Origin of the sequence: Marivirga aurantiaca (assembly GCF_016679925.1) — a bacterium.
GTDB classification, from domain to species: domain Bacteria; phylum Bacteroidota; class Bacteroidia; order Cytophagales; family Cyclobacteriaceae; genus Marivirga; species Marivirga aurantiaca.
This window is the reverse complement of the sequence record NZ_JAEQBW010000007.1, coordinates 115,343-173,013: the sequence shown is the minus strand read 5'-3', so window position 1 is coordinate 173,013 and position 57,671 is coordinate 115,343. Positions and strand designations below refer to the sequence as shown.

Below are 57,671 nucleotides of genomic sequence, written 5' to 3'. Positions count from 1 at the left end.
CACAGCCAATGAGAAAATGAAAGTTCAGGCGAAACAACAAGCAGGAAAATAAATATTAACAAAATCAATTTAAAACAAAATATTATGAAATTTAAAATAATTGTATTGTCATTAAGCATAGTTCTTATTGGCCTTCATAGTGCACAAGCGCAAACCAGCTTTGGTATAGTAGGTGGTGTGAATTTCCAAAATCTAAATGGCACCGACAGTGATGGCGATAAGCTCGATAATGATTTGATCGTGGGTTTTCATGCGGGGGTTAATCTATTGATTCCTGTAGCCCCTGATTTTTATTTTAGCCCGGGTTTACTGTTTTCAGTAAAAGGAGCCAGCGATGAAGCAATTGGTATTGTGGGATCTTATAGAATCAACTATCTGGAATTACCTCTTAATTTAGTATATAAAGCCAAAGTTGGCAACGGGCACATACTTTTGGGTTTTGGTCCTTATGTTGGTTATGCTGTTGGTGGCAAAGCTAAATTTGAAGGAGACAATGATAGTTATGAAAGAGATATTGTTTTTCAAAATACAATAGAATCAGGTGATGATCCTGAGTTTTATTTAAAACGATTTGATGCCGGAGCCAATATCTTCTTTGGTTATGAATTAGAGGCCGGCTTATTTTTACAACTCAATACTCAACTTGGCTTACTCAATATTCACCCTGAGGATAAAAGGGTGAACGATGACGAGTCAGTTGTAAAAAACACAGGATTTGGTATTTCTGTTGGGTTCAGATTTTAAATTGAACCACAGCAGCAGATTAAATTCTTAATTATCTTCTTTAATGCTTGCCGTAAGTTGAAATACTTCCGGCAGGCATTTTTTATTTAAGGTCTTTTTTAAATAATGGGAAGAGTAGCTTCTTTAGGGTTTCAGTTAGACTACCCACAAAGTGATTCGTGAGACACGAACCACGGCCCGATAGATTAAATTTTTAATACCTCTCTTAAGTTTTAAACTTTTGGGAGGCATTTTTTTATTTAAAAATTATTTGTAAAAACGGTAAAATCGATTTTTAAGGATTTTGTGAAATGTAGAATCATGACTACCAGATTCGATATACAGTAAATGAAAATGTCATTTAAAACATGAAGGATTTTCTATTCTCCTTGGTTCGTGTCTCATGAACCAACTACTGTCTCCCCTATTAAAATTCTTCACGAATATCTTTAAGAAAAGTAAAATTTCTGACTCCTCTTTCATAAAACTCTGCTGAAGAATATTTATAAGCAACTGGTTCATGTGCTAAATTCCAACCTTTAACGATGGGGGTATTGTGAATATATTCCATCTTTTGTAAAATTACTTCAGGTGAATAAAGATGAATAGCCAAAGAATCCCTCTGCCAAAACTCGTGTTCTTTATTGGCAGCATTGGAAATAAAACTACTGAGCTTCCAGTTTCCACTATTCATAACTCTCTTTCTGAATTGATGTGCGGTAAACTTCATGAACGATCCTTGCGGTGTCTCTTTTCCATTCATCTTGTTTATTCTCCAAATGAAATGGACGTGATTTGGTATGATTACGAAGGAAAACAAGTCAATTAATTCTCTATTATCCAAATATTCAAGTGAACTGATAATTATATCTTTATAACAGTCATCTTACAAGAGCTTTTGCCAATTATTGATAGTAGCTGTCCAGAAGTAAATCTTTCCAAGCGTCATTTGTGACTTTCGATTTGCTTCAAAGGGGTTGAATGAGTGGGTTGAATCACTAGTCATTCTTAAAAATAACTTAAATGTCAATAAAATAAATAATATTAGATTCTATAGATGGTAATGTATGCCTATCATTTAGGGCGGTTAATCGAATAAATTGAAGAATCAATGATTAAAAGTAAAATTATTTAAATACTTATTTTTATTTTTAAACATTATTAAAAAAAATAACCATATGAACACATTAAAAAATTTATTGATTTATTCCGTTTCACTTGTAGCGTTATTTAGTTTAACTGCTATTTCTTGTGAAGATTTATCAGAAGAAGTTACTGTAGATGTTCCAACTGATATTACAAAAACTTTTCGAGTATCAAGTACAGAAACTGGTGACTTTGTAATTGTAGAAGAAGTAGATGTATCATCTGATGAGTTCAACGAAAGACGCGAGCAGATGAAGGATTTCACAGTTGATTCTTTTAACTTTGCAGTAGTTGATAATTTAGCAGAAGGCAGTGGTATTCCTACTGATTTACAGCTTCAATTTTATGCTGGGCAGACCAGAGTATCAACTGGATCTGGGGTTCTTAGTGGTTCAACATTTGAAGAACAATTAAATTCTCTTGATCCAGAGTATGTTCGTCAGCTCAAAGAGGTAGTTGAAGTATATGTACTTGATGATCCAAATCCTTTCATGGAAATCACGCTTACAGGAAATGCAGGTGCTCCTATGGATTATACTATTACTTTTACTATGAAAGCTACTATAGAGGCTGGCGTACAATAATAATATTAAAATTTATTTTAAAAGCCCTTTTTGATAGTCAATAAGGGCTTTTTTTGTAATTTAAAATTTTGAGTCCTTATAGAGTGACTTTAGTTTAACCCTCCACGGGTTTTGAACCCTTGGAGGGTTGGCTAAATATTCTAGTTTTTCATACATTATCCCTAGTTTTGAATAATCAAAACAAATACAATACGTTCATTTGTATATAATTTCAAAATCTCATCTATTCGATTATGAACTATACCTTGACCGAAACTGCAAAACTGGCTGTAAAATATGTCAACACAACTGACCGCCATATATTCCTGACAGGCAAGGCAGGAAGCGGTAAAACAACTTTATTGCGTTACATCATCAATAATACTTATAAAAATGTAGCGGTGGCCGCCCCTACAGGAATAGCCGCCATCAATGCAAAAGGCGTAACGCTACATTCACTTTTGCAATTACCTTTTGGCACCTTTTTGCCGGCAGATAATGCATTGCCACCAAGTGGTTATAACGAGCAGATAAATACTCCCCGCTCCTTTCTGAAGCAGTTTAAAATGTATGGCAACAAACGCCAAATCCTCCGTAACCTTGAATTGCTCATTATTGATGAGGTGAGTATGCTCAGAGCAGATATATTGGATTGTGCGGATCTGATTTTGCGTACGGTGCGAAAGAACCCAAACCCTTTTGGCGGATTGCAAATAATGTTCATAGGTGATTTGAACCAGTTGCCGCCTGTCATTAAAAACAACGAAAGGCCTTTATTACAGCAATACTATAAAAGCGGTTTTTTCTTTGAGGCACTGGCCTTGCAAAAAAGCAATCTGGTGTATATCGAATTAGATAAAATCTTCCGGCAATCGGATCAAAATTTCCTGGCCATACTCAACAGGCTCAGGGATAACCAAATGACAAAAGAGGATATCGATACCTTAAATAAAAATTATAAAGCCGACATAGAAAATTCAGCCTATGAAGGATATATCCATATTACTACCCATAATAGAAAAGCTGATTTAATTAATACAAAAGCCCTGGAGGAATTGAAGGGCAAAGAAAGAACTTATTTAGCTAAGATTGATAAGGATTTCCCGGAGAACCTTTATCCTATTGCCGAAAGGTTAAGCTTGAAAGTGGGCGCTCAGGTGATGTTCATAAAAAATGATCCTACAGGTGAAAACCTCTATTATAACGGAAAAATAGGAGAAGTTTATTCTTTGGATACAGATAAGATTGAGGTAAAATTAGCAGACTCAGAGGATTTGATCACGGTGGACCGCTATGAGTGGGAAAACAAAAAATATTCCCTGGACAAAACCACCAATGAAATAGATGAGAAACATGTAGGCAGTTTCGAACAGTTTCCACTAAAACTTGCCTGGGCCATTACTGTGCACAAAAGCCAGGGTTTAACTTTTGAAAAGGCCATACTGGATGTATCGGATAGCTTTGCCCCGGGGCAAATGTATGTAGCCTTATCAAGGTTAACAGGCTTAGAGGGGTTGGTTTTATCACAGCCCATTAGCAACATTCAATTCGATAATGATGAGCAACTGCTTTCTTTTGAAGGCAGTAAGCAGCCATTAGATCATTTGAGTAATCAATTAAGTCAGGATTCCAAAGATTACATCTTCAGAATGGCTTCAGATGCTTTTGATCTAAGAAGAGTCACCAGTGCGCTTAACAATCATTTATCAGGTTTTAATAAAAGTGAAAACCGCTCTTTAAAACAGCAGTTTCTGGAATGGACCCAACAACAATCCACTGATTTGCAGGAACTCAATAAAGTAAGTTATACTTTTCAAAGGTCGCTGGATAAATTTAAGGAAGAGGAAAATTATCTGCAGGTTTTAAGCGAAAGGGTTAATAAGGCCAAAGAATACTTCACCCCACGTTTGCAAAAGATGCATAAGGAATTTATCAGGCATTTGCTGGAGACATCCAATAAAGACAGGGTGAAGGATTACCTGAAAGAGTTGGAGGAACTGGCACAACAAATTAAATCGGATTATTTGGCCATTAATAAAGCCAGTGTGGTGGTGTCTGCAGCTGCGGAAAACCGCATTCCCAATAAAAAGGATTTGTATACTTCCAGCATTTATAAAGATGAGAAAGATAAAAAACCCCCTAAGAAAGCTAAGAAGAAGGATAAAACTCCTACCTCTGAAATCAGCTATAAACTTTTCCAATCTGGTATGAGCGTGGAGGAAATTTGCAAAGAAAGAGCCTTGGTTCCAGGCACTATTATGGGACATTTAAGCAAGTATATTGCAAGCGGGGATATTGAAGCTACCCAATTTGTTGATGAGGAAAAATTAGGCCAGATCGGGCAGGTAATTGAAAAAGTCGGCACCGATTCTTATGGGGAAATTAAAGCCCTTTTAGGTGATGAGTTTGACTATGCGGATGTAAAAGTGGCTGTTGCTCATTTTGATTATTTGAAGGAGAAGGCTTAGGTGTTTTTGGTATTATAAGTGTTAAGTGAATAGGTTGACAAGTTAGCTAGTTTTAAGGTTTGCCAAGTTTATTTAAGTGGGTTAAGCATTGGATTAAATACCTTTGTTTTTATTAAAATGAAATAATGCAATAAAAACTATTGCATTATTTCACTAAAATAACGTCTATTCATCATTCAATACCTCAGCGGGGTTGCTATTGGCTGCTTTTAGAGAGTGCTAACCGCCCTCGATTGTGTCTCCACAATCGAGTGTTCAACTGTAAGAAAGGCAATATCCCCATTAAATCTGTACCAAAAGCATTTGTGAAGACACAAATACAGGCATTCATGAGGAGCCGAAATAATACAATAAAAACTATTGCATTATTTCATTAAAATATCGCCTATTCATCCTTCAATACCTCCGCAGGATTGCTATTCGCTGCTTTTAGAGAGTGCAAGGCTACTATACCAATGCTTAAAATAAAGGCTATGAAGCCAGCCACTATAAAAGTGAATGCTGACAATTCCATACGGTACTGAAAACTATTCAACCAATTACTCAGGAAATACCATGCCGGAAATATGGACAATAAAAAAGCAATGGTGATTAAAAGAGCATACTCTTTTGTAATCAGAACCAGGATATTGGACAAAGAAGCGCCCAGTACTTTCCGGATGCTAATTTCTTTCGTGCGCTGTGCAATGGTAAAAGAAGATAATCCGAAAAGACCTAAACAACTGATTAAGATAGCCAAGGCAGTGGCAAAGCCTAATACACGCTTCATCCTTAACTCAGACTGATAGAAATTTTCTACCGTCTCATCCAGAAACTTAAATTCATGACTTTCATTAGGGTAAATGGCATGATAGCTTGCCTGCATTTGTTCCTTAGCTGCAACCAGATCAATATTGGGTTTTAATTTCACATTGGTGGTAAAAAGACGAACAGTCTCAGGATTGATCATCATGGGCCTGATGGCAGCATACATCGATTGAGTGTGGACATTTTTGATAATGCCCACTATAAGCAATTCTTGCTCATCACCATAACTAAGGAATTGCCCAATGGCATCCTCAGGATTTTCAAACCCCAACTTCGTAGCAGCAATCTCATTTATAACAGTTTCTTGGGAACCAATCCTGTAATTTCTGCCTGCCAATAAAGGCACATCATATAAACTGAGGTAAGAAGTATCAGCAGATTTTACCTGAATGCTCATTTCAGTTTTACTGCTATCTTCCGCCAATGTAACTGTAGAAGTCCATAATGATTGAGAAATTAACATATCACTACTAAGGCTCACTTCTTCCACGAAAGAAAGCTTCTTCAGCTCATCTCGTAAAACTGCATTTTGCTTGTCAGCAGGATCAAAAGCAGTATAAATATACGTAACCGCTTCTTTATTAAAGCCAACATCCTTCTTCATCAAATATTCTATTTGCCCGCTTACGGCCATCACTACTATGATAAAGGCAATGGAAAAAGTGAATTGAAGCACTGTAAGGTTTTTTCGAAGAAAATACTGAAAATCAAAGCCTCTTTTGTAATTCCTGACTCCTTTTAAAGCTCTTATGGGAGAATAACCGGATAATAATAAAGCCGGATAAAACCCGGAGAGCAGCAAGATGGCAACAGAAAGTAATGAGAGGAAAATTAAATTATTGATGGACCAATAAACAAAGCTGAGGCCTTCCGGAAGAAGTTCCTTAAAATAAGCTATGCCTAGTTCACTAATAAATATGGCTATTATTATGGCTAAAAGTATAATTAAAAAGGTTTCTGTTAGAAATTGTGCTACCAATTGTTTTCTATTGCTGCCTAAAGTTTTTCTTACGCCTACCTCTTTAGCCCTCAATTTGGCTTGTGCTGTTTCTAAATTGATGAAATTGACACAGGCAATAAAAAGAATGAAAAAACCAATAGCAATTAGTCCTTTTATCACCAATTTATTGGCTGCTTTAGTACTGTAGGTTTGGCCAAAGTGGAGTTCACTTAAAGGTTCCAAAGAGAAGGTAGTATACCGATCACCTTCCTGTTCAATATATTTATTCTTAATTGCCAATAGTGCTTCTTCTGATTCCTCTAAGTCATTTGGGTCTATTTTTATGAATAGTTGGGAGGAAGAGGTGACATTGTCCCAGCTGTCTACATAAATGCTTTCACGAATTTTTTCTTTGTTTAAAATAGTAGCCATTGAAATAAATTCCGTAAAAGTGAAGTCGCTACTTTCCTTAAAATCAGCTACCACTCCTGTAACAGTAGCCGGAATAGTGTCTGCAAAGATAAGTTCCTTCCCCAATGCTTCTGCAGGCGAAATATTTCCAAAATATTTCTGCATAGCCTTTTCAGTAAGTACTACCGAATTCATGTTCTTTAAAGCATTCAGCTTATTGCCACTCAACCAGTGATAAGAAAACATTTGAAAATAAGAGGAATCTGCATAGATAATCCCATCTTGCCTTCCATAATTTTTTTCTTTATCGGCTGAACTTACAAGTACTGCATTGGAAGTATAAAAATGGTTCACTTCCGTGGCCATAGGTAATTCATTTCTTACTGCTTCTGCCAAAGGAAAATGAGTACCGGAATTAGGCCATTGCTCTTGTGCATTGCCAGAAACACTGATTACCCTGTGTATTTTTTCCTTTTCAGGATGGAAAGTATCGAACCCATATTCATAGGCCACCAAATTATAAATGACGAAACAGGCAGCTATGCCAATAGATAAGCCTATGACATGAATAAATGAGCGTAAGCTGTGGCGCTTGATATTGCGCAGGGCGATTTTTAGGTAGTTTAATAGCATAATGACTGATAGTTAAAGATTTTATTCATCCTTCAATACCTCTGCAGGATTGCTATTCGCAGCTTTTAAGGAGTGCAAGGCTACTATTCCAATGCTTAATATAAAAGCTATAAGCCCTGAAAGTAGATATATGCTGACAGGTGTATTCATCTTAAATTGAAAACCATTGAGCCACTCTGACATGAAAAACCAGGCCGGATAAATGGCCACAATAAAGGAAATACCAATGAGTAAGGCATATTCTTTAGAGATTAAAACTAAAATACTGCTAATGGAAGCCCCTAGCACCTTTCGTATGCTAATTTCCTTTGTGCGTTGTGCAATAGTAAAAGAAGCCAAGCCAAATAATCCCAAACAACTGATTAAAATAGCAATTGCTGTGGCAAAAAATAAGACCTTTCTTAAACGAACTTCACTTTTATAAAAACTTTCCACTGTTTCATCCAAAAACTGAAATTCATAGGTTTCATTTGGGTAAACCTGTTGATAGGTGCTTTTCATTTCCTCCATCGTTTGTGTAATATCTACCATGGAAGCCAATTTTACATTTACTGTGAATAAATTTCTTTTGTCATACCCCATCATCATAGGTCGAATAGCAGCATACATCGATTGAGTATGAATATCAGGAATTACACCTACAATATTGAGGTTTAAACTGTCATAGATAACACTTTTTCCTAATGCCTCCTCATGATTTAAAATCCCGAGTCTTTCTAATGTCGCCTCATTTACTACTATTTCAGTTTCATCAGTAGTATAGTTTCTTCCGGCTAATAGCGGTACTTCATAAAGCCCTAAATAAGAAGTATCGCCTATTTTTGATTGAATATTAATTTCTTCCTTCTGTCCGTTAACCTCATAATCTACCGAAGTGGTCCACAAGGAAGAAGAAATAAGAATATCGCTACTTAAAGACACTGTTTTCACTCCAGAAATTGATTCCAATTTGGACTTTAATATCTCGGTTTTAGAAAGTGTATCTTTAAAGGGTGTGTTGATATGTACTACTGCTTCTTTATTAAAGCCGACATCCTTCTTCATTAAATAATTAATTTGTGCACTGATCCCTAATACAACAATGATAAATGCAATAGAAGATGCAAATTGAAATACTATCAGGTTTTTGCGTAGGAAGTATTGAAAGTTAAACCTTCTGCCGCTAGATTGTGTACTTCTTAATGCTTTTATGGGCGAAAAACCCGATAAAACGGAAGCTGGGTAAAAGCCCGACAATAATAGGACGATCAATGAAAGTCCTAAAAGGAAAAGCAGGTTTTCTACAGAAAAATAGCTATAGTTAAAGCCTTCCGGCAGTACTTCTTTGAAATAAATGATAGAAAGTTCACTAATAAATATTGAGAGAATGATGGCAGTAAAAATCAAGAGATAAGTTTCTGTCAAAAACTGCCATACCAATTGTTTTCTGGAACTACCGAGCGTTTTTCTTACAGCTACTTCTTTTGCCCTCAATTTTGATTGAGCTGTTTCTAAGTTGATGAAATTAATGCAAGCTATCACCAGAATGAAAAATGCTATTGCGATCAGACCATTCAATTTAGATTTGTCAGCACTATAGTTTGAAAAATTCCCTTCAAAATGTAATTCGCTAAAAGGCTCAAGATTAAAATTGGTAGTCCAATTACCTTCCTTCTCAATATATTTATCAGTAATAGCCAATAATTCTTCTTTTGCCATGGCTGTTTTTTTGGAGTCTATCTTTACAAAAATTTGTGACGATGAATTCACAGTGTTCCATGAGTCCACATTTCTGCTCTTTCTGATATGCTGGTTGTTCAATATGGTAGCATAGGATAGAAAATCAGTAAATATCAAATCCGTTTGTTCCTTTAAATCAGCTACTATTCCGGTTACTGTTGCCCGAATGGTATCAGTATATATTAGTTCTTTTCCAATCACACTATTTGGAGAGGTATCTCCAAAATATTTTTGAGCTGTACTTTGAGTGAGCACCACAGTGTGTGCTTCTTTCAAAGTAGCAGGACTACCTGCCAGCCATTCATATTCAAAAAAATCAAAGTATTCAGGATCTGTAAATACTGCCTTGTTGGTTAATCCAAAGTTATCCTTTTTATCAGCTGATTCTACCAGCCATCTGTAGGAAGTGTAAATTTGGGTTACTGCCTCTGCAGATTTCATCTCATTCCGGACAGCCTCTGCTAATGGAATGGGTGTGCCCGGATTAGGATAGTTTTCTTCCCCATTACCTGTTACCGTTGTAATGCGATTGATTTTTTCCTTTTCAGTATGAAAAGTATCGAAACCATACTCATAGGCCACCAAATTATAAATGACAAAACAGGCGGCTATTCCTATAGATAAGCCTATCACATGAATAAAAGAGCGCAGGCTGTGTCGCTTGATATTACGCAGGGCGATTTTTAAATAATTGATTAACATGACTCTATATGTTAGATACAGGATATATGATTAATAATTTAGCCTTATTCATCTTTTAAGGTTTCTACCGGGTTCATCCAGGCTGCTTTCAATGTTTGAATAAGTGTTGACGATATAAATATGACTGCAATAATGATAGCCGGGATTAAATAAAACCACCAACCAAGTTCAATTCTGATTAAAAAATTATCTAGCCAATTAGAAAATAAATAATAGGACAATGGAATCCCCACAACAAAACAGATACTCAGCCAAACCAAGTATTCGCGAGAAACCAAGGCTAGAACATCAGCAAATGAAGCCCCCATAATTTTACGGATACTGATTTCCTTATTTCGTTGTATAATCAGTTGAGTAGTGACACCCACAATACCCATTATAGCTATAATTACCGCAATAATTGCAGCCAGGCTAAATAACTGTACAAATTGTCGTTCACTTTTATATTGCTTGTCGAAATGTTCATCCAGAAAATAATACTCGAAGGGTGATGCAGGAAACAGTTCATTAAATGTTCTGGATATTTTAGGAAGAACCCTCTCAGTTTCTCCTTTATTGATATCCAGAATGTAATAGTTGAGGTCACCCGATGAGTAGTTCAGTACCATTGGATTCAACTGATTATTTACTCCCTGCTGCCTGTAATTCTCCACAACTCCTACAATGGGCACCGCGTTACCATTACTAAAAAGTTGTTCTCCAATCACATCCTCCGGTTTCTCAAAACCTAATGTTTCCAGTGCTTTTTTGTTAATGATAGCTTCCGAACCTTCTTCAAGTTCTTCATTAAAATACCTTCCGGCTTGCAACTGAATTTTAAAAGTCTCAAAGTAATTTTTTCCTACATTTAGAATACTATACATAGAACCACTTTTATCCTTTCCCTCCACATACACATTATCAGTTCGCCAATAAACTTCATTGCCTGGAATTTCATTGGTTGCAGCTACTGATTTTACCCCATCAATTTTAGTTAATTCATTGTTCATTTGCTCCTGGTAATTTCCACTTCCCTCCACAAACAGCATGGGAGAACGCACCACCAGTTTATCATTCAGGGAAATACCTAATTCTTGTTCCCTCATATGGTTTAGCTGATAATAAACTGTGAGAATTCCTGAAAGTATTACCAGGCAAAAAATCAGTTGAGAAATTAACAGCGGTCTGGCAAAAGTATTTTTAAGTTTAAAAGTGAGCGTTCCCTTCAGCACTGCCGATGGCGAAAAAGAAGTAAGTACAGCAGCCGGGTAAATGCCGGAAATCAATGTCCCGAAAATCCATAGGACTAACAGATGTAGATACAATTGATTGAATGTAAAAGCAGAATCAGGTAAATTGAGGCTAAGCACCTCTACAATGAAATTACCGCTAAGATTGATGAGAAATGCAGCAATTGAAACCGCTATTAAATTAATTAGTGACGACTCCAGCATAAACTGCAGAAATAATTGCTTCTTATTTCCTCCTGTTACTTTTCGTACACCGATTTCTCTGGCCCGGTTCAGTGCCCGTGCATTGGTAATATTTACACTATTAAGGTAAACCATCAGTAATACAAAAGCCCCAATCCAAATAAAATATTTCAACTTCCCTCCATCAATTCCTGCATTATATTCACCAGCATACTTTGTGCTGGTATGGATTTGGTCAACAGCTTGCAACTCAAGATTCCATTGCGTGCCTGCACTCTTCAGAGCTTCACCATGGCGCAATTGTAAGGCCTCATTCACCTGATTTTCAACCCCACTAATTTTGTTTTCGCTATTTATTTTTAGGTAGGTATATAAGTTCAACCACTCATATGACTGATCAATTTGTTTCCCAATGAAATGATGTAAAGTGGCATAAGAAACAAGGATCTGTGGTTTTAGATGCCTATTCTCCGGCACAGATTCAAAAACACCCGCGACTTCAAACTCGACAGTTCCATCAAAATTAGTGCTGTTGATCTCTAGTACTTTCCCGCTAGGATCTTCATTACCAAATATTTTTTGAGCAGTATTTTCAGAAAGCATAGCCTTCAACGGCAGGTTCATTTGCTCAATACTGCCTTGTGTAATTTCTAAATCAAAAAAATCAAAATAATTGCTATCTGTTAGAAAAATATGCTCCTCACGAATAAAATCTTCTCCGCTCCCTGCAATTACTTCTCCCATAATCACCACTCTGCTAAAAGCTTCAACTGCCGGGATTTCATCTAGCGCCAACTGCCCCATAGCCGGTGAAGTTCTGGCACTTTGCTCCATGAGTTCACCTTCGGATGTTGAACTTAAATTAAGCCGATATAACTGATCGGACTGTGTTAAATCAGCATCATAACTTTGCTCAAATTGCACGTATAACATAATCAGCAGAGCTGCAGCTATACCAATGGCCAGTCCACCAATATTGATGAACGAATAGGCTTTGTTTTTAAAAAGCTGCCTGAAAAAGATTTTTATATAGTTTTTAAGCATGATAATACGATTAGAATCTACTCATTTTTTAGTGAATCTACCGGATTGCTAATGGCAGCTTTTATAGAATGATAAGCCACTGTAAGCCATGCAATTAAAAAGGCTGAAATGCCCGCTATTGCAAATAATTCCCAGCCAATATTTATTTTGTAGTTATAACCTTCAAGCCATTTTGATATGCCCCACCAAGCCAAGGGTACAGCCATTAAAAAGGCCAAAATGACCAACCTTGAAAATTGTTTGGAAAGTAAAAGTACAATGCCATTAACAGAAGCTCCCAGTACCTTCCTGATTCCAATTTCCTTAGCGCGCTGCTCAGCCATAAAGGAAGCCAAAGCAAACAAGCCTAAACAGCCAATAAAGATTGCCAGACCGGCAAAAATGGTAAATACCTGAGCCAATTTAAGCTCCGCTTTATACATGTTGGCAAATTCTTCATCTAAAAAAGTATAGCTAAAGGGCAAGCTGGCATCAAATTCATTCCACTTAGCTTCAATGTTAGCAAGTGTAGAAGCAATTTCATCTGATTGTAGTTTGATTACTAGAGAAGAAGTACTCCTTCCCATAAATAAAGCCAGTGGTCCGATATTTTCCTTCATAGATTCAAAATTGAAATCTTCCACCACACCTAAAACTTTATGCTGCTCAAATTGTCCCTCTATAAGATTGTTGGACTGGTCAAAGGCATTAGTCTGAATAGCATTATTTTCACCCTTTTTGAAACCAAACATTTCAAATGCCCTTTCATTCAGGATAACACCGGAAGAGTCAGAGGCTATTTCCTTATTAAAATCCCTGCCTTCAGTTATTTTCATTCCCATGGTACTAACATAATCAGGATCCACTCTCCACATTTGGATGCCCACTAAATTATTGTCAGAGGCCTCCTGCCCTACCGGCCAATAAGTATTATCACTTCTATTATACCCACTGACGGGTATAAAGCCACTATAACTTGCAGAAACTACATTGGGAAGTTTCTTAACTTCTTCCTTAAATGCCGCAGTTTTATCTCCCAGCATGTAAGGATCATTTAAAAGGATTACCTGATCTTTTTCAAACCCAATATTTCTATTCTGAATGAATTGCAATTGCTTGTAAATTGCTACCGTTCCAATAATTAAAAGTATGCTGATAAAAAATTGAAAAACCACCAATCCACTTCTGATAGTACTATTCCCTGAACCAGTAGATAGCCTTCCTTTTAAAGTTTCTATCGGGTTAAAAGCACTTAAATAAAAGGATGGATATAATCCGGCCAATACACCTACCATTAAAGAAGACAGTAACATTGTGACGATAAAAGCAGGGCTACTTAGAGGTAATACCAGGTGTTTATCTGTGAGATCATTAAAGTAGGGCAATAAGAGCACTACTAAAAATAGTCCTACAGCGAAGGAGAAAACGCTCAACAGCATGGATTCCGTAAGGAACTGACCTACTAAATTGGAGCGATACGATCCCAGTACTTTCCGTACACCCACCTCTTTACCTCTGTTGGCAGAGCGAGCTGTAGAAAGATTCATAAAATTGATACTAGCCAAAATAATAATGAAAACAGCTATTAGCCCGAAAAGGATTACATAATTTTGATTACCCATTGTTCCGATATCGAATGTAAAATCAGATTGTAGATAAACATCTTTTAGTGGCTGCATAAAGAAATCCATAGTACCTCCCTCGGCTTTAAACTCCTCCAGGGTTTTTCCATTCATCATGGTATTAAGTATAATGGCTAGTTCAGCATCAGATTTCTGGTTGATCTTATCTATAACATTTTGAAGGTTAGCATCATCTCGTAATTCATAATAAGTGAAAAAATTATTACTAGTCCAGCTACTATTACTAGCCTGGTCTGGTATGGAGGACATAGAAATGAGAAAATCATACTTGATATGCGAATTCTCCGGCATATTTTCAAATACACCCGTAATCTTGTAGGTTTCATCACCATCTAAAACCAATGATTTATTAAGTGGATTTTCATCGAGGAAATATTTATCAGCCATTTTTTGGCTTAAAACTATCGTGTTAGGCTCTTTAAGCTGTTGAGATGGATTTCCCTTCAGTAATTGAAAGCTAAACAGATCAAAAAAACCGGAATCTGCACAGATCAATTTGGTTTCCTTAAAGCTTTGGCTCATCTCGGGCCGCTTTACCAGAAAAGAACCGACAGTCCTTAACCTAACTGCCTTAGTTACTTCAGGTATTTCTTCTTTCAGAAAAGAAGCTACGGGTGCCGGAGATATCGCAAAATGGTAATAATTTTCACCTACCTTTATATCCCTGTTGAGTCTATATATGTTATCAGCATTTTTATGAAAATTATCATAACTCATTTCATGCAGTACATATAGTGCAATCATTAAGGAACAGGCAACTCCAACAGAAAGTCCTACAATGTTGATAGCCGAGTAAAGCTTATGCTTTCTCAGGTTTCTCCAGGCGATTTTTAGATAGTTTTTTAACATGATGATATATGATTAGAATCTACTCATTTTTTAAAGACTTAACAGGATTCATTAAAGCTGCCTTTATAGATTGAAAACTTATTGTTAACAATGCCACTATTATTGCCAGTAAACCTGCTGTGGCATAGGTCCACCAATTTACATTTACCCTGAAGGCAAAATCTTCCAGCCAGAGGTTCATGGCATGCCAGGAAATAGGCGTAGCTATAACAATAGCAACCAATACCAGTTTGATAAAATCTTTTGAAAGTAAACCCACGATATTGGACACACCTGCTCCCAACACTTTGCGAATGCCAATTTCTTTTGTTCTGGTTTCAGCCGTATAAGTGGCCAAACCTAATAAACCCAGGCATGAAATAAGAATCGCCAATATTGAAAAAACGGTAAATAGCTTTTTGAATCTAAAATCAGCTATGTACTGCTTATTGAAATCATCATCCAAAAAACTGTAAAGAAAAGGACGATGTGGTGCAATGGATTCCCATACGGACTCAACAGAAGCAATGGTGGCTGGTAAATCATCGGAATTGACTTTTAAAATTATAAACCTGCTGGCGAAACGTTCCAGCATTAAGGTAAGGGGCTCAATTTTTTTATGAAGGGATTCATAATTGAAATCTTTTACTACTCCAATCACTTGTCCTTCTTTTCCCCATTGAGAGAACTTCTTACCTACAATGTCTGCCGGATTTGAATAGCCATATTGTCTTGCGGCTGATTCATTAACTACCAAAGCATTATCTAAATCTGAGGGAAAATCACGGGAATATCCTCTTCCTTCAACCAATTCAAGCCCCATTTGCGGAATAAAATCTACATCTACCTGAAAAATAGGCTGAATCTCTTCTCTTAATTCCCCACTTTCAGTTTCTATAGTAGTACCAGCTTTAGGGAAATAACTTCCGGGTACACTCCTGGCAGCAGCCATTGAGAGCACTGAAGGAATGGCTTCCATCTCATTTTTGAGGTTATCCAATTTTTTATTGACTTCCACATCATAATTATAATCCAGCACCAACATCCTTTCCTGATCAAAACCGAGGTTTTTCTCCAAAATATGCTCCATCTGGGTGTACACTATGATGGTACCGGAGATAAGAATAATAGATAAAGTGAATTGAAAAATCACTAATCCTTTCCTTAAGGAAACTCCTCCGACTTCTTTAAGGCTCGTTCCTTTTAAAATGGCTGCCGGCTTGAAGCTGGATAAAACAAAAGAAGGGTATGAGCCTGCTATTAATCCTATCAAAAGAATAATACCAAGAAAAACAGGAAACATTCCCCATGAAATGAACATGCTTATGTCAAAGGATTTTGCAGTTAAATCTGCCATGAAAGGCAACATAATGGTGACTAAGATCGATGCAAGCACAGAAGCAATAACAACGATAATGAGTGATTCTCCCAGGAATTGAAATATCAAGCCTTTTCTGTCAGCTCCTATGGTTTTTCTAATACCTACTTCCTTGCCTCTTTCCATAGAGCGAGCTGTAGATAGATTCATGAAATTGATAATGGCAATAACCAAAATAAATAAGCCAATGATTGAGAAAATGTAGATATTGGACATGCTTCCAAGCTCTCCCGGCTGCCTCAAGGCTGTAGAACCAAGATAAGTGTCATTTAAGGATTCAATGCTTATAGTATAGCCAGGACGTGTGTCCCCTACTCTTCTTTCCAGAAAATCGGGGATTCTTTGCTCAAAGTCTTCAGGATTGAATTGGTCATTTACAAGAAAGTAAGTGTAAAAATCGACATAACCCCATTGATCAAATACACCTGGTCTTGACTGATAAAATGTACTCATAGAAAGTAAAGTATTAAACTTAAAATGAGAGTTCTCCGGTACATCTTCCATTACTCCTGTAACAGTATATATTCCTTTGTTAGATCTGCCTCCCGAAGGATCTCCATCCAGAGTTTTACCCATTGGGTCTTCATCACCAAAGTACTTTTTGGCTGTTGTTTCAGTCAACACAATGCTATAAGGTGCTACTAAAGCTTTTTGCGGATCTCCTTTTATTAATTTCCAGCTAAACACATCAAAAACGGTGGAATCCATAAAGAATATACCATCTTCCTGAAACATCTTTTCACCATTTCTCAATAAAATATCTGCCCTTCCGGAGAATTGAACTACCTTCTCAATCTCCTGAAAATCACTAGCCAGGGCCTGCCCTACAGGGGCATTTCCCCATACTTCATAATAATCCGGTTTTACATTATCAGATTCGGATGATTCATTAAATCCATGCAGGACACGGTAAATCCGATCCTTTTTTTCATGGTATTGATCATAGGAAAGTTCATCCTGTACGTACATGAAAATCATAAAGCAACATGCAATGCCTATTCCCAATCCGGAAATATTGATGAATGAGTAAACTTTATTTTTAAGGAGATTCCTCCAGGCGATTTTGATATAGTTTTTTAACATAATTTCTGATGTTACATTGAAAATATTTGAGTTAGGATTTAGCTTGTAACTCCTAATTTCATTCCTCCTTCAAACTCTTCACCGGGTTCATTAAACTTGCCTTTACTGTTTGTAAGGACACAATGAAAATGGTGAAAAATACTCCAATCGTTACTGTAATAATAAAAATGCCTGCACCTGGAGTAGATTTTATTTCAAACTGTTCCAGCCATTTATTCATCAACCAATAGCTAAAAGGCATAGCCAGAATAATGCCTATTAAAGTAATTTTCAGAAATTCCTTATTGAACATTAAGGAGATGTTATAAGCCGAAGCTCCCATCACTTTTCGGATTCCTATCTCTTTCATTCGCCCGGTAATTGACAATGAAGCCAGAGCAAATAGCCCCAGAGCTGCAATAATTACAGCTATTATGGCAGACAGCCCTACCAATTTCCCCAATCGCTCATCTGCCTGATATTGTTTTTGAATGGATTCATCAAAGAAACTATACTCAAATGGTTCTGAAGGGTATAATTGTGTCCATTCCTCTTTAAGCACACTAATCAGGGTCTGAAAATCATCTGAGCTGGATTTTACCAGCAATGTTGGGCCTAATGATCCAGGTATATTAAGAGAATTAATGCCTGAAAGTGCCAATTCAGGATTCATTGTCATCATCACTGGTTCAATTTTACTGTATAAGGATGCATGATGGAAGTCCTTTACCACCCCTATAATTCGATGGTCATTATATTTACCCGCTGGTCCTACCTGATCCTGCAAAGGGTTCTCCATCTTAGAAGCATGCACAAATGCTTCGTTAATAATAAAAGCAGAACTGTCTGATGGGAATTTTTCTGACAGATTACGACCTTGCTCAAATTGGAGTCCTAATACCTCTGCATAATGTGTATCAATAAAATTAAGGCGGTAGTAGAACATATTTCCGTCACTATCAGCAAATCCCGCATTCCACCAACTATTATTTCCATAGGTACTGATGGCCAAACCTGCATTCTCTACTTCTTTCCTCCTTTTTATGGCCAGTTTAAATCTTTCGCCCTTTTTAAAGCTATTTTCAAGTGCTGTTATAAAATTTTCGGAAGGTACTGGCGGTATTTTTACCTCTATAATATTGTCCTTTGTAAAGCCCAAATCGTACTGGTTGATTTGTTGCATTTGCTTGTACATGATTAAAGTACAGGCAATCAGAAATAATGAAATGAAAAACTGCAGACCTACTAATCCTTTTCTTAGGTTTTGCTTACCAAAGTTCATCTGTAAATTTCCTTTCAGCACCTGAATAGGACGAAGATTGGACAAAAACAATGCAGGATAAGCACCTGCAATAAAGGTGATTAGCAACATGAGCGCACAAACAATCAATATTTGCACTGGCTCAAATGCTATGACCAATGATTTTTCGAACAAACTATTAAAAACCGGCAACAGCAATTGAGCAAGAAGTACTCCCAATAATGTTGAGAGGATAGTAATGATGAATGATTCAGTCATAAATTGCCCGAATAATTGCTTATATGCCGCACCCATGGTCTTTCTCACGCCAACTTCCTTTGCCCTGGTGGCCGATCTTCCTATGGCCATGGTAGTAAAATTAATACAGGCAATCAGGAGAATCATGATGGAAACACTGAACAGTATCCACAGAAGCTGGGGGTCTGTGGTTTCAAGAATTCCTCCTGTCACTTCAGGATTCAAATGAACAGACTCGATAGGTTGAAAATCCAGGTCATAATACTCTTCTTCAAAATCCTCTTGTCCTATAGCACTTTTTATGAGTGAAGGCACTTTTTCTTCTAAACTGGCAAGGGTATACCCCTCTTTCATACTCACATAACTTTCTCCATAAGTGATCTCCCAGTTTTCCAGCTGTCTTTCCTCTATAAAAGCTGACAGGTTTTGTTCAGACATTAATATTTCAAATTGAATGCTGGATTTTTTAGGAGGGTCTTTCAAGATGTCGCGTACCTTATACGGCTGGTATTCAGGCCCCAACTGGATCAGTAATATCTTCCCTATTGCTTCCTCTTTACCAAAATATTTAGTAGCTGTAGAGGCTGTTATGGCAATTGTATTTTTTCCAGCTATTGGGTTAGGATCTCCCTTGATAATAGGAAAAGAGAATATCTTCAAGAAGTCTTCTCCTACAATGGAAGCAGATTGAAGCAAAGCTGTTTCACCACCCTCAATTTTGGTGAGATTCTCAGTATCAACAAAATGGGTTGTACCCAATACTTCCTCAAAATTCTCTTTCAATGCATGAGGTACAGCCATAGGTGCAGATGCGGTCTGGCTCAAAGTACCATCTTCATCTTCTCCAACCCACAAAACCCTGCCTATACGCTCTTCATTTTCATGAAATTGATCAAATGAGTTTTCATATTGAATAAACAACAGGATAAGAATGCTCACTCCCAAACCTACGGAAAGCCCGAAGAGGTTAATTCCCGTGTATAACTTGTTTTTAATGAGATTTCTAAAAGCGATTTTAAGATAGTTTTTCCACATAGCTTTGGGTTTTATATCAAGTAGGTTATTGATTATTCTCTTTTTAATGAATCTACGGGGTTCGTATAAGCAACTTTTAAGGACTGGAAACTGATGGTAAACAAAGCAAATACCATAACTATTAGTCCGGAGCCTGCGAATATCCACCAACTTACATCTACTCTATAGGCAAAATCCTGTAGCCATTTATCCATAGCATACCAGGAAATAGGTACTGCAATTAAAATCGAAATCAATATCAGTTTTAAGAAGTCTTTGGAAAGTAAGCCTACAATAGTTGTCACCTCAGCCCCTAATACTTTGCGGATACCGATTTCCTTGGTGCGCTGTTGAATAACAAAAGAAGCCAGGCCAAATAAACCTAAACAGGCAATGAAGATGGTTACTCCCCCACCAATCGCAAACACATTACTTACCCTCCTATCTTCTTTATAAAATGCAGCCCATTGTTCATCCAGAAAATGGTATTCCATTGAAGAACGGGTATCAAAAATTTTGTGCACTTCCTCAGCATGAGCAAGTACTTCTTCGGTATGTTCAGCATTAAATTTTAATGAGAAATAATCGATACTTTGAAATGCATTGGCACGATAGCCCAATATCATAGGCCCCACTTTATTGTGTAATGATTGAAAATTGAAATCCTTTACTACTCCTGCAATTTGTAATTGCTGGCTAATACCATCATCACTAAGTTCCAGAAATTTACCAATAGGATCGTCAAGATTTAAGATTTGAGCGGCCGTTTCATTAATGATAATATGCAGGGAATCTGTTTTGTTATTTCCTGTAAAATTTTCACCTTCTATCAATTGCATTTTATATAAGTTGATCATATCAGCATCAAAACCTATATAGTTCATTTTCATCGAATCAGCACTTCCAAAATTCTTGGTATAAACTTCCTGTATGGACTTCCACTCACCAGGCACCCTTGAAGATACTGCCACACCTTCCACATAAGGAGAATTGGCAAATTCCGATTTTATTGTTTCAAATCGTTCCCTTACTTCACCACTGTTTATGTCCACTATCAACATCTGCTCATTTTCAAAGCCTAGCGGAACATTCTGAACATAATTCAATTGTCTGTAAGCTACTATGGTGGCTATGATCATAATGATGGATAAGGTGAATTGTGTACTCACCAATACTTTCCTCAATACCACACTGCTTTTGCTACTTTTCATAGCTCCTTTCAGGATGCTGGTTGGCTTTAAGCGTGACATCAATATAGCCGGATAGCTACCGGAAAGTAGCCCCACAATAATAGTGATAGAAAATATCAGGAAAAAGATGCTTCCAAAGGTCTCTACATTAAAAACAAATTGTTTATTAGTCAGCTCATTGAAATAAGGCAGTAACAAATCCACCAAAAATACAGACAGTATCAAGGCTATGAAGGCGAATAAGACTGATTCAGACAAAAACTGGGAAACTAATTGATGCCTAAAAGCTCCTGATACTTTTCTGATGCCAATTTCTTTTCCACGATGCAATGATTTAGCAGTGGCCAAATTCATGTAGTTAATACAGGCTATTAAAAGCATAAAAAAACCAATCGCCATAAAAATATAAGCATAGGTGATTTGACCTCTATTGGTATCGCTGGCGTATTCAATACCTGCAGAATTAAAATGAATATCAGATAAGGGCTGTAAGTAAAAATCATGTTGTTGAGGATCTTCAAAATGATTTGCCACAAAACCTTTCATCTTTTGATGAATACTTTCAGGTTTGGCATTTTCCTGAAGCAACAAATAAGTATAGGCTCCATATCGATCCCAGCTATTGGCTATTTCCTTATAAAAATCCCAATCGGTGGGTAATCCTACTAGTATTTTATATTGAATGTGGGAATTTTGAGGTAGTTTTTTAATGACTCCCGTCACCAGAAAATCTGTATCTCCACCGGAATCCAAGGTCTTCCCTAAAGCCTCTGTAGTGCCAAACAAACGTAATGCCCACTCTTCATCTATCACCACAGCAAAAGGTTTTTGCAATGCCGTGGCAGGATCTCCTGCAATCCACTCCAGATTAAAAAGTTCAAAGAAATTGTCTTCAGCAAAATAATAATCCCGCTCCTGATACGCCTCCTCATTGTGCTGAAAAACTATTTGACCTCCAAATTTATATAAGCGTGTGTAGTTTTCTATTTCAGCATACTCATCACTCAAGGTTTTTCCGGTCGGACCGGGCACCATTCCAAACTCCCTGGTTTCTTCTGCTGTTGTATTTACTTCAATAAGCCGGTATAATCTGTCTTTTTTATCATACATACCGTCAAATGAAAACTCATCAATCACCAGCATAAAAAGCAAGCTGCTGCAAGTGATGCCCAGGGTAAGTCCCAATATGTTGATGGTGGAATAAGTTTTATTTTTCCACAGGTTTCTATAGGCGATTTTAAAATAGTTTTTCCACATGATTTCAATTATTAAATAAATACGTTTATTCGTCTTTAAGGGAGTTTACCGGATTAATATTGGCCGTTCTATAGGCTTGGCTTATTATTGTTAAAACAGCAATACTTAGAGCCAAAATGGCTGTTACAATAAAAACATACACTGAAATTGAGATGCGATATGAGAAATTTAACAACCATTCACTCATCAGCCACCATGAGATAGGAATGGCTAAGATGATCGCAATGAATACTAATTTCACAAAATCACTGGAAAGCAAGACTAAAATGCGGGCAACTGAAGCTCCCAGCACTTTTCTTATACCAATTTCTTTGCTTCTTTGCTCTGCAGCATACGCTGATAAGCCAAACAGGCCTAAACAAGAAATAATGATGGCAAGTGTCGAGAATATAGATGTGAGATTGGCTATTCTTTTCTGATTGGCAAAGTTCATAGCGAAAGATTCGTCAATAAATTCGTATTCGAAAGGAATATTAGGATAGTGCAGAGTAAAGGCTTCCCCCACTTTTGCTAAGCTTTCTTTTACCGGCACACCTTTTTTAAGTTTAATATGGATAATACCTAACCAGCTTTCTGGTCCTTCAATTACCATAGGTCGATCTTTTGAAAAAGGCGAACCATTTATAAAATTTTTCACTACTCCCACGACTTGCCAGGCCTTATTATTATCATAAATAGTTTGACCAATTGGCTCATCAAAGCCCATCACTTTCACAGCTTCTTCACTCAAGACTACAGCTAATGAATCAGTGGCATATTTTGAGATATCAATTTCTCTTCCTTGTACAAGCTCCAAGCCAAGGGTGCTCACGGCATCCTGATCTACACCGAATCTGTGTATTGTTATTTTCGATTCCGGATCTTTGCCATCCCAAGTGATGCCCCAGGAATTGCTCCATCCCTCAGTGACTGGGGACATGGTTCTGGTAATGGAATGAACCGCATCATTTTGCGTCAGTTCAGCACGGAAAGCAGGGAATGCTTTTGCCATTTGCTCTCCGTAACTCAAATAAATTAATTGTGAATCGTCATAGCCTTTTTCTCTCTTTTGGGCATGTTCTATCTGCTGCCTTACTATAATGGTGGAAGCAATAAGTATTATTGCAAAAGTAAACTGCACAATTACCAGGATTTTTCTTGGTGCCAATAAGGACTTTGAATTTTTAAAAGTGCCTTTAAGCACTTTAATGGGTTTGAAGGATGATAGAAATAGTGCCGGGTAACTGCCAGCAAGTAGTCCTGTCAATAAAATAAAACCTCCGAACGAGAGCCAAAACCAAATATTTTCAAAAGGAACTGCTAATTCCAACCCAATGATATTGTTAAAAATTGGAAGTAATAATTGCGCTAGCAGAATGGCCAGCAAACCACTGATCATGGTCAGTATTATTGATTCCATCATAAATTGAGCAATCAGCATCTCTCTTCTGGCTCCGGAAATTTTACGAATCCCCACCTCCTTAGCTCTCTTTTCGCTTCTGGAAGTGCTTAAATTCATGAAATTGATACATGCTATTAAAAGAATGAAGATAGCTATCAGCCCAAACATCTTTACATTATCTATTTTGCCACCTACCGGAATCCCATTTTCAAACTCAGAATATAAATGAAGATCTTCCAGTGGATATAAAAAAACTTCGGTGTCTTCAATAGAATGCTCTTGAGTGACAGTTTTCACTTTGTCATTAAGTGACGCGATATTGACATTTTCCTCAAGTTCAACATATGTCTGGATGGAATTATTCCCCCAATAATCATCTGAGTAGTCCATTTGAACCATTAATGACCAAGGTAAAAGTGCATCAAATTCAAATATCGTATTACCGGGGATATCTTGCATAATACCGGTAATGGTCAAAGGTAAATGCCCATCTGTGGTAATGACCTTTCCTACAGCGTCCTGGTTTCCAAATAATCGGGTTGCCATAGATTCGGAAATTACAACTGAATGAGGGTTAGCAAAAACCTGATTTGGATTTCCCTCTATCAGGGGAAAACTGAACATTTGAAAAAACGTAGAATCAACAAATGCGGCCTCTTGTTTTAAGTTCTTCTCTTCTACACTGAATAGAAATTTTCCAAGGTAATAGTGACGCGTGTAATTAATCACCTCAGGGTAATCTGAATAAAGAACGGGAGCTAATGGTTTGGGGGTCTGGTTCCAGCACCAAATTTCGCCTTCAAAGGTATTTCTGTTCCAGGCCTGATATATTTGCTCACCTTTTTCATGGAATCTGTCTACACTTACCTCTCTCATAATCCACAGACTGATAAGCATAGCACCAGCCATACCAACTACCAGGCCAGTTATGTTAAGAAATGTGAAACTCTTGTTTCTGGAAAGGTTTCTTAAGGCGATTTTAAAGTAGTTTTTTATCATGAGTGTTGGCTTTAGACGGCTTTTTATTCACTCTTTAAATTATTAACAGGGTTTTGCCCGGCAGCCATTAGCGATTTATACCAAATGGTAATTAATGAAATAGCCATTACCAGCACCACAGAAACAATGTAAATCCATAGCGGTAATTCAGTTCGATAGGCAAAACTTTGCAACCAGGTATCGCTGAAGTAAACCCCTGCTCCTATGGCTATGATGGCAGATAAAACCAAAAGCTTTACAAATTCAAATGATAGCAGTTTTAAGACATCAAAAGAATTGGCTCCCAATACTTTTCTGATGCTGATTTCCTTGGAACGCTTATTCGCAACAAAGGAAACCAATCCAAATAGACCCAAACATGCTATGCAAATGGCAATTATAGAGAAGGTGGTAAACACCTGACCGATTTTTGTTTCGGCTTCATAAAGCGCATTATATTTATCGTCCAAAAACTGGTATTCAAAAGGGCGGTGAGGCACCAGCTTTTTCCAAATAGTCTCTACTCCTGCCAAGGTATTTTTAACATCCCCATTTTGTAGTTTTGCCACTAAATAGTTTCCTTGTTCCGGCTCTATAAAAAGCCCCAAAGGTTTAATTTCCTCATGTAGCGAACTGAAATGAAAATCCTGAACTACTCCTTTAATAGTAGATTTTCTTCCTCCAAAATCCACTTTTTTTAGAATCGCTTCTTCCGGAGTATATCCCATTTCATTGGCGGCTGTTTCATTAATCAATATCCTATAATGTGCTTCAGGCCCAGTTCCATTGTCATCCTGCTCGGTCAAATCATTACCTGCCACTATATTCAGGCCCAGGCTTTTAGCCATGTCAAAATCACCAGCCAAGCCATTTATATTTACAGCATATTCCTGCGTTTTACCTTCTTCAATAATTCTGTATCCGGCTTTAATTACCACAGGATTGTCTGAAGTAACCGCCACATGTTTAGCAAGCCCTTCTCTTTTCAATTCAGATTTTAAGGCAGATACCTGATCTTGCATTTTATAATCCAAAGGCATGGTAATCACCATATCTTTATCATATCCAAGATTTTTATTTTGAATAAAATTCAACTGGAAATATATAATTGCGGTGGCAATAATCATAAACATAGAAACAAAAAACTGAAATACGACCAGCACCTTTCTCATATTGCCACCTTTTCCTATACTAAGACCTTTCGATTTAAGAGATTGTGCAGGTTGCAATGCAGATATCATCCAGGACGGATAAAAGCCTGAGAGCAATGTAACAATCAAGGCAATCAAGATGAAAAATGTCAAAAAAGGAAATGATAAAAGTAAATCAACATCAGTGTTAATTCCGGAAAGTGTTTTGAACTGTGGAAATAAAGCATACATCAGAATATAGGCTATCAACAAACTGATAGTCACTAATAAACCAGCTTCTGCCAAATACATTCTGATTAACTGAGAACGGCTGGCACCCATTACTTTTCGGATACCTGTTTCTTTATTCTTATCACCACTTTCAGCAGTTGCTAAATTAATATAATTAATAGAAGCAATGAGGATGATCAATAGCGCAGCAAAACCAAAAATATATAGATAGCGCACATCAATAGTAGGTTTGGCACCGCTTAAAAACTCTTCTCCAAAGTGGAGGTCAGTCAATGCATGAAGGCCGAAACTGACTTTAAAGTGATACTGGGCCATCATATCTGATAATAATTCACTTGTACGAGCATTGATCTGTTGAAGAGTTTCCTCTTCACTCACTCCCTGATGAATCTTTACATAAGTGATATAATTACTTGGTTGCCATTCAGGATTTTTGGCCGCATTTAATATTTTAAAGGGGGCAAAAAATTCATATTCAAAATGAATATTATCGGGTAAATCATCTAATACAGCACCAATCTCATAGGTTTTAGTATCACCAACAATAATATCCGCACCCATAGCCTTATCGGTGCTGCCATAATATCGGATAGCAGCTGATTCTGTTAAAACCATTTTCTCCCCACTTGCAAGTGCAGCAACAGGATCTCCTGCCAATACTTCCAGATTAAAAAGCTCAAAGAAACTTTCATCCACATAGCTGAATTTATACTCCGACTGATTTTCACCATCCGTTTTAATCAATGTAGGACCAAACATAGCAACATTGAAAAGACGTGCCGTCTTCTCTACTCCTGCAATATCATCTTGCATCATATTCGCCAACATTGCTGGGGTATTAGCAATCTCCTGGGAATTGCCCCCCACTTCAAAAGTCTGGCTTATCTGGAAAATTCGTTCTTTATCTGCAAAGTTGCGGTCGTAGCTCCAATGATGATAAATATAAAGACTTATAGCCATTAGGCTCAAAAAACCGATCGACAGACCGATTACATTAATACCGGTATACAACTTCTTCTTTAAGAGTTGTCTTAGCGATGTTTTAAAATAATTCTTCCACATTTTTTTAATATTTATTCATTCTTCAATGACTCCACAGGATTGATTTTTAAGGCTTTATGAACTTGGCTACCGATGGTGAGGGCTACTACCCCCAAAACCAGAAGAAAGCCAATAGCGATAGTTCCTACCCCAAAATCTACTTTATAGGCATTCATTTTCAGCCAGCTCACATTCACAAAATAAGCCAGTGGCCCCGCGATCAAATAGGAAATTCCTATTAAAATCATAAAGCTCTTACTTACCGTCATGGTGATGTTCCAGGCTTCTGCGCCCAATGTTTTTCTGATACCGATTTCCTTGGTTTTATTCTGAATATGAAAAATAACCATCCCCAAAAGCCCGAGGCATGCCAGGGAAACCACAATCATGGTCACATAACTCAGTATGGCGAGAATAGCGGCAAGGTAGCCGTAGCTCACTTTAAGATCATCTTCAAAATAACTATAGCTAAATGGCCGGTTGGTATGCTTTTTCCAGCCTGCTTCCAATTGGGCAAGCGTTTCTTTATCCTGCTCAGAATTAATAGTCACTATCATGGTTCGCACTTCGGAAGGCTGGTATCTTAATGCCATCGGCCCGATTTCTTCATCCATTCTTTCATAATGGAAATCTTTTAGGACTCCAATGATCTCCACCTGATTGTCATCAACTGTTAAAAGTTGACCAATGGCTTCTTCAGGGTTCTCCCATCCGATGCGCTCTACTGCACGTTCATTAATTAAAATATAGCGTTCTTCATTCGGCATGTTTTCAGGGAAGTTCCTTCCTGCCAATAATTCAATTTCCATGGAGTTTACATAGTGATTATCTACTCCCAGGAAGTTCATGTATAAGGGTTCTTCCTCATTTGGTAAATCTACTTCAAAACCATTATTGGTGCCCAATGCCGGCATGTGCGTAGTAGCCGAAATGGCTTGCACATTGGCTATGGAATTAAATTCATTTTTAATGGTTTCATAAGGCATGCCATCTAATTTCACATTCAGAATATTCTCTGTCTTAAAACCATGGTCAGCCGTCAACACCATATTCATCTGCTGATATAATGTAATAATGGTCACCACAAAGAAAATGGAGAAAGCAAACTGCGTGACCACCAAAACTTTGCGAATACTAAAGCGTGCAATGCCTATTTTCTTACCCAAATTTTCGAGGTTTATAGACTTTTTAAGAGCTGTCAGAGCATTAGTTGAGGAGAAAAAGATTGCCGGAACAATGCCTGCTATGATGCCGATTAAAGCCGCAAATCCTACATAAAATAGATATAGATAATTGGTTTTATCAAAGCGAATGGGCGCTCCCAAAGAAGTAAACAAAGTATTAAGCGATGGATGGAGATACTCCACTAAAAGGGCAGCTATAGCAAAAGCAAGGAGGGAAATGATGATGGCCTCCATCAGGAATTGCGCCATGATATGCTTTTTACCAGCTCCAATAACTTTTCTTACCCCTATTTCCTTAGCACGATTCATGGCCCTGGCTGTGGTTAAATTGGCATAGTTAAAACAAGCCGAAAGCATAACGACAAGGGCTAAACCCAGTAGGACATAGATAATAACGGCAGGCAAGCCAAAGCCCATTGTATTGCTGAGCAATGGCCCCAAGGTAATTTCTGACAGGGGTTGTATTTTAAAGTGAAAGCTGTAATCTCCTTCATCATCGTAATTATCGAGTGAAGCTTTATTCAGAATAGGTGCTAAATCATCTTCTTTGAAGTTTTCGGAAGTTTTGATATAGATATAATTATCATAAATATAGTTCCAGTCGGTTAAGGAAGCTGAGAGTTTCCCTTCTTTTTCTAATAAGGGAAGCCCATTTACTGAGGCCATCATATCAAAATTAAAATGCGTTTTGCCGGGAAATTCTTCCAATACGCCTGTCACCAGATATTCCCCTACTTCTTCTACCTCAATGGTTTGTCCGATTGGATCAGCGTCCCCAAATAATTTAACCGCCATTTCATTGGTTATGACCACTGCATTAGGAAGCGTAAGGGCTTCAAAAGCATTACCTGATTTCATAGGGAAATTGAAAATGCTGAAGACCTCATTATTGCCAAAAATTCCTTGAAATGGAATTTCAGCCTGTTGCCATTTGGCAGTACCTTCAAAATTTCTTTTCACCAATGCTAATTCTTCTATCCCTTGCTGCCCCTGTAAAGTAGCTGCTAATGGAAAAGCGGTGGTTGCCGTACTCCAGGTTCCATCATTTTGCTTTTCACGATCTGTAATTACCCTATAGATCCTGTCCGAATCGCTATGGAAATTATCATAAGAATATTGATCTGCTACAATTATGATCAAGAGCAAGCATACCGTCATACTCACTGCCAATCCGAAGACATTGATAAAAGAGACGGTTTTATTCCTGAGAATATTGCGAATAGCAACGAGTATGTAATTTTTCAGCATGGCCGTAATTTTAAATTTTGAGGTATTTTTATTGATCAGTTATCACACATGAAACTGCTCTCTTATATTTTCTGTAACTACCTGACCGTCAAATAAATTGATCACTCTGTGGGCATAATTACTATCATGCGGTGAGTGTGTTACCATTACAATGGTGGTGCCTTCATTATTCAATTGCTCCAATAATTTCATCACCTCTTCACCATTGGCAGAATCGAGATTACCTGTTGGCTCATCCGCCAAAATCACTGCAGGATTGGCCACTATGGCTCTGGAAATAGCTACTCTTTGTTGCTGTCCACCTGAAAGTTGTTGCGGAAAATGATTTCTTCTATGCATAATGTTCATGCGGGTTAAAACTTCTTCCACTTTTTGTTTACGCTCCGCAGAAGGCACTTTCATATACAATAGAGGAAGCTCTACATTTTCAAATACAGTCAACTCATCTATCAGGTTAAAGCTCTGAAATACAAAGCCAATTGAACCTTTTCTTAACTGAGCTCTCTGCCTCTCGGAATATTTGGCCACTTCATGATCCACAAAGTGATATTCCCCTGAGTTAGGATTATCCAACAAGCCCAGGATATTCAGTAAAGTGGATTTTCCACAGCCTGAAGGGCCCATGATGGCCACAAACTCTCCTTTTTTGATTTCGATATTAATCCCATCTAAAGCAGTGGTTTCCACTTCCTCTGTGGTGTAAAGCTTCTTTAAATTGACTGTTTTGATTACGTGATCCATATTTTATAAAGTGTTTAATTTTTTAAGTTATTAAGTTGGCATGTTGCCAGGTTTTTAGGTTGACATATGCCAGATTTCAATATTTAGTCTTCAATAATTTATTATTTTTCTATTTCTTTAATATCATTTTGCACTTACAAATTTCCACTCCCATACTCCCTCCTCAATGCTATTAAGTCAAGCTTTTATTCAAACCTCAACCTTTCATCCTTCTCCGATGGGAGAAGGAAAATTGTCTTAACTTAATAGCATTGCCCCCCTTGGGGGTTCGGGGCATTTCGGTCTGACCTTCGGTACTGACCTCAATTCCTCCTTAAGCAACACCCCTATGATCCCCTAAAGGGGATAGACTATTCGATTTAATTTAGCAGAAAACAGTAAACTTTATCACCATCTTCTTACTCTATAGATCTCAAGCTTAATAAAGTGTCGCTAGATTATGAGCAATTAGCTTGATCAGTGCGCCTTCCACCCTTGAGGGGGGTTAGGGGGGTGTTGCCAAATTTAATAGCCCCCTACTTCAAGCTCAGCTTCTCATTGTCTCCATAATTATCATAACCCGACACAATTACCTTATCTCCTTCGGATAAGCCGTCTAGTACTTCATAGTAATCCACATTTTTCCTGCCGAGCCTGATAGGTTTTTTAATAGCTTCTGACTCGTTTTCAGGATTAATGATATAAACCCAATTGCCACCTGTATCTTTATAAAACCCTCCAACAGCCAATAATAAAGTCTCCTCGGTGGCTCCCAATTCCAGTTTAATCCGAACAGTTTGTCCTCTCTTAATACCTTCAGGACTCTCTCCATCGAACACCATATCCACTTCAAATCTTCCTCCGGCTATGGTAGGATATATTTTATTGATAACGAGCTGGTAAGTTTCTCCTGAAAAAGTAAAGGAGCCAACTTGTCCAATATCAACTCTAGGAAGGTATAGTTCATCTACAGCTACCCTGATTTTGTAATTATTCATTTCATCAATTTGCCCAAGGCGCTGACCGGAGTTAATAGATTGACCGATTTCTAATTGTGGAGTAGATAACTGACCTGCTTTTGGTGCCCGGATCACCAGGTTATTCAAAATTCTACCAACAGCATCAAGGCTTCTTTGCATGCGTTGTTCGGAATTGGAGAGCTGCCTTAACTGTATCACCCTGGCAATGGAGTCATTTCTGTAGCTTTTATAGGTGAGTTTCTTACGTTTTACATTATACTCATATTGCTCCCTGATTTCCTCAAACTCCCTTTCTGAAATAAATTCATCTTCAAAAAGCTTTTTAAAGCGGTAATATTGAGGTTTAAGCAAGTTCAACTGATAATCAATTTCTGCTAATTGGGCCAGCTGGCTCAAATCATTCTGATCCAACAGTAAACGTGTCTGTCTAAGGTTGTTGATTTGTTCATACAATTGGGTTTCCCGTTGCATTACATCCAGTTGAAGGTTAGAATTAGTGAGGCTTAAAATGGTATCGCCCTTAGTTACCATCTCCCCAGATTCACGGATAATATCAGCTATGATTCCTCCCTCAATGGCATCCAGGTAATAGGTTCCCCCTGGTTCCACATTACCGGTAACAGGAATAAAATCTTTGTACTCCCCCATTTTCACAGTAGCTATGCTCAATCGGTCTTTGTTTACATTTAAAGTGGATCGGTTATCTGCAAAAAGCAGTTGAAACACTATAAAACTTAAAACAGCTACTCCTAAAGTAATTAAAAGAACACGTTTGACTGTCCACCTTTTCCGCTCAATTTTTTTATCCATTTTTTTTGAATTCTAATATCTGCCTATCCGTTTACCAACTCTGTGCCAAGTATGCCAAAAGTAGCCTTAAGACCATTTAAAGACATTATTCCGTATTTCAATACGTTCATAAAAGCACGCAAACGTCCGCTGGCGGACGCCTTGGTTTTTGGGGAGAAGTTAAGGGGAATTTATGGATGTGGGGAAGGGATTTTGGATTTGGAGGGTGGGGCTATTTTGGGTTTAAGGTGGTTTGGAGTGTTCGTTGAAGAGGATATAGTCATTTTAAGCAGCCACCATGCAGAGCATGACGGGAATGGGGCTTGATCCTGAAGAGATACAGTTACCTCTACACCCTGGCAAGCAATAAAGAAAATAACACTACTTTTTATATAATATACAAAGGCCTTATTCGTCCGATATACACACTTTTTTCTGGTGTGAAAATTAGAACTCATTTCATTTTGCTTTTCAAAGCACGTCAGAAAGTGTAATCGTAATCTCTTTAATTTGATAAAATTATTTATCAAAAAATTAAATATGATTGCCTAAAACACATAAAAATACTTTAGTTTAGCCAACCAAAAATTAAAAACATATTTATGAACCATTATTATAAACTAATACTGGTATTAACAACCAATTTGTTACTATCCAACATAGCACTATCACAGGTATTTGATGAGACATTCAAGCCAGCAATTCTAGGAAATTCTTTAATCAAAGAGATAGTGCCAATATCTGAAGAAAGAAATATTATTGTAGGTGATTTTTTCTATTTAAATGGAGAAAAAACAGCAAACATAGCGGTAGTAAACTCCGATGGTAGCAAAGATCCTAATTTTAAAATAGACGAAGAGGAATTACCTGAAGGCGAATTTTTTACTGCCTTCTATGACGCTGAAATAAACAAAATATACGGAGGAGGTCATTTCGAGAGCGGAATAGGACTTATACGATTCAATATGGATGGTAGTATTGATCAAACTTTCAATGCCTTTAGTGATTGTAATAATGTTCACCACATTAGAAAACAATCTACTGGGAAAATTGTAGTATTTACCACGAACTTTCCAGAAACAATGTACAGATTAACTTCCACAGGAGAGCTTGATAACAGTTTTCAGGGTTCCACTGGCCCTAGTACCTACACCACTGCATCCATAACATTTGAAATACTGGAAAATGACAAAATTATTTTTGGAGGAGACTTTGAAAATTTCAACGGTGAGGCAAATAATACAATCGTATTATTAAATGAGGACGGAACAATTGATGAGAATTTTGATATTGGTGCAATTAATCAATCAAATGGGGGAAACGCTATGGTTAGTAACATCAATCCTCTTACAGATGGCCGCTACTTCATTTCAGGTAGTTTTTCTAGTATTCAAGGAAATGATGCAAATAATTATGCTATAATTGACGAAACAGGTAAATCTGACCCTTCATTCACACTTCAAGGTCAAGCAGGAAGTACCTTTACCGGAAACGTGTCCTCAACAATCACAAATGACAATCATTTCATTTTACATGGTCGTACAAGTTTCTCTAATGCATTGGTAAGTAAAGTAGATCTTAATGGGAATTTTGTCTCAAATTTTAATAAAATAAATTTATCAATTTCCACTCCAGAAGGATACTATTTTGATTATAATTCTATAGTATTAAATGGGCAGAATTTTTACACTGCAGGTCAATTTAATTCTTCTGGCACTCTTGATCTTAATAGAACACTCAAAGCAGACCTTAATGGTAATATAGTAGAAGATTACACCGTACAAATTGGTTATAAAGCAAGCATTAATGATGCCCTACTATTAGAAAATGGTAAGACTTTAATTGTAGGGGAATTTACAAAAATTGACAATACTGAAACATCAAATATTGCATTAATAAATCCTGATGGAAGTGTTGATACAGAATTTATTAATGCTATTGGAACTGGTATTGATGGTGTTCCTAGAAGTTTGGTAAAAGCAAGTGACGGGAGCGTTATAGTTACTGGTCGCTTTGATTCCTTTAATGGGAATACTGTAAATAATATAATGAAAATCAGCACTTCCGGTGTATTAGATGAATCCTTTGAGGCGAATTTACAAACAATTTCATTGGGTATAGTAGGGAATGATATTCTCGAACTAGCAAATGAAAAAATAATAGTTACCGGGCATTTCAATTATGTGAATGGCGAAGAAAGGCATTCCATTGCAATGCTCAATCTGGACGGTAGTCTTGATTTAAATTTTGATGCAAGCAACCTATTGGAGACAAACTCAACTGTAAATGCAATAGCAATAAAGGATAATGAAACGATTGTAATAGCTGGTGAAAAAGAGGTCAATAACGAATCCTTTCTAATGGAATTAAATACTAATGGCGAGCTGGTATTTGATTATATGGCCAGTAATGACATTGCGAAGTATAGCGTTTCTGCCATATCCGTTCTTTCTAATAATTCTATTATTGCTTCCTCCTATAATAAAGAAACATTTAATGATTGGCCACTATTGCAGTTTAACACAGAAGGAATTTTAGTTGATGAAACTAGTATAAATTCTTCACAAAATTCCTTTAATACAATGATGCCTATTAATGATTCGACACTATACGTTGGTGGGCAGTTTTTGTCTATTAATGGATACCCCATAGAAGGATTTGCTAAAATAGGATTAGATGGACAAGTTTATACTGATTTTGATTATGGTTTGATAACGCCTGGAGATTATGCTGGTGCATCCATAAATAAAATAATCAACTACAATGAAAATCAATTATTAATTTGTGGTGCATTCTTAGGAAATGAAGATTTCCCTTTATTTAATATGGGGATTTTGAATATTGCGGCACCCTTGACTCCCCAGAATCTTAACGTCAGTTTTGATTTTGAAAATGGAAACTCCATCACTTGGAATAGTAATGATAGTAAACTACCACAATTTGAAATTTACAAGAAATCAGCTGCCGACAATTTTGTTGTCATCGATACCTCAAGTGCTGAAACTTACAGTTTCATTGATGACAATATAAACCTTAAAGAAGATTATGTTTATAAAATTAGAGCTATAAATTCAGGGTTTTATTCACAGTTTACAGATGAAATTTCTATTCTTACGGATAGCATCTTGCCAATCAACTCTGCCAATTTCGATTTTAATTTTTTAGCTGGTACAGAAATAACTATGCCTGTACCTGCCAAAGAATATGGAACAGATCATTCCATCACCTTATATAAATCGAGCGACAGTGAAAACTTTACAGAGGTGCTTACCTCAGTAAATATAGAATCATTAAATTATACAGATAATGAAGTAGAATTAAACAAGGAATATGAATACAAAACTAAATCTACAGTAGGAATATTTACTTCAGAATTTTCAAACACCTTCAATTACACTACGCCAGAATCAGCATTTCTTGAAGTTCCTTATGAGTTAAACACTAATATTCAAAACGATCAAATAACAATCTCTTGGGAATATGATCAAGCAGTGCTAGGCTTTGAGGTTTTAAAACTAACAGGAACAGAAAGTGAGTTTGGTGTTGCAGACACAGTGGAAACAACTACCTTTAATGATCAAGATATTGAACTGTTTCAAACATATAATTATAAAATAAAAGCTTTCAATGCATTTGAGTCTTCCGATTATGCTGAACTGGAATCAGCTCTTATTACCGCTCAAAGTGAGAGATTAAGCTCCAAGCTAAAAGCTTTTCCAGTTCCTGCAACAGATAAGTTATCGATTTCAATGGATGGGACTAAAATTCAAAATATTCACTTGATTAATACTCAAGGAAAAATTGTGCTTAAACAAACTGCAGAAAAAGACAATTTAACTTTGGATATCAAATCCTTAGAAAAAGGAATTTACCTCCTGAAAGTTATTTCCAATGGAGAATATGCAATAAAAAGGATTGTTAAAGAATAAAGCTATACTATAAGACATCAGTACCCGAATAAACGTATGCTACCCTATACAAATCAGGTAGCATACACCTTATTTGACTATCGGATAGAATCACCCTTAAACACCTGAACATTTACAGGTTTTGGTTGCTAATGAACTTTCTGCCTAAATATAGAAGATTAATTATAAATTACATCCTAAAAATACAGATGTTAATCGAAAATTAGGTGAATTCCCAGATTCGGAAAGCAAGCATACTTCTGCGCAAGCCAATATGATATGAGTTTGCCAGCTGTAGAATTGAAAAACGTATGAGCATTTAAAAATTAATTACAGTATGCGGAAATATATTCTTTTGCAGTACTAAATCCATTTTCAGAAGCTTTGATCCAATCGTTACAAGCTTCAGCTTTCCGTTTCAAATTATAATAGGCCATTCCCCGGTTTGCATATGCTCCATAATGATCAGGGAATTCATTTAATGTACTAGTATAATTTAGAACGGCTGCTTTATAGTCTTTTAATTTTAAATAGCTGTTACCCCTATTAAAATAGAATAAATATTTTAAAGGGTTACCCTCTTTCACAAGATTGATAGCTTTATCATATTCTGAAATAGCTTCTTTAAGTTTATTTTGTTTCTGATATATGTCAGCGGTATACATATAGAGGTCTGCTTCATCAGGGTGATGCAGCTTTGCCCCAGAATATGCTTCAAGGGCACAATTATTATCATCTAACTTTAAACAGGCATCAGCAAGATTGTAATAGTAAATGATTTGTGATGGGTCAAGAGCTATTGCTTCCTGAAAATGTAAAATAGCTTTACTATAATGACCGCTCTCCAGAAGTGTATATCCTTTATTATTAATATTATTAGCCTCTCTGAGCGTAGGATTTAATTCATCAACTTCCTGAGCATATGCTGTGCTGGTTACTATAAAAAGAATAAAAATCCTCATAGATAGTAAATGATTGACTAAGAATTTCTTGAAGTTCAAAAGATTTGTCAGTTAGTGGATTCAAATATAATCACAATATTTGTATTGTAATGCTTCATAAAGTCTCTTACTCTATTGCAACGTCATCAAGTGAAAGAATTCAAGCCTCTCAGGAATTGGAGGCTTTTTTAGTTTATAAGGTCAAAAATAACATTGAAGCAAATATTGTCTTTAGTGCTTATCAAAGCATTTTATTAATAATCCTGAATTAAAACTTCTGTTGGAATTTTTAAATTGATGTTTAATTTCCGGATCATTTCCAGAGTCAGTTTACGCTTTTTATTCATTATTTCGCTTACCCGGCTTTTAAATCCAATCATTTCCACCAGGTCTTTTTGTTTTAAACCCATTTGTTCCATCCTAAAATTTATAGCTGATATAGGGTCTGGCATTCCAATAGGGAAATGTTCGCTTTCATATTTATCAATCAAAATAGATAAAATTTCAAGTTCATCACCTTCCTCAGTTCCTCTTCTAGCGTCAAAAATCACTTCTAAACGTTCCAAAGCTTTCTTGTAGTCAGCTTCATTTCTTATCGGCTTTATTTTCATATTAAATCTCGTTTGCGTTAATTTTATGCTTACGCCATAGCTTCAGCGTAGGCGCTGTCGTATTCAGCGTGAGTTCCAACAAATCTAATCCAGGCAAGTTGATATTCAAAGTTAAATTTTACTATCAGTCTGTATCTGTTACCTCTAATGTTAAATACAATTCGATTTTCCTGTAAAATACTTGCATTGGGAAATTCAGATTTAAGTTCATTTATCGAGTTCCAATTCGATTTTTCAGTTTCCCGATACCAAATTTTAAGTTGCATCTCACAGTCACCGTGTTTTTCCCAGAAATCTCGTAATGTTCCTCTCGAAAATATTTTCAAATCAAAGCTGTTTAACACAAATGCAATGAAAAAAGTTACCAAAACGATAACTTTTTCAGCAATTGATTGAAAAAATAGGCTTTATCATAAAGTCTGAAACAAATTAACCCCCTTTGCCGAATCGCCTTTTTTAAGTTTCAGGATCTTTAAATGTCACATAACATATTTAATCAATAATTTCCATCTGCTCAAACGCCTTCATTGTCACTTCTTTCCTGATCTCCGGAAACCCGGCCATATCAAATTGTGCTTGGGGCTCAACGTTTGTAGCAAAAAAGTAGGTGTTGTTTTGGGCTTCAACATATCCCACAAACCAACCATTGTTAATTCCGTTGCTACTTGACCAGCCGGTTTTTCCACTCAATTTGTAATGATCATTCACTTCCACCACCATCATTCTTTTCATGATCATCTCCGTGCGCTCAGAAATTGGGAGTTTAGATTGATAAAACCGCTTTATAAAGTCTATTTGCTCAAATTGAGTAATGCGAGATGCTCCCTGAAGCCAAAATAAATCAATATTTTTTGAATCAATCTGCATATTCCCATATTCAAGCGTATCAAGATATGTAATCATTTTTTCTACACCAATTTTCCTGGCTACTTCCTGGTAACACGGCACACACGAAAAATGAAAAGCGTCCCTGAGAATTAAATCCTGTTCCCAATTCTTCATTCTTCTATCTTCTCCGTCCCACTTAAAAAGTGTACTGTCGTTTTCCACTGTCCCTGTTTCAAGTGCTATAATGGAGTTGGTTATTTTGAAGGTAGAAGCCGGCAACTGCCCTTTATTAGCCCATTTAAAATCATTCGAATAATATATATCGGCTTCTAAGTCGTAAATTAAAATGGCTCCCTCCACCTCTGCTGAGTCCATAATTGCTTGAAATTCCGTGACTACTATTTCACGCTCAATGGTTTTATCATTCTGTTTATCAGAGCTGGTCTCTTTCCCTGTGCAGGCAAAGAAGAGTATTAATAGGGGTAAAATGTATAATATTTTCATTTAGTTATAGGAGTTTTAATGTTTGGCTATCTTGAGTGCGGCTTCATCATAAAGTATTGAATCTTTAAAAAAAGTTAAGCTTTATTCGGCTGTTCCATCTCATATAAATCAAAACCATCTGCCCAATAGTCTTTCTTAATCTTCAGCAGTTTAAAGCCCATCTTTTCATAAAACAGGTAAGTATGTTGTGAGGTCCTTACCACAATTAATTCAAAATCCTCCTTAGCATTGATATGCTCAATTCTATGTTGAGTCAATTTCCTGCCTATCCCCTTTCCGTGCTTGTTTGTGTGAATGATATCCCACGATATCACGGCTGTTTTGGCTTGTGGCTCATAATTAATGCCACCGGCACCTATAATCTCACCTTCATCTTCCACTACATAGTAATCTTCAATATGATTTTCCAGGTAATCGATTAAGCCCGCTTTTTCTGCGGCATCAAAATATTGAGGCGTATTTAAATCAAACAATTGAAGAACGGCTGACTGGTCGGATGCTATGTAGGGTCTTATTTTCAATTTAATTGTTGTTAAGCAAGTTGATTCATTATTAAATTTATACTATTCTTTTGATTTCTATAACTCACCGCTAATTTATCTGCGATAAATTTTTCCCCTCTCTCCCGAGAATAGAGGGAGGAACCTCGTAAGCATCCTTATTATTCTTTTAATTTATTATAGTTAAAAGAATTATCAAAATAATAAAGATTGCTCCTAATATTCCCTTCTCTTTGCAAAAGAGAAGGGTGGTTCCGCGGAGCGGAATCGGGATGAGTCTCACAACCCAGCACCCAAAAACCTTCCGTCCACCATTGGTCACAAACGTCCGATATCGGACAGCTTGAAAGATTCAATAAAAATAGTAAATTTAAAAAAACAGTGATATAAGTTATTGAAAGCATTATTCATGCTACTTTTAAAATTCAATCGCATCATTCGAAGCAAATCGGTATGGGATTTGACTACCAATTGATAAATGCCAAATTTATTCGCCTATTAATTTGAAAATTTTTAACAATGAACGACCTAAAAGCGGGCACTTTACTTATAGTAGATGACAACCTTGACTTACTCAACGCTGCTAAAATCTTTTTAAAAAGACATTTTAAAAGGGTTGATATAGAAAGCAACCCCAATTTGTTGCCCACTCTCCTGCAAAATGATAGCTATGATATCATTTTACTGGATATGAATTTCACACGCGATGTAAGTACTGGGCAGGAAGGTTACCATTGGCTCAACAAAATACTGGAAATAGATCCTTCAGCCATCGTTATCCTCATTACGGCCTATGGAGATGTTAATACTGCTGTAAAAGCAATCAAACACGGAGCCACCGACTTTGTATTGAAGCCATGGGAGAATGATAAATTATTGGCAACTTTAAATGCTTCACTCAAATTAAAAAGTGCCAGCGAGAAAGTAACGCAACTACAATCGCAACAAAAACAATTAAATGCTGATATCGATAGAAGGTTTAGAGATATCATTGGGAAAAGTGATGCCATTCAGCATGTATTTGACACTATCAAACGAGTGGCAAGAACAGATGCCAATGTACTCATCACAGGAGAAAATGGAACAGGTAAAGAATTAATAGCAAGGGCTATTCACAGAAACTCCCTTAGGGATGATGCCGTTTTTGTAACAGTGGATTTAGGGGCGGTAACTGATAGTTTATTCGAGAGTGAGTTATTCGGTCATAAAAAAGGCGCTTTTACAGATGCCAAGGAAGACAGGGCCGGCCGCTTTGAAGTGGCGCAGAATGGCACTTTGTTTCTGGACGAAATAGGCAACATCAGCCTGCCACAACAAGCCAAGCTACTCACTGCACTACAAAACAGAAAAATTACCCGTGTAGGAAGCAATAAAGCCATTGATATTGACATAAGATTGATAAGTGCCACCAATATGTCTATTAATGAAATGATAAATGAAGGCAAATTTCGTCAGGATCTTTTGTACAGGATCAATACCATTGAAATAAAATTGCCTGCCTTACGCGAACGCCCGGAAGATATTCCTCTGCTTGTTGAACATTACATAAAATTTTATAGCAAGAAATATAACAAAGAAATCCATAAAGCCAGTGATGCTACATTGGCCAGAATGATAAGATACGATTGGCCGGGCAACATCCGTGAACTGCAGCATAGTATTGAAAGAGCCGTTATTATGAGTAATCATAATATCCTCCAACCTGAAGATTTTTTCTTCCAGTCGACACAACATGAGGATAGGAAGAACGGCAATGTGAACCTGGACCATTTGAACATTGAAGATGTTGAGAAAATACTGATCCGAAAAGCCCTGGATAAAAACTTTGGTAATATCACACAGGCGGCACAGGAACTCGGACTGACTCGTTCATCGCTTTACAGAAGGCTGGAAAAGTATGGCTTATAAAATAACCAGGGAATGAAAAAGCAAATGATTAAATAACAATTCCAAACTTACCCAAAAACAATTGATACTTAAAAGATTTAGTGTTGGCCTGATTTTTCGATTGGTATTAATATTTGCCGTACTAAGTTTTATGGCCTATTTATTCCAGACTACTCCCAATTTTTTGGCGCCTGCCGTGCTTTTTTTCGTTGTAGTATTCCAATTCCTTGAGCTCTACAACTATGTAAATACCATCAACAAAAAAGTAATCCGTTTTTTGGAATCCGTCCGTTATTCCGATTTTTCTTCAGGGTTTTCTGCTGACAATAAATTAGGTAAATCCTTTAAGTTGTTGAATCAATCCTTTCATGAAGTTTTGGAAATATTTCGGGAAACAAGGGCTGAAAAGGAACAACACCTGATCATGATCTCCACCATTTTGCAAAATATACAAACCGGCATTATTTCTTTTGACACAAGTGGGGAAATTGGTTTGATCAATAGCATGACCAAAAAATTATTGCTGACTTCCCAAATCAAAAACATGTCAGACATCAAATTTAATCAGCCCAGGCTATATGAACATTTGATCAATCTAAAGCCGGGGAAGAGTGACTTGGTTATTGTTAATAATGATATCAAACTGGCTTTGAATAGTACCATACTACGAATGGGCAATAAGGATTGGAAGATAGTATCCATTCATAACATTTATTCGGAACTACAACAAAATGAGTTAAATGCCTGGCAAAATCTAACAAAAGTTTTAAGGCATGAGATCATGAATTCAGTAACGCCAATTGCCACTCTGGTGAGCTCCATGAACGATATTTTGGAAGAGGATGTAATCAAACTGCCAAATTCTTATGAATTACCAATTGAAGCGCATGAAGATATAAAATTAGGCTTAAAAACTATTGAAAACAGGAGCCGCGGACTAGTGAATTTCATCAATGCTTACAGAGATTACACTAATATTCCGGCACCAAAATTCACCTCTATTTCTGCACAACAATTAATTCACTATGTCACCAAACTTTTAAAGGAAGACCTGCAAAACCGGGGCATCAAATTGCAACTCAATTTACCTGAAATAGATATCCAACTATGGGCTGATGAAGAACAAGTACAGCTAATTCTTATTAATTTAATTAAAAATGCCAAAGAGGCTTTAGTTAATTGTTTGAACCCCACATTGACGATTACTATTATTACCACTCAGAATTTCTACTACATCAATGTGGAAGATAATGGGGAAGGAATAGTACCTGAAGCATTGGAAAGGATCTTTATTCCCTTTTTCACTACTAAGAAAGAAGGTTCCGGAATTGGTTTGTCTTTGTCCCGTCAAATTATGCAGTTGCATAACGGCAAGTTAAGTGTGAGTTCCACTCCCAATATCAGTACAACTTTCACTCTTCAATTTCCCAGGAAGAAATAAATTATCAACTACTGTAGTCTGATTAAAAAGTGATAAAATTCTACAGCCACCAAAGTTTGTGTCTCAAAAACTTTCTTCTAATTGAAAAGGTGCGTTTTAGCAAACTACACCTAAGCTCGTTTGTGGGGACACCATAGCCGTTAACTTAGTGGGTTAAAAATGAGTTTAATATCTGATAACTAGTAGGTTTAGATCCTTTAGCTTCACACTCTGTGTTTTCAATTAAGGGGAGAAATTCCTCTGTAAGCCACCTTTTCAAATTCATTTTTTTCAAAATCACCAACCGTAATGTATAAGAGAAGTTATTGCACCTTTTAAAGAATTTCAAGATACTTACTCCTTTTCCAGGGGAGCTGTTTTTCACATAATGATTTGTCAGCTGAAACAAGTGCCAATTAATTAATACCCATAACAGCCTGGCCAGTAATTGACATTCTAAACGTTCCTTTTTTACTTTTTTCACTTTATTAATTGAAAAAAACGACTTCCATGTTTTAAAAACCAGTTCAATTTGCCAACGTAGCTGATATGTCTTTTTTATGTCTCCCATGGATAGCACATCCCTACCCACATTGGTGATAAATGCATTGTACCTACACCTGATCTTATGATCCTTAGAAACACCTACCTTTCGGCTTTTGGCTGAATTTTCAGCTTGTTTTAATCTGCTTTTATATTCCTCATCATTTACTCTGAACAATACCACACGACACTTTAATCTATGGTTGTTAAATATTTCCATGTCCATATCTAAGGCTTGTGCATCTGTTTTCCTGAATTTTTGATCAATACCCTTCCATGTTAAAGGCTCTCCTGCTGAATTATAAAGTCCGGCTTGGGGAGGTAAACGGTTTAGAAAATAAGCTTCGGCTTCTTTAATAGCATTTAAATAACTTGCACTAATGTACCCCAGGTCCCTGATGTATAAATCGCCCTTTTCTAGAAGGTGAGCCGTTTCCCTGGAACTTTTTTTATCATTGGTTTTAATATTTGTCAATTCAAGAGAAGTCCATTTACCGCTCACAAGGTCATACTCATATTGCAGGTTCATCACCCCGTTCTTTTTACTGAAATTATTGAAGCTTGGGTAATCACCATTATAAATGGAAGGCAATGAAAATTTACTGGAATCCTTGATTTTAATACTGTTAAAGTGTTGTTTAAGCTTATCGTCTATAGAAAGATCGATTTGATTGGCAATCTGTAACTTCAGCAATTCTTCCATGAAGGTTACTGCTTGTGGAGTAAATTTTTTATGAAGTGCCTCCTTACTGACATCTATTTCAAATTCCTTGTTTAAATCAGCTGCTATGTCAGGTAAGCTGGTATTGGCTTGGTTGTTTACAGAGAAGGTCAAAGCGTTGGTGAATTCAAAAGCTGATAGCTTTCTTACCCTTTCTATAAAGCCTGATGTTTTACCAATTTCATTAATTGCCTCTTCTGAAAGGCAACCATCAAAAGTGCTCTTAATCTGATTAGAATAACGATTTACGAATGATTTTTGATTAATTTCTAGTGTGTTTCTCCCCTGTATTTCGTATATTCACATAATGATAAGGGTCAAAAAAGTTGACCCTTATCTAAAAATAAAGAAAATATTATGGGGAGAAAACTTAAGAAAAGTCACCGAAGGGATGAGCCCTAGGGCTGTCCTATGCTCTATTCAAAAATCTGCTGATAATCAGATAATTACCTCAAGATCGCTTCTTAAGTTAACGGCTATGGTGGGGACACAAAACGAGGGCGGGCATGATAGTTAGCTTTTGACCTGTGCTGTCCAAGTGGGTCGGTAGATTATTGGGTGTGGGGGCTTTAAGGCACTTATCAGGAGCACCCTTTTTAAGAAATCACGACCTTACCAATATTTCCTTTGTCTTAAGAAAAGGGAGCCAGTTTTCACTGACGGAACCTGAAAAATCTCTTATAAACATCACATAGCTGGGCTTAAAAGGTACTCTTCTAAGTACCATTCCACTCTCTTCAGGTTTTGCATCGCCTTTTCTGGCGTTACACCTTTTACATGCTGTTACTAAATTATTCCACGAAGACTTCCCTCCTTTAGATCTGGGAATTAAATGATCCAAAGTCAGATCTTTCTGAACACCACAATATTGGCAGGTATGGGCATCTCTTTTGAAAACATTTTGCCTCGTGAGCATCACTCCTTTATAGGGTCTGTTCACATAACTAATTAAGCGGATTACTGATGGTAAAGGAAATGCTTTTGTAATAGTTCTTAATTTAAAAACATCATCTGTTTCTAAAATTTCAGCCTTATTTAAATAAACCAATAAAAATGCTTTCTGAATATTACAGACAGTGATGGGGCTATAATCCTGATTCAATACAAGGGCTCGCTTACTACCAATTCTCATGACCATTACATTTATTTAATGATGCATAAAATACAGTCTTCCCACTTCCCTATCAAGGCTTATTTCATGCTAAAATTCTTCTTATATCTGTTAAATAATGTGTATAACTCTTTTGTTCAATATTGAATATACCATTTTCATCTATTAATTCAATTTTCACTTTGCCGGAAGCATGAAGAATTGTTTGATTCTCCAGCAAAATACCTACATGAACTACTTTTCTTTCCTCGTTTCTAAAGAAAGCCAAATCCCCGGGTTTGGAATTTTCAAGTGAATCCACTGACTTTCCCTGGCTTACCTGCTCACTTGCATCCCTGAATAAATGATAGCCACATATCCTGAAAACTATTTGGGTATAGCCGGAGCAATCTATACCAAATGGTGACTTTCCTCCCCACATATATGGCGCATTCAGATATTTCATACCAATGGACTTACAGTATTCAAAATCTCTCCTGGCACTTAAGCTTTTTGCCTCACCGTTAAACCCCAGGTGTTCCTCAATTTTAAATATTTCATTGGTATTAATAGGTATTATGCTTCCAATAGTGACGGGTAAAAGGCTTTTCTGATAAAGAATTGAAGCCGTTAAATCGGTACATATTTTATAATCTGAATGGTTGATTTGATCAAAATATTCATCTGTAATAGCATGAAATTGCTTCACATCAATCCATCCCTCGTATCCATCAAAATGGATTTTTATTTTAATCCATTTACCATTCTCACTCACTTCCAATACCTTATAATGGTCTCCAAATAATAGTTGAGTAACCATTTCTGCAGTATCTGCCCCGCTTTTCCGTACCGGGATTACACTTAAACGACTAATACCTTTCTGACCTTCTTCAATCATATATTAAAACTTCATCTTCGACAATTCCCTTTTCATATCCTTGTCTTTAATACTATCACGCTTATCATGAATTTTCTTACCTTTTGCCAACGCGACTTCCAACTTAGCCAATCCTCTGCTATTTAGAAACAATTTTGTAGGAATAAGGGTAAGGCCTTTCTCTTCCATCCGTTTCTTGATTTTAGCAATTTCCTGTTTCTTTAGCAAAAGTTTCCTTTCACGTTTTTCTTCATGATTATAATGTGTGCCCAACTCATACTGTCCTATATGTAAGCCACGTACAAATACTTCATTTCTATGAATGTAGCAATAGGATTCCTGTAAATTCACCTTATTTAACCGGATTGCCTTAATTTCTGTTCCTTGTAAGACTATTCCTGTAATATAAGTATCAAGCCATTCATATTCATAGCGGGCCTTTTTATTTTTGACTAATATGGAAGCACTAAAATTTTTCTTATCGGTCATAATTCTCTTCTAATGGATAATCTCACTTAATAATTATCCTGATCACTTAATATTGTCAGCTTAATACGATTTATAAACCCAAAATAGGATTATTTATTTTTAATTTTTTCAAAAATAGCTGCAATTTTTTCTTTGGGTAAGATTCTCTGGCCTGTTTCTCCGGTAGCTACAACTCTTTGATTCACTCTGGCTACAAAACTACAAAGGATTTCTTTCTCTTCAATTCTCTCAAACTTCCCCACTATAGTCACTTCTTCTCCTATTAAAGCAGGGGCGCGATGTTGAATGTTAAGACTGGTTCCTATTCCTTCTTCCCCTATTTCCAGCATGTCCAAAACAAAAAGCCTGGTACACCATTCTATTTCCTTTGCCAGAGTAAAGGTAGCACAAACAGAATGAACTTTTTGTACATCAAACTCAGCAACATCCTTCTCTTTCACAATGAAGGAATGGGACTTTTCATCGCCTCTTTGGAAAATATCTCTCATGTTAATCTACCTAAACAGAAAATTTCATTCTTGGTTGCGGAGATGCATCCATACCTAAGAAATCATTTTGTAAATATTTAAAATGGGCAGTCATGGCAATCATGGCAGCATTATCGGTACAATATTCAAATTTAGGAATATATACCTGCCACTCAAGGTTCCGGCCCTCATCAGCCAGGGTTTTCCTGAGATAGGAATTAGCTGATACGCCACCAGCAATTGCAATTTCTTTAATACCTGTATGCTTTGAGGCTTTACGTAATTTCTGTAAGAGGGTAGCAATTAACCGATGCTGTACACTGGCACAAATATCATGAAGGTGGTTTTTTACAAAATTCTCGTCTTTCTTGGTTTCTCGCTGAAGAAAATAAAGCACAGCTGTCTTTATCCCACTAAAAGAATAGTTAAAGCCTTGCATTTCTGTTTCAGGAAAACCAAAAGCATGTGGATTCCCTTCTTTGGCATATTGATCTATCATCGGCCCGCCCGGATACGGTAAACCTATGATTTTGGCAATTTTATCGAAGGCCTCTCCTACTGCATCATCCTGGGTTTCTCCCAAAATTTCCATTTCCAGGTAATCATTTACTTTAACAATTTGGGTATGTCCCCCACTTACTGTCAGACATAAAAAAGGAAATTTAGGCTTAGGATCATCAATAAAATGAGCCAAAATATGCGCCTGCATGTGATTAACGCCTATTAATGGTATGTTCAAGGCTGAAGCCAGGGATTTTGCAAAGCTACTCCCAACTAATAAAGCACCTAATAATCCAGGTCCTTGCGTAAAAGCTACTGCATTTAATTGCTGTTTATGTATCTTTGCACCTGAAAGTGCTTGATCTATTACCGGAACGATATGTTGCTGATGTGCGCGGGAGGCAAGTTCAGGAACTACTCCCCCATACTGTTCGTGAACAGATTGTGTGGCAACAATGTTGTTAAGTACTTTCCCGTTTTGAATGACAGCCGCTGAAGTTTCATCACAGGATGACTCAATAGCTAAAATAGTTAAATCCATAGATTGAAGAAGGAAAAAAATTTAACGCAAGGTATTAAAAAAGGTGTTGCAAAAGTAATTTTGTGGCTATTCCTTATACTGTTTTTTACACTTAGCTTTATTGTGTTAGCTATGCAATCTTCCTATGTCCAAACACGTGTGGCGCAAATGGGCAGTGATTATTTAAGTGACAAACTAGGATTTGAAGTAACCATAAGTAAAATAAACGTTGACTGGTTCGATCAGATTACTATCTCAGATCTGGGTATTAAAAACACAGATCAGTCGCCATTTATAAATACCAAAGAATTGGTAGTCAATTATGACATCAAAGAACTGCTAACTGCTCAAAACATCCTACTTAATGATGTTACTCTTTCTAATGGGAATGTTATGATGATCAGAAAAAAAGGCGATGATTATTTTAACATAGATTACTTAATTGAAGCTATTCGTAACCTAACTGATATGCCCACAGACAGTGTGGCCAGAGCCCCTAAGAATTTACTGATTAATCATATTATCCTTGAGGACCTGGTTTTCGGTATTATTAACTATGATAGAGATAGCATTCAGGAGGGATTCAACTATAACCAATTTATTCTCACTGATTTAAATGCTGAAGTACATGATTTTTCCAGCAGGAGGGATACTATTCAAATGCAAATTGAACGATTGACAGCCATAGATTCAGCTTCCGGGCTTCTTCTTAAAAACATTCAATCAGATTTTGAAATATCCCAAAGTAAATTGGCCCTGACCAACCTCAAACTTGAGATTAACGAAAGTATTATTCAGGACTCCCTCATCCTCACTTATAATGGCATGCCCAATCTTTCTTACTTTGTGGACTCTGTAAACATAGCAGCAGATTTTAAAAATACAGAAATCCATGCAGCTGACCTGGCTTACTTTGCCCCATACCTTAAACGTTATGATGAAAAAATAACACTTTCAGGTAATTTTAAAGGGAAAGTAAAAAATTTCGTTGCCAGAAACCTTAACCTTTCTTTCGGACAGAGCAGCAGTATAGCGGGGAGGCTGGAAATGGATGGACTTCCTGAAATTTCAGAATCCTTCATTAATTTCAACTTAAGCAATGCCACCTTGTCTCCACAAGATCTAAAGCAATATGTAAGAGACAGCCTTACCAATAAAAAGCTTGATATCCTGGGCACTACTAGTTTTTCAGGAAAATTTATTGGCTTTACAAATGACTTTGTAGCCAATGGTGTCTTTAATACAAAATTAGGAAGGATAGAATCCGATATTAACTTGAAAGTAGCTGAAAAAACTGGCAATACAGAATATAAGGGAAGCATTTCAACCTATAATTTTGATTTAGGAACGCTAATGGAAAATGACTCACTCGTTCAAAAACTCCAAATGACAGGTAATATCAATGGCAAAGGTTTAACCCTTGCAACAGCCAATTTAAAACTTAATGCCAATATCAGTCTGATAGGAATTAATGGATATGAGTATCAAAACATTACCACCAATGCTCAATTGGCCAAAGAGTTTTTTAATGGGAAATTAACCGTCAACGATCCGCTCCTGAAGCTTGCAATGGAAGGTTCAATTGATCTCAGAAATAATAAGAACATCATTAATATAATGGCTGATCTGGATACTATCAATCTGAAATCCCTCAATATCACTAAACAAGATGTTGTTATTAAAGCTTCAGGAACTCTGGATGGACGTGGAATTCAATTGGATAGTATTGTAGGCAATGCCTTTCTCCAAAATGTGTATGCTGAATACAGGGGCAATACCTTCACATTAGATACGCTTAATGTAAATACAGAAAAGAAAGATGGCCACAGGCAATTATTTATTGATTCAGACCTGCTGACCGGCTCTATCAATGGCAGGTATTTATTTAGCCAATTATCAAAAGACATTAACACATTGGTTAAAGAATTCCAAATGAATATTAAAAATGATGCAGCAGTGCTGGAAGAATATTATGGTAATATTGACCCCTACAAAGAATATGATAAATATCAGGTATTATATGATCTTAAGATAAAGAAAATCAATCCTCTCATTCAGTTATTTTTACCTGAACTTTACATTAGTCCCGGAACAAACATTGCCGGTAGTTTTATCAATGGTCAAAATAGTATTTTCAACTTCGCAGCCAAGATAGATTCTATTAATTTTAATCAAACAGCATTTAAAAACAATGAAATCGATTTAACCTTTTCCAAGGATCATGCTGATAAAAACGTTTTGGGAATGGGTTATGTATATTCCCGATCCCAACAGTTTTCCAAAAATTTAAATACGGAAAATATTGAAGCTGAACTTATCTGGACCGGTAATACCATTAATTTTAATGGATTTGTGCAGCAACCACAATATAATAATGACCTCGATCTGGCAGGGATCATTACCTTTCTGGATGACAGCACTTCTATTGAAATTACTCAATCAAGAATTAATGCTTTGGAAAACATCTGGCGTTTTGAAGACAATAATCTGGCTATTCTGTCCAACGGGAACTATATGTTTGAGAATTTTGGCATCTCCACTGGCAAAGAAAAAATTGTCCTCAATGGAGAATTATCAAGTGACTCAACAAAAGCTTTGAATATAAGAGTGGATAGCTTCAATGTTGAGAATGTGAATAGTCTTTTGGCTGACAGGGATTACAAAGGTGCTATTAATGGGTTTGTCACCATTCAAAACTACAGAGGGGAGTATCTTATTGACAGTGATATTGATATAAGCAATTTTTACATTGATGAATTCCTGATCGGTAATATCAGTGGAGATACAGAATGGAGGGCTCAGGATGAAAAAATGGTTATGAATTTCATTGTCAATAGAAATAATAAAGACATTGTTTCTATTAATGGATCCTATGAACCCGGGGCAAAAGACAATTCTTTGGATTTGGATGCGAAATTAACAGAAGCCAATCTTATTATTGCAGAACCATTTATTAGCAGTATTTTCTCTGATATTAGAGGAAAAGTAAATGGAGAATTTAAAATCACTGGAAATTTAAAATATCCTGTCATCAAGGGAATTGGAAAAGTGAATGACGGAACCTTAAGAGTAAATTACCTAAATACCTATTATAGTTTTTCGGGAAATGTAGGTTTCGATCAGGATAAAGTATCACTCCTGAACATTCAGTTGATAGATAACCAGGGTAATCTGGGTGGTATTTCAGGAGATCTCCTTCATGATGGTTTTACGGATCTTAGGCTCGATTTGTCCGGAAGAATGTATGCATTCAATGTGCTCAATACCACAGCAGCTGACAATGAGCTCTATTATGGAAATGCTAACGTTTCAGGAGATGTAAGCTTCAAGGGTCCTGTAAACAACCTTACGATAGAGGCAAATGCAAAATCAGAAAAGGGAACCCGTCTGTTTATACCTGTGGAAAGCACCTCTTCAGTGGCAAAAGAAGATTTTATCCATTTCATTAACGTGAAAGATACTGCCAACCGAAAGGACGGCACAATAAATGAAGTAGGCGAAGTTGATGTAACCGGAGTAAACCTGAATTTCGATTTGGAAATCACTCCTGATGCTTATGCCGAAATTATTTTTGATATAAAGTCAGGAGATATTATTCGGGGAAGGGGAAATGGTAAGATAAGTCTGAACATTGACTCAAATGGCTCATTTTCCATGTTGGGAGATTATACTCTCACGGAAGGCGGTTACAATTTCACTCTTTATAATATCATCAATAAAGAGTTTAAAATACAGCCTGGCAGTAGGATTTCTTGGGAAGGAGATCCTTACGGAGGAATACTTGACATCAAAGCCATTTATGAACAGAATGTTTCCCTTCTGCCCATAATAGATACAGTGTATAGTAGCAGCCCTGAATTAAAAAGAAGGTATCCGGCCAAGGTAATTTTGGACCTACAAGGTGATTTGTTAAAACCCCGGGTAGATTTTGACATAGACATTACCGGTTACCCTGACAATATCACTTCCGAACAAGGGCAACCGCTGGCGTTAGGAACTGAAATGGCCGCTTTCAAAACAGAGTTGGCCTCCGATGAACAAGAGCTGAAAAGACAAGTTTTTAGTTTGATCATATTGAGACGGCTTTCTCCAAGAGCCTCTTTTGCCGTAAGTGGCTCCGTAGGTAATTCTGTAAGTGAGTTTCTTTCTAACCAGCTAAGCTATTGGGTAACACAAATTGATGAGAACCTTGAAATTGACGTAGACTTTGGATCTTTTGACCAGGAGCAATTTAATACTTTCCAGCTTAGGCTTTCCTACAGTTTTTTGGATGGAAGATTAAGGGTGACCCGGGATGGTGGTTTTACACAAGGTGTTACAGATGACGTAAACCAGGAAATATTGGGAATACTGGGTGATTGGTCAGTAGAGTATTTGTTATCCAAAGATGGAAAGTTGAGGGTGAAAATATATAATAGAACAAACTTCAATACTTTAGACAGGATAAACAATACAGCTTCAACCAGTACAGGGGTAAGTTTGCTCCATGTAAGTAGTTTTAACCAAATCAGGGACATCTTCAATAAAAACAAGCAAAAAGAAGAGCAGGAAGAAGAAGAAGTACAGGAAAAAGAAAGTCCGCAAAATGAGGAAAACGAAGAAATTGACATCCGGTCAGAAGCAATAATGAGGGAAGAGGAAGAAAATCCCTAAAATACTAAACTATCAGCTCCCCCGACTGTTTAACTTGCCTAAGTTAAAAGTAAATTGGTGGAAAAATTAAATATATTCTGGTTCAGGAGAGACCTCAGGCTTTTTGATAATACAGGCCTTTATTATGCCCAAAATGAGAAAAAACCTGTATTGCCCATTTTTATTTTCGATACAGAAATACTTAATGATCTTGTAGATAAAAAAGATGCACGTGTGAGTTTTATACATCATACTTTAAAGGAAATAGATCTGCAATTGAAAAAACTCGGCTCAGGTCTGTTGATTCTCCACGGAAAGCCTGAAGAAGTATTTGAGAAACTGATAAAGGACTATGAAATCGATACAGTTTTTACCAACAGGGATTATGAGCCCTATGCGAAAGAACGTGATCAAAAAATTGATGATTTGTTAAAAAAGAATGGTATTGATTTTTTAGATTTCAAAGATCATGTCATTTTTGAAGAGAAAGAGATTTTAAACGGCTCAGAAGAACCCTACAAGGTATTTACACCTTACAAAAATAAGTGGTTGGAAAGCCTGAAAAACAATCAACTCCAGCCTTTTGACGTACAACTATCGGTAGACAAATTTTATCAATTTGAACCTGAATTCCCTGATTTGGAAAGCATAGGCTTTGAAAAAAGCACTATTGAAATAGCAGACAAGTCTTATCCGGAAGAAATTATTAAAAAATATGACAAGTTACGAGACTACCCCGCTAAAAATGGTACCTCCAGGCTGGGAATTCACCTAAGATTTGGCACCATCAGTATCCGGCAGGCTGTAAAAAAAGCCCAGGCTTTAAATGACACCTGGCTCAATGAACTCATCTGGAGAGAATTCTACAGTATGATCTTAGGAAACTTCCCTCATGTTATGAACGCAGCCTTTAAATCAAAATATGATGCCATTCCATGGAGAAATGAGGAGGAAGATTTTGAAAAATGGTGTCAGGGAAAAACAGGCTACCCTATAGTGGATGCCGGTATGCGTGAGCTCAATTCCACCGGTTATATGCATAACAGGGTAAGAATGATCACAGCCAGTTTCCTTACCAAACATTTACTGATAGATTGGAGATGGGGCGAAGCCTATTTTGCCGAAAAACTACTGGACTATGAATTATCTTCTAACAATGGAGGATGGCAATGGGCTGCAGGCACAGGCACAGATGCGCAACCGTATTTCCGCATATTCAATCCCTACAGCCAGACAGATAAATTCGACAAAGAAAATAAATATATCAAAAAATGGATTCCGGAACTAAATACCAAAGAATATCCTGAGCCAATGGTAGATCATAAATTTGCCAGACAACGGGCACTGGATACTTATAAACAAGCTTTGGATCAATAAAAAATGAAGCTATTGTACAAAGGATTAACTATATAAAGTCTGTTATTAAATTTTACGGTCATCAGACAAATAAATTTACTGAACATATTATTATCTACATGGTATGCCAACTCGTCCCTTAGGACGAAAGCGCGTGGGTCGACAAAAAGGCGGGACTGCGCTGAATTGCAGCGTAGAAGCATCTTTTTGTCTTGACTTTTCCCGAAGGGATGCCTTTGGCGTTCTATCTTTTCTGTCAAGAAAAAAGATAAAAAGAACTCTGCACCCTACAGAAATACATGAAAGTACAATGATTGCTGCTGAAGGGGAACAGACTCTATTTCGAATAAACTTCTTCTTTGTTGATAATAAAATTAGCCGAATGACACTAATTCTATTTTACAAAACTTCTTATTTATCACTGAAAATCAACAGATTACCTCTTACTCTTGTGTAATTAGCCATAAACTCCATTTAAATAAATTAATATCTACTTTATGAATTATAAAATGTTGTTGACAATAATTATCCTTAATTTTAGGATGTCATGTGCAACAGCTTAAAATCCTTCTTTACATTTTGTTTATTATTCTTCTTCGCATTTTCCACTGTAGCCCAGGACAGCCTGAACCGGCATAAATTGAAAAAGATAATCCTTGCTGAATCTGTAATTTACACAGCTGGCATGACCGGATTAGCAGTGATTTGGTATGGAAAAGACACCAACCAGTCCTTCACATTTTTTAATGACAATGCCCAATGGCTCCAAATGGATAAAGCCGGCCATATTTATACTGCCTACCATTTAAGTTTGGCTAATTCCAAACTATTGCAAAGTACAGGTATACCACAAAAAAAAGCTCTCTTCTGGAGTGGTATATCCAGTACTGCTATGATGCTTCCAATTGAAATAATGGATGGTTATTCTTCAAACTACGGTGCCTCATGGGGTGATTTTGTTGCCAACGCAATAGGTGCCTTTCTGCCATTCCAACAATTACTTTGGGCTGAAAACTATTTACATCCCAAATATTCATTCTCCCCTACCCATTATGCCAACATTCGACCCTATGTTTTAGGGTCTAATTATTACGAGCAGTGGCTGAAAGATTACAACGGACAAACCTATTGGTTATCTGCGAATTTTAATTTATTAAGTAAAGAAAATATTTTCCCCGAATGGATGGCTTTTTCCGTAGGTTATAGTGGAAGGGAAATGCTATATGGTAATCCCGAGGAAAACATTGCAAATGGATATCAAGCACAGAGACAATTATTTTTAAGCCTTGATGTCGATTTTAGTAAAATTGAAACACAGCAAAAGTGGTTACGGCATGTGTTTTACTTGGTCAACCTGATAAAAATACCCTTCCCAACCTTGGAATGGCGCGGAAACCAACTAATATTACATCCTGTTTATTTTTGAGGAAAGGACATTAAAATATAAAAATTATGAAAGTAGGAGATCGGGTTAGATTATTACGCGGAACGGAAGAAGGGAAAATCACCAGGCTTTTGGAAAGATCATTAGTTGAAGTGGAAATAGAGGATGGATTTGCAATACCTGTTCTACAGTCGGAATTGGTGGTAGTATCGGCTGATGAAAGCACTTCATTTGATATGGCCGATGAAACTGGGAGGCCGGCAAAAACAAAAAACATTAAAAAAATTAGTCCATCAGCCCCACCCAATTCACTGAATGGATTCTTTGCTGCCATTATTCCTTTAAACGATCGGCTAAGCAGTATATATTTATTAAATTTCACCAAGGACGATCTATTGGTTTTGGCTAATGAAGTCAATTCCAATAATGAAGAGAGAACCATTCTATCAGAGAAAGTATTCAACATGAACTTTGTAAAGATCACAGAAAGAAACCTTGATCATATTAACAGTTGGTTACCAATTTCATTTATGATACTTTCAGAAACTGCTAAGTGGGCAATACCTAACAGACCGGAAAAAATAGTATTGAATATTAAAGCCAAACACTTTCAAAAGGAAACACAGCTTATTCCACAAATTAACAAAAAGGGCTATTTAATCCCCCTTAACCAATCGCAAAGTAGTCATATTACACCCTTAACCATAGATGCGGAAAAACTAAAAAATAGTTTTTATGAGTCAGCTGAGGAAACAAAACATAGTACATCAAGCAAATTCAGTGATTCTGAAATTGATTTACATATTGAATCGATTGACCCCAACTATGAAAAACTGCCAAAGGATGAGATTCTAAGAATTCAATTGGCCACTTTCGAAAGCAAGCTTGACCAGGCCATTATGGCCGGATTAGATGAGGTGGTTTTTGTTCATGGCGTTGGAAATGGTATATTGAAAAACAAAATCCATAAAATACTTTCGGACAATGCCCATATTCAATTCTTTAAAGATGCTAAAAAAGAAAAGTTTGGCTATGGAGCAACATTAGTAAAGATAAAATAAAAAATAATCTTATTTTTATCCAATATATTTATTAATATTGTTTGTTATATTTCAGCGAAGTTGTATATATTGATTAAAAAAAGAATGTATTTCTCATAAAAAGTCTGATTTTTATAAATTGAGTTGTTATTAAACCAAAATACTTTTGCTCTATGAACTTTAATGAATTTATGGAAAATTACGCCAATGAAATTGGTGGTCAGTTTCAGGAGTATGATACAAACAAATCTGTAGTAATATTTCCGTTGGGAGGTAACAGGTATCAGGCTGTATTAGGAACGAAAAAAAATAGTGACATTACCAATAAGCCCAGTATTGAATTTACATCCAAAGTATGTGAATACTCTGAAAGTATTAACCTGGAGAACCTTATTCGTGCTAATGCTACATTTTGTGCCGCTCGTTTCATACTGGTGGATGATTACATTAGAGTTGAGGCTGCAACTTATTCAGAAAATGCAACAGAAAGTGTACTAAAAAGTATCATTGAAGAAGTTGCTACTGTGGCTGATGCCTGGGAGCATAAGCTTACCGGCTTGGATGTACATTAAAACCAGACTATCCATATTCACCATTACACAACAGCTTTAGACGCTATGCAATAGCTTTTGCTCTTCGTCAGGTGAGTAATATATTTTAAATACCTTTTCTGTAAACCAACAATAAAAAATCACAATCTTTAAGGCTAAGCCCGAAATTGGTCGTATTTTTGTAATTGTTTTAAAAAAAAATAGAATTGCAAGCTGTCTTATCGCCTTCCGATTATTCGGGGGGAGGAAAGTCCGGGCAACACAGAGCACCGTACCTGGGGAAACACAGGGTCTCGGTTTCGAAAGGAGCCGGGAACAGAAAGTGCCACAGAAAATTAAACTACCCTCGGTAGTTATCGGGGGAAAAGGTGAAAAGGCGAGGTAAGAGCTCACCGTCTCGTTTGGTAACAAACGGGTGCATGGTAAACCTTTCGGGTTGTAAGGCCACATACATTTTTGCTCCCGGCCTGGTCGGGATAAGGGCTGCTCGTCCGAAATGCTGTATCAGCAGGTAAAAAGGGGTAGGCTGCGTTAGATAAATGATAGGAACCTTTTTCGGTTATGCCGGAAAAGGATACAGAACCCGGCTTATAGGCTTGCAATTTTTTTAAATACATAATCTTATGGCTAGAATACTATTAATAGATGATGAAGTTAGTATCAGACAAACTCTCAAAGAGATACTGGAATATGAAAAATACGAAATTGAGGAAGCTGCCAATGGTGCAGAAGGGCTCAAAAAAATTGAAAGCCAGCATTTCGATTTAGTACTTTGCGATGT

The 57,671-nt window shown here is 36.7% G+C and carries 38 protein-coding genes and 1 other RNA gene (2 of these 39 running past the window's edge); 15 read left to right on the top strand and 24 right to left on the bottom strand.

Annotated features, from left to right (window positions below; translation table 11 throughout):
• A protein-coding gene (locus JKA74_RS15100; protein ID WP_201432047.1) for an OmpA family protein crosses the window boundary here: on the top strand, positions 1-52 show its 3' portion. It extends 620 nt beyond the left edge of the window; the window shows 52 of its 672 coding nt (coding positions 621-672); its start codon lies beyond the left edge, outside the window; the stop codon is at positions 50-52.
• A 32-nt stretch (positions 53-84) separates the two neighbouring features.
• Positions 85-744, top strand: a complete 660-nt coding sequence (locus tag JKA74_RS15095) for a porin family protein (protein WP_201432046.1) — start codon at positions 85-87, stop codon at positions 742-744.
• A 406-nt stretch (positions 745-1,150) separates the two neighbouring features.
• On the opposite strand, the gene JKA74_RS20785 is transcribed toward JKA74_RS15095, so the two are convergent.
• Positions 1,151-1,486, bottom strand: coding sequence for a transposase (locus tag JKA74_RS20785; protein ID WP_236587843.1), 336 nt, complete (start codon positions 1,484-1,486; stop codon positions 1,151-1,153).
• 415 nt (positions 1,487-1,901) lie between these two features.
• On the opposite strand from JKA74_RS20785, the gene JKA74_RS15085 reads away from it, so the two are divergent.
• Both JKA74_RS15085 and JKA74_RS15080 read left to right on the top strand, forming a co-directional pair.
• The gene (locus JKA74_RS15085; RefSeq protein WP_201432045.1) at positions 1,902-2,453 is read left to right on the top strand and encodes a hypothetical protein; all 552 of its coding nucleotides are present in this window, start codon (positions 1,902-1,904) and stop codon (positions 2,451-2,453) included.
• A 233-nt stretch (positions 2,454-2,686) separates the two neighbouring features.
• Positions 2,687-4,900, top strand: a complete 2,214-nt coding sequence (locus tag JKA74_RS15080; protein ID WP_201432044.1) for a helix-turn-helix domain-containing protein — start codon at positions 2,687-2,689, stop codon at positions 4,898-4,900.
• 385 nt (positions 4,901-5,285) lie between these two features.
• Here the strand turns inward: JKA74_RS15080 and JKA74_RS15075 are convergent, their stop codons facing one another.
• The 12 genes from JKA74_RS15075 to JKA74_RS15020 all read right to left on the bottom strand — a co-directional run bounded on the left by JKA74_RS15075 (position 5,286) and on the right by JKA74_RS15020 (position 32,141).
• Positions 5,286-7,691, bottom strand: coding sequence for an ABC transporter permease (locus JKA74_RS15075; RefSeq protein WP_201432043.1), 2,406 nt, complete (start codon positions 7,689-7,691; stop codon positions 5,286-5,288).
• 21 nt (positions 7,692-7,712) lie between these two features.
• Positions 7,713-10,112 (bottom strand): ABC transporter permease, encoded by a 2,400-nt coding sequence (locus JKA74_RS15070; protein WP_201432042.1) that lies wholly within the window; start codon positions 10,110-10,112, stop codon positions 7,713-7,715.
• A gap of 44 nt (positions 10,113-10,156) precedes the next feature.
• A complete protein-coding gene (locus JKA74_RS15065; RefSeq protein WP_201432041.1) occupies positions 10,157-12,568 on the bottom strand; it encodes an ABC transporter permease in 2,412 nt (803 codons plus the stop codon).
• 17 nt (positions 12,569-12,585) lie between these two features.
• The gene (locus tag JKA74_RS15060) at positions 12,586-15,039 is read right to left on the bottom strand and encodes an ABC transporter permease (protein WP_201432040.1); all 2,454 of its coding nucleotides are present in this window, start codon (positions 15,037-15,039) and stop codon (positions 12,586-12,588) included.
• A 19-nt stretch (positions 15,040-15,058) separates the two neighbouring features.
• Positions 15,059-17,479: an ABC transporter permease gene (locus JKA74_RS15055; protein WP_201432039.1), complete on the bottom strand. Its 2,421-nt coding sequence runs from the start codon at positions 17,477-17,479 to the stop codon at positions 15,059-15,061.
• A 58-nt stretch (positions 17,480-17,537) separates the two neighbouring features.
• On the bottom strand, positions 17,538-19,991 hold the full coding sequence (locus JKA74_RS15050) for an ABC transporter permease (RefSeq protein WP_201432038.1): 2,454 nt from the start codon (positions 19,989-19,991) through the stop codon (positions 17,538-17,540).
• A 32-nt stretch (positions 19,992-20,023) separates the two neighbouring features.
• Positions 20,024-22,417 carry an ABC transporter permease gene (locus JKA74_RS15045; protein WP_201432037.1) on the bottom strand — a complete coding sequence of 798 codons (2,394 nt, stop codon included), beginning with the start codon at positions 22,415-22,417 and terminating at the stop codon, positions 20,024-20,026.
• A 25-nt stretch (positions 22,418-22,442) separates the two neighbouring features.
• Positions 22,443-24,797 (bottom strand): ABC transporter permease, encoded by a 2,355-nt coding sequence (locus JKA74_RS15040; protein WP_201432036.1) that lies wholly within the window; start codon positions 24,795-24,797, stop codon positions 22,443-22,445.
• Between the two features lie 23 nt (positions 24,798-24,820).
• Entirely contained in the window at positions 24,821-27,220 is a 2,400-nt protein-coding gene (locus JKA74_RS15035; RefSeq protein ID WP_201432035.1) for an FtsX-like permease family protein, read from the bottom strand.
• 11 nt (positions 27,221-27,231) lie between these two features.
• Positions 27,232-29,631: an ABC transporter permease gene (locus JKA74_RS15030; protein ID WP_201432034.1), complete on the bottom strand. Its 2,400-nt coding sequence runs from the start codon at positions 29,629-29,631 to the stop codon at positions 27,232-27,234.
• A gap of 42 nt (positions 29,632-29,673) precedes the next feature.
• Positions 29,674-30,372: an ABC transporter ATP-binding protein gene (locus JKA74_RS15025; RefSeq protein WP_201432033.1), complete on the bottom strand. Its 699-nt coding sequence runs from the start codon at positions 30,370-30,372 to the stop codon at positions 29,674-29,676.
• A 515-nt stretch (positions 30,373-30,887) separates the two neighbouring features.
• Positions 30,888-32,141 carry an efflux RND transporter periplasmic adaptor subunit gene (locus tag JKA74_RS15020; RefSeq protein WP_201432032.1) on the bottom strand — a complete coding sequence of 418 codons (1,254 nt, stop codon included), beginning with the start codon at positions 32,139-32,141 and terminating at the stop codon, positions 30,888-30,890.
• 51 nt (positions 32,142-32,192) lie between these two features.
• On the opposite strand from JKA74_RS15020, the gene JKA74_RS15015 reads away from it, so the two are divergent.
• Both JKA74_RS15015 and JKA74_RS15010 read left to right on the top strand, forming a co-directional pair.
• Positions 32,193-32,447, top strand: a complete 255-nt coding sequence (locus tag JKA74_RS15015) for a hypothetical protein (RefSeq protein ID WP_201432031.1) — start codon at positions 32,193-32,195, stop codon at positions 32,445-32,447.
• 275 nt (positions 32,448-32,722) lie between these two features.
• On the top strand, positions 32,723-36,049 hold the full coding sequence (locus JKA74_RS15010) for a T9SS type A sorting domain-containing protein (protein ID WP_201432030.1): 3,327 nt from the start codon (positions 32,723-32,725) through the stop codon (positions 36,047-36,049).
• 305 nt (positions 36,050-36,354) lie between these two features.
• Here the strand turns inward: JKA74_RS15010 and JKA74_RS15005 are convergent, their stop codons facing one another.
• The 5 genes from JKA74_RS15005 to JKA74_RS14985 form a co-directional block, all read right to left on the bottom strand.
• Positions 36,355-37,029, bottom strand: coding sequence for a tetratricopeptide repeat protein (locus tag JKA74_RS15005; protein ID WP_201432029.1), 675 nt, complete (start codon positions 37,027-37,029; stop codon positions 36,355-36,357).
• 194 nt (positions 37,030-37,223) lie between these two features.
• Positions 37,224-37,580 (bottom strand): helix-turn-helix domain-containing protein, encoded by a 357-nt coding sequence (locus JKA74_RS15000; RefSeq protein WP_201432028.1) that lies wholly within the window; start codon positions 37,578-37,580, stop codon positions 37,224-37,226.
• Positions 37,581-37,609: 29 nt separating this feature from the next.
• Entirely contained in the window at positions 37,610-37,906 is a 297-nt protein-coding gene (locus tag JKA74_RS14995; RefSeq protein ID WP_201432097.1) for a type II toxin-antitoxin system HigB family toxin, read from the bottom strand.
• 166 nt (positions 37,907-38,072) lie between these two features.
• Positions 38,073-38,912, bottom strand: coding sequence for a class D beta-lactamase (gene blaOXA, locus JKA74_RS14990; RefSeq protein ID WP_201432027.1), 840 nt, complete (start codon positions 38,910-38,912; stop codon positions 38,073-38,075).
• Between the two features lie 74 nt (positions 38,913-38,986).
• Positions 38,987-39,433 carry a GNAT family N-acetyltransferase gene (locus tag JKA74_RS14985; RefSeq protein WP_201432026.1) on the bottom strand — a complete coding sequence of 149 codons (447 nt, stop codon included), beginning with the start codon at positions 39,431-39,433 and terminating at the stop codon, positions 38,987-38,989.
• Positions 39,434-39,931: 498 nt separating this feature from the next.
• Here JKA74_RS14985 and JKA74_RS14980 point away from each other — a divergent pair, with 498 nt between their 5' ends.
• Both JKA74_RS14980 and JKA74_RS14975 read left to right on the top strand, forming a co-directional pair.
• Complete coding sequence (locus JKA74_RS14980; protein ID WP_201432025.1) at positions 39,932-41,320, top strand: sigma-54-dependent transcriptional regulator; 1,389 nt, start codon at positions 39,932-39,934, stop codon at positions 41,318-41,320.
• A gap of 61 nt (positions 41,321-41,381) precedes the next feature.
• Positions 41,382-42,740, top strand: coding sequence for a sensor histidine kinase (locus JKA74_RS14975; RefSeq protein WP_236587841.1), 1,359 nt, complete (start codon positions 41,382-41,384; stop codon positions 42,738-42,740).
• Between the two features lie 145 nt (positions 42,741-42,885).
• On the opposite strand, the gene JKA74_RS14970 is transcribed toward JKA74_RS14975, so the two are convergent.
• The 6 genes from JKA74_RS14970 to tsaD all read right to left on the bottom strand — a co-directional run bounded on the left by JKA74_RS14970 (position 42,886) and on the right by tsaD (position 47,948).
• Positions 42,886-44,211: an IS4 family transposase gene (locus JKA74_RS14970; RefSeq protein WP_317193610.1), complete on the bottom strand. Its 1,326-nt coding sequence runs from the start codon at positions 44,209-44,211 to the stop codon at positions 42,886-42,888.
• Positions 44,212-44,587: 376 nt separating this feature from the next.
• Positions 44,588-45,115, bottom strand: a complete 528-nt coding sequence (locus tag JKA74_RS14965) for an HNH endonuclease (protein ID WP_201432023.1) — start codon at positions 45,113-45,115, stop codon at positions 44,588-44,590.
• Positions 45,116-45,179: 64 nt separating this feature from the next.
• Positions 45,180-45,971: a C40 family peptidase gene (locus tag JKA74_RS14960; protein WP_201432022.1), complete on the bottom strand. Its 792-nt coding sequence runs from the start codon at positions 45,969-45,971 to the stop codon at positions 45,180-45,182.
• 3 nt (positions 45,972-45,974) lie between these two features.
• Positions 45,975-46,439 (bottom strand): SsrA-binding protein SmpB, encoded by a 465-nt coding sequence (smpB, locus tag JKA74_RS14955; RefSeq protein ID WP_201432021.1) that lies wholly within the window; start codon positions 46,437-46,439, stop codon positions 45,975-45,977.
• Positions 46,440-46,528: 89 nt separating this feature from the next.
• A complete protein-coding gene (locus tag JKA74_RS14950) occupies positions 46,529-46,927 on the bottom strand; it encodes a thioesterase family protein (RefSeq protein ID WP_201432020.1) in 399 nt (132 codons plus the stop codon).
• 10 nt (positions 46,928-46,937) lie between these two features.
• Positions 46,938-47,948 (bottom strand): tRNA (adenosine(37)-N6)-threonylcarbamoyltransferase complex transferase subunit TsaD, encoded by a 1,011-nt coding sequence (tsaD, locus tag JKA74_RS14945; RefSeq protein ID WP_201432019.1) that lies wholly within the window; start codon positions 47,946-47,948, stop codon positions 46,938-46,940.
• 3 nt (positions 47,949-47,951) lie between these two features.
• Between tsaD and JKA74_RS14940 the strand changes: the two genes are divergently transcribed.
• The 7 genes from JKA74_RS14940 to JKA74_RS14910 all read left to right on the top strand — a co-directional run.
• Positions 47,952-52,580 carry a translocation/assembly module TamB domain-containing protein gene (locus tag JKA74_RS14940; protein ID WP_201432018.1) on the top strand — a complete coding sequence of 1,543 codons (4,629 nt, stop codon included), beginning with the start codon at positions 47,952-47,954 and terminating at the stop codon, positions 52,578-52,580.
• Positions 52,581-52,637: 57 nt separating this feature from the next.
• On the top strand, positions 52,638-53,936 hold the full coding sequence (locus JKA74_RS14935) for a cryptochrome/photolyase family protein (protein ID WP_201432017.1): 1,299 nt from the start codon (positions 52,638-52,640) through the stop codon (positions 53,934-53,936).
• 619 nt (positions 53,937-54,555) lie between these two features.
• On the top strand, positions 54,556-55,341 hold the full coding sequence (locus JKA74_RS14930) for a DUF2279 domain-containing protein (RefSeq protein ID WP_201432016.1): 786 nt from the start codon (positions 54,556-54,558) through the stop codon (positions 55,339-55,341).
• Positions 55,342-55,367: 26 nt separating this feature from the next.
• On the top strand, positions 55,368-56,360 hold the full coding sequence (locus tag JKA74_RS14925; protein ID WP_201432015.1) for a Smr/MutS family protein: 993 nt from the start codon (positions 55,368-55,370) through the stop codon (positions 56,358-56,360).
• Between the two features lie 152 nt (positions 56,361-56,512).
• The gene (locus JKA74_RS14920; RefSeq protein ID WP_201432014.1) at positions 56,513-56,911 is read left to right on the top strand and encodes a hypothetical protein; all 399 of its coding nucleotides are present in this window, start codon (positions 56,513-56,515) and stop codon (positions 56,909-56,911) included.
• 184 nt (positions 56,912-57,095) lie between these two features.
• Positions 57,096-57,497, top strand: an RNA gene (gene rnpB, locus JKA74_RS14915) — RNase P RNA component class A.
• A 16-nt stretch (positions 57,498-57,513) separates the two neighbouring features.
• A protein-coding gene (locus JKA74_RS14910) for a sigma-54-dependent transcriptional regulator (RefSeq protein ID WP_201432013.1) crosses the window boundary here: on the top strand, positions 57,514-57,671 show its 5' portion. It continues 997 nt past the right edge of the window; only the first 158 of its 1,155 coding nucleotides appear in the window; the start codon lies at positions 57,514-57,516; the stop codon falls past the right edge of the window.

Excerpts from the sequence above, each read along its gene's own strand:
- JKA74_RS15095 (WP_201432046.1), top strand. The coding sequence starts at position 85 with ATGAAATTTAAAATAATTGTATTGTCATTAAGCATAGTTCTTATTGGC.
- JKA74_RS20785 (WP_236587843.1), bottom strand. The coding sequence starts at position 1,486 with ATGAATGGAAAAGAGACACCGCAAGGATCGTTCATGAAGTTTACCGCA.
- JKA74_RS15085 (WP_201432045.1), top strand. The coding sequence starts at position 1,902 with ATGAACACATTAAAAAATTTATTGATTTATTCCGTTTCACTTGTAGCG.
- JKA74_RS15080 (WP_201432044.1), top strand. The coding sequence starts at position 2,687 with ATGAACTATACCTTGACCGAAACTGCAAAACTGGCTGTAAAATATGTC.
- JKA74_RS15075 (WP_201432043.1), bottom strand. The coding sequence starts at position 7,691 with ATGCTATTAAACTACCTAAAAATCGCCCTGCGCAATATCAAGCGCCAC.
- JKA74_RS15070 (WP_201432042.1), bottom strand. The coding sequence starts at position 10,112 with ATGTTAATCAATTATTTAAAAATCGCCCTGCGTAATATCAAGCGACAC.
- JKA74_RS15065 (WP_201432041.1), bottom strand. The coding sequence starts at position 12,568 with ATGCTTAAAAACTATATAAAAATCTTTTTCAGGCAGCTTTTTAAAAAC.
- JKA74_RS15060 (WP_201432040.1), bottom strand. The coding sequence starts at position 15,039 with ATGTTAAAAAACTATCTAAAAATCGCCTGGAGAAACCTGAGAAAGCAT.
- JKA74_RS15055 (WP_201432039.1), bottom strand. The coding sequence starts at position 17,479 with ATGTTAAAAAACTATATCAAAATCGCCTGGAGGAATCTCCTTAAAAAT.
- JKA74_RS15050 (WP_201432038.1), bottom strand. The coding sequence starts at position 19,991 with ATGTGGAAAAACTATCTTAAAATCGCTTTTAGAAATCTCATTAAAAAC.
- JKA74_RS15045 (WP_201432037.1), bottom strand. The coding sequence starts at position 22,417 with ATGTGGAAAAACTATTTTAAAATCGCCTATAGAAACCTGTGGAAAAAT.
- JKA74_RS15040 (WP_201432036.1), bottom strand. The coding sequence starts at position 24,797 with ATGATAAAAAACTACTTTAAAATCGCCTTAAGAAACCTTTCCAGAAAC.
- JKA74_RS15035 (WP_201432035.1), bottom strand. The coding sequence starts at position 27,220 with ATGTGGAAGAATTATTTTAAAACATCGCTAAGACAACTCTTAAAGAAG.
- JKA74_RS15030 (WP_201432034.1), bottom strand. The coding sequence starts at position 29,631 with ATGCTGAAAAATTACATACTCGTTGCTATTCGCAATATTCTCAGGAAT.
- JKA74_RS15025 (WP_201432033.1), bottom strand. The coding sequence starts at position 30,372 with ATGGATCACGTAATCAAAACAGTCAATTTAAAGAAGCTTTACACCACA.
- JKA74_RS15020 (WP_201432032.1), bottom strand. The coding sequence starts at position 32,141 with ATGGATAAAAAAATTGAGCGGAAAAGGTGGACAGTCAAACGTGTTCTT.
- JKA74_RS15015 (WP_201432031.1), top strand. The coding sequence starts at position 32,193 with ATGCCAAAAGTAGCCTTAAGACCATTTAAAGACATTATTCCGTATTTC.
- JKA74_RS15010 (WP_201432030.1), top strand. The coding sequence starts at position 32,723 with ATGAACCATTATTATAAACTAATACTGGTATTAACAACCAATTTGTTA.
- JKA74_RS15000 (WP_201432028.1), bottom strand. The coding sequence starts at position 37,580 with ATGAAAATAAAGCCGATAAGAAATGAAGCTGACTACAAGAAAGCTTTG.
- blaOXA (WP_201432027.1), bottom strand. The coding sequence starts at position 38,912 with ATGAAAATATTATACATTTTACCCCTATTAATACTCTTCTTTGCCTGC.
- JKA74_RS14980 (WP_201432025.1), top strand. The coding sequence starts at position 39,932 with ATGAACGACCTAAAAGCGGGCACTTTACTTATAGTAGATGACAACCTT.
- JKA74_RS14965 (WP_201432023.1), bottom strand. The coding sequence starts at position 45,115 with ATGAGAATTGGTAGTAAGCGAGCCCTTGTATTGAATCAGGATTATAGC.
- JKA74_RS14960 (WP_201432022.1), bottom strand. The coding sequence starts at position 45,971 with ATGATTGAAGAAGGTCAGAAAGGTATTAGTCGTTTAAGTGTAATCCCG.
- smpB (WP_201432021.1), bottom strand. The coding sequence starts at position 46,439 with ATGACCGATAAGAAAAATTTTAGTGCTTCCATATTAGTCAAAAATAAA.
- JKA74_RS14950 (WP_201432020.1), bottom strand. The coding sequence starts at position 46,927 with ATGAGAGATATTTTCCAAAGAGGCGATGAAAAGTCCCATTCCTTCATT.
- tsaD (WP_201432019.1), bottom strand. The coding sequence starts at position 47,948 with ATGGATTTAACTATTTTAGCTATTGAGTCATCCTGTGATGAAACTTCA.
- JKA74_RS14925 (WP_201432015.1), top strand. The coding sequence starts at position 55,368 with ATGAAAGTAGGAGATCGGGTTAGATTATTACGCGGAACGGAAGAAGGG.
- JKA74_RS14920 (WP_201432014.1), top strand. The coding sequence starts at position 56,513 with ATGAACTTTAATGAATTTATGGAAAATTACGCCAATGAAATTGGTGGT.